This window comes from Vallitalea maricola, from assembly GCF_036985595.1.
GTDB classification, from domain to species: domain Bacteria; phylum Bacillota; class Clostridia; order Lachnospirales; family Vallitaleaceae; genus Vallitalea; species Vallitalea maricola.
On sequence record NZ_BTPU01000009.1, the window covers coordinates 1 to 57671 of the forward strand.

The following is a 57671-nucleotide window of genomic DNA, read 5'->3' on the forward strand; positions in this document are numbered from 1 at the left end:
CTACAATAAGTTGACACTATCGAAAACTTTAAGTTTTTATAGACAATCAATACTTTATTCTATATAATATACTTGTACTGTAGCAGAGCAGATATTACGCGTTAAGTGTTAGAGGATGGGAAGTTTCCTCTAAACGAAAAACCTGCATGGTGTTAGGTTTGCGGTGTGATATTGTTTCCGCTGTTACATAGAGAATAAATGTATGATAATACCTTTTTTCTTTTTATGTAACAGATACTATGTAAAAAGAAAGGAGGTTTTTTGTTTATGCAAAATAATACAAAAACCGTTTATGTGATGCTTTTATAATTATTTTCGGAATAATACAATTAATTATCCAATAAAATTATAGGAGGCTCATAAATGAATAAATCAAAGTCAAGTTATTATATAAAAGTAATTGTACAAACAGGTTTACTTATCGCAATTGCGCAGATTGTTAAGATGTTCAGTACTTACATCTATTTTGCAGGAACACCAGCAATTAGAATTAGTTTTTCAGGTCCTTTTACCAAAATGCCTGGTATCTTGTTTGGTCCTGTTGTTGGTGGTATTAGTGCTGGTCTATCTGATATTATAGGTTATCTTATTAAACCTCAAGGACCATATATTCCTTGGTTAGGAGTAACAGCTATATTAGGTGGTATTCTCACTCCTCTCATCTGGAAAGGATTAAGGAATATGGATATCAAAAAGCTGCAAACTATATGTGTCATTATTTTATCAGCAATCGGTCTACTTGGTATATTTAATCATATTCAACTTACTTACTATGCAACTGGTACTTGGGCTAAATATATATCATCTATTGGCAAAACCACTACTTTCGCAACTGTTTTATTAATAGCTACTTCCCTAGTAGGATTTTCACTGCTATTGATAGACCGTATTATTCAAAAGAGATATAATCAACTTAAAATATATAATAATTTCTTGAAATTAATTATATCTGTAGGCATACCAGGATTATTAGTAACTACTATTAATACTCAACTTCTTAGAATGTTTATTCCTGTATTATCTAAAAAAGCCTTTATTGCTTTTTTACTGCCTAGAATTGTAGAAGAGTTATTCATAACAGTTTATATATCATATATGTTGTCGCTTTTGCTGTATTTATATAATAATTTATTTAAAAACAAATAATTAGGTTATTAGAGGTATGAGTAATGAAAAAGATATATTCAACAAATAGATTAGTATTACGAACTATTGATACATCCTTCACTAGGAAGGTATTAGACTATTATACACGTAACAAAGATTTTTTGAATCCTTGGGAACCAAAACGTGAACAAAACTTTTATAAGCCTATGACACATAGAAAAACTTTACGAAGAGAACAGGATTTAATTAATAGTCTATCTATGCTTAGACTTTGGATTTTCAAAAAAGAGGATACTGGTTTTGAGAGAATTATAGGAACCTTAGCCTTCTCCAATATTGTTAGAGGCTGTTTTCAATCATGTTTCTTAGGTTATAAGCTTGATAAAGATGAAGTTAATAAAGGTTATATGTCAGAAGCCCTTGAAAAAGGAATAGAAGTCATGTTTCATGACTATAAACTTCACCGCATAGAAGCTAACATAATACCTAGGAATGAAGCTTCTATAAATCTAGTAAAAAAACTAGGATTTATTAATGAAGGCTTATCAAAGAAATACCTTAAGATTAATGATGTATGGGAGGATCACTATCATATGGTATTGCTTAATGAAGATATGGAATAGAATGTAACCATTATAGCAATAAGAAGTTTATTTATAAGATAAATGTAGAAATATATCTCATAATAAGAAATGTTAACACATTATTTACATTTGAAACATGAATTATACACACTTATATACTATGATGATATTGTAAGAAAAAACTCTTACATAAGAAACTCCCCCCCTCATTCTTTATATAATAAAAAAGCATTGATTAAATCCTCGAATCAATGCTTTTTTTTGTAATTATTGGGGTAGCGTCAGCATAATGCGGATTTACAACGCTAAGAAACTTTCTGACGCTACATTTTATTTTTTACCACGTTAAGGAATATTCAAAGGTCTTAATCCATTGATAATTGCGTTATCTGAACGTTTAAAACTATACTCTCCCAACATATTGATATGCTCCCATCCCAATGGTGATATGTTTGCAAGTAACGCTTCTTGGAAATTTCCATCAGCACTTTTTTTATAATCAATCGCTTTTTCTAAATATAGTGTATTCCAAATATTAATAGCATTTATAATTATATTTAAAGCACTTGCTCTCTGTAATTGATTTTGAATAGTTCTCTCTCTAAGTTGACCTTGTTTTCCAAAAAATATAGCCCTTGCAAGACCATTCATAGCCTCACCTTTATTTAATCCTTTTTGTATTTTTCTTCTCAATTCTTCGCTAGATATATAATCTAATATAAATATTGACTTTTCAATTTTTCCCATTTCTCGCAATGCAGTCGATAAGCTATTTTGTCTAGAATAAGAGCCCAACTTTCCAAGTATTAATGAGGAGGACACTTTTCCTTCTCTAATCGAATGAGCTAGCCTTAATATATCTTCATAATTTTCTTTTATAATATTTTCATTAACTTTACCACGCATTAGGTTTTCTAGATTCAAATAGCTATTGGCTTTATTTAATGTGTATAATTTAATATCTGATATATCTCTTATTCTTGGTGCAAACTTAAACCCCAATAAATGAGTTAATCCGAATACTTGATCTGTATATCCAGCTGTATCAGTATAGTGTTCTTCGATATTTAAGTCTGTTTCATGATTTAATAAACCATCAAGCACATGAGTAGCATCTCTTGAATTAGTATTAATAATTTTAGTGTAATAAGATGAAAATTGGTCACTAGTAAATCTATATATAGTTGCCCCTTTACCTGTTCCATAATGAGGATTTGAATCTGCATGTAAGGAAGATACTCCTAATTGCATTCTCATTCCATCTGACGATGAAGTTGTACCATCTCCCCAATTACAGGGCAAATGTAATTTATTATGAAAATTTACTAATGTAGCTTGAGCTCTGATCATAGCATCATCATGCATACGCCACTGTGAGATATTAGCTAATTTTTTATATGTTACTCCTGGGGTAGCATCAGCCATTTTACTCAATCCAATATTAGTTCCCATGCCAAGCAACGCAGCCATTATTAATATCGTTTCATCTTTATCAGGTTTTCTATTATTAGATGCATGGGTAAATTGCTCATGAAATCCTGTTATGTCAGCAATATCCATCAGTACATCTGTTAATTTTACTCTTGGAAGCATTTGATATAGTTCTGTACTTAATTGTTTTGCTTCTTTAGGCGTATCTTTTTCTAAGCGGGATATTGATATTTTTCCATTTTTAATTGATACATTTTCTAGTGTTTTAAAATTTCCAGATACAAAATCTAATCTTTCATTAAGACTGTTAACTCTTTCTTTCATATATTCATCAAAAGATGTATTAACGGATAATCTTGTGCTATTTATTGAATTGATCCATTCATCTTTAGTAAATAAATAATCTTCAAAATCTCGATATTGCTTACTTCCAACGACTGATATATCTCCAGCCCGAACCTGTTCTCTTAGTTCTCTTAGTTCAGTTAATACTGCCATTTCATAATAGTGCCTATTGATTGAACCATCTTTTTCGAATACATGCTTTTTCCAACGTTTTGAAATAAATTCTATAGGAGCGTCTACAGGTACCTTGCGTTTACCTGTCTCATTTAGTTTATGTAATATATTTATAGCATCTAAAAGTGGTTCCTTTGACTTTGTTGATCGAAATTCTAATGATTTTACGAGTGTTGGGGTATATCTTCTTAAAAAAGAAAATCTTTTTTCAAGTAAATCCAAGTAATCATAATCTGCAGGTCTTGTTAAATCTTGAGCCTCTTGTACGGATGATACAAAAGAAGACCAGTCAATAATAGATTCTATAGCATCAAATGGATCTATTCCCTCATCTTTAGCTTTAATTAAAGCACTTCCCAAATTAGCAAAATGTATTACTTTTTCATTTAACTTTTTACCATTTTGCTTCTGAATCGCTTCTTGTGCTTTTCTTCCTTTGGATAGTAAGTTTAAAATTTGCCTATCATGTATTTCAAAAGCCTTATCTGTTAATTCTTTAGATAAATTTAATAGAAATATTGCTAATATAGTATATCTTTTATCTTTATCAAATCTGCGAAATGCATAAGGTTCATATCTAAATCCAAGTTTATATATTTGAATTATTCTATTTTGGTGTAAGTGATTTACTTTTAATGTTTCTAGGTTTAATTTTCTTATATATTCAATTTTATCAACTACCTTTAAAAAATTATCTGGTGAGGGAAAACCTGTAGGTTCTTTTAACCAAGCTAAAAGCGTTTTGGTCTTATCATTGGGATGATCTAAAGATAATACTTCATCTAGTTTACTTTTCTGGGCAATAGTTAAAGACTCTGCTATAGTACTAATTATTTTCTTTTCTGCATATTCTTTTGATTCCCATATTAACCTTTCAAGTGTAGTAATGGCTGGAAATATAATTCTATTTTTTCTTATAAACTCTAAGCATTCTGTCATTAAATAGATTGTATTATCATTTTCAAGAGCTGACCTAGATACATACTCAAATGTCATTTTATACTCATTAGCTGTAAATGAAATAAATTTATATTCATCACGTATTTCATTTAGATGTTCCCATAATGTATTTTCCCTTTTAGGATAACTCTTAAAAGATTCGATAGATACATTTATCTATTTAGAAATATACTCAATCACAGCCGAAGGTATATTGTCAATATGTGTATAGGGCCAACCAGGATATCTTAATACTGCTAACTGAATTGCAAATCCTATTTTATTTTCTGGCCGTCTTCGTTTATTTATAATCTTAATATCATAATTAGATAATGTATAGTAAGAACCTATACTACATTCATCTTCAGGTATTTCCATAAAAGAGCTTCTTTGCTCTTGAGTAAATAGTTCCCTACCTCTTGCTATTGTGTTCATTTTATCATTCCAATCCATTTATAATTTTATTTATATTGTACCAGTAGAGTGTACCCTATTGATACACTAATATTTTTCTGATAGAATCAGTATTTGAGATGTCCCATAAGACTTGTATCAGAATGGAGGTTTAGTTTTGAGAAAAATAGGGTATGTTCGAGTAAGTTCAGAAGATCAAAATCAAAAAAGGCAAGTGGATCAATTAAATGAAATAGGTATGGATATTGTTTATCAAGAAAAAGTATCTGGATCAACAATGAATAGAGAAGAACTGAAAAAAATGTTAAATGAATTACATAAAGGAGATATTATTTATGTAACGGATTTAACTAGAATTACAAGAAGTACAAAAGATTTGTTTTTATTAGTAGATGAGATTAGAAATAAAGGTGCTAATTTAAAATCATTAAAAGATACATGGTTAGATTTATCTGAAGATAATCCATACAGTCAATTTTTAATTACTGTTATGGGTGGTGTAAATCAACTAGAAAGAGATTTGATTAGAATGAGGCAGCGTGAAGGTATCGAGATTGCCAAGCGTGAGGGAAAATTTAAAGGTAAATTGAAGAAATATCATAAAAATCACGTGGGAATAAATTATGCAATCAAATTATATCGAGAGGGAAATATGACTGTTAATCAAATTTGTCAAATTACAAATATATCAAGATTAACATTGTATAGGCGAATATCAGAAGAAAAATCTAAAAATCATACTTTTTAGTATAGGGGTACAGCCAACATTTCTGACAAAACTCACGTTAAGACAATATTTGGAAATAAAAAAGCCGGTTGTTCACGTTAAGGAGTAACAATTACAAAAACCCCATGAATACTTAACGTTTTAACTTCTCATTTTACTGGTGCTACCCTTAAAAATAATCAATAATCTAAAGTTCTTAAAATTTTTTATTTTATGTCGTGTTAATGTCGTGTTGGATAATGTTATGATATATCCAAGCCAAACAAATGGCTGTATTATATAAAATCGCGATTTATATATATAAAATATTAAATTAAGAAAGAAGGAAAAAATATGTCAAACTTAAGATGGGCTTTAAGAGACGCTGATACATATTCTACGTCTCAAGCCACTAAAAAAATAGGTAGTATTGATGCAACCGAAGAAGTTGAATATCTTAATCAAAAAGTAAATGGATATGCGTATATTGAATATAGTACTTCCAACGGCAGAAAGAAAGCTTGGGTTTATGCTAACAATCTTACGGCTACTAAACCACCTAGAGAAATAGGGATTATGCCAGTAGGTACAAAATTCAGATCTCCAACGGATTTCCCAAATTATCAAAGTGGTGGTTTTCATGGGGGGACAGATATTGCTAGCGATGAAGGTGCAGCAGAAGGAGATCCAATAAAAGCATCATTTGCTGGAAAAGTAGTAGACGTTGTGACAAGTGTAAAAGGAGTCGATCATTCTAAGGGTTTCGGTAACTATGTAAAAATTAAATCATTAATTAATGGAAAAAATTATTACACTTATTATTGTCATATGCTTTATGGTTCTGTAAAGGTATCTAAAGGAAACACTGTATCTAAGGGGCAAGTAATAGGCAAAATGGGTAATACAGGACACAGTTATGGTGCTCATTTGCATCTGGAATATAGAGTAATGCCTTATAGCCCACGTGCCTCACACGTTGTGGATCCAAGGAAATTTTATTAATAGTTAGCGATGGAATAATAAATTAATGGTATAATCGATTAAGCATAGGTATAAGAAAAGAGACTCCGTTATTAAAAAGGCCTCTTTTTTTAAAATTTAATTTAATTAATCATTTTTTCTTTATAATATCACCAGCTAAAAACTTATACTCTCCATCTGCAAATTCTATTATAAAAGTGCCATCATAAAGGGTAGCAGGCAATTCTTCGTCGGGTTCTTCATTTAATGTAAATGTAATGTGTGCTATTTCATCCTGAAAGACCACCTCATCGATTTCTTGGGATGAATAATGCCCCCCAACGAATGGAGTATAGGTATAGGTGTCGCTGTTTGCATCATATTCTTCTATTATTGAGTGATCTATTATGGTATTAAATTTACTTAATATATAGTCATCAATAATTTTTGCTGGAACTGTAATACTAGATGTCTCTTCATTGAAGTAGGAATAAAGCTCTGGTCTTATAGAAGTAAAAGAGGAGCCAGCTATATAGGTATCATTAACAATAGGAAGTTTAGTAAAGTAAGATGCATCTACTTTTTTCTCTAAAATCAGCTTATTCATTTTTTCTATAGGCAGAATGTATTTATGTGATTCTCTATCATAATACGGCGCTATAAGTTCTTTTCCTCTAAAGGGTTGTAGAGGGTATGTACCTCCAGTTATAATGTAATTAAATGCTTTTTTAAAATTAATATAATCATCTTGTGTAAAAGAAAAATCATTACTAAAAGTTAGTAGATACTTAGAGATTATCATCTCTAAAATAGCATCATTTAGCTCAGGTATATTGTCTTTTATTATAGGATATGCTGAGTCTGATTTTTGATCTATACTTGGGTTCTTTAAATTGTCTGATGTTTTTTCTGTACTTGTATTAATTGAATCGTCTAATATTTTATCTTCCTTTTGTTCATCTTGTATTTGAGTGTTTTTCATACAGCCCGAAAGGCATAATATAATTAGTAATGACAAAAGTAATCTTTTCATAAATTAGTCCTCCTTTTCGGTTAGAATTGAATCACCACAAGACAACTAAATCGAAAAAGGATGGTCATTGTTTTGAATTCAATTATAACTTATTTACTACTCTATATATTTGTAACTCTCTTGAATTTTACCATATTTAAATAATAGAATCAACTAACTATGGAAAGAACCATTTTCATGTTGACATTTACAGTATTGGGGCAGCGTCAGAAAATTGCTTAACGTTGTAAATTCGCATTTTGCTGACGCCACCCCTTATTGAACTCAACAATATTTTTCCTATATCTAGTTGGTACAAATTGTCTTTGTAATACTAGATTCTTTCTCTCCTTGATTCCTATATGCTCAAAATACCCTTTCCACATCTCTTGGAAATTTCTTTCTCTCTCTGAGATAGCTATATCTTCCTGATACTCAAAATCTGTTATCATCCATTCTCTTTTATTATATATAACAGCTTTATTACGTTTTTTATCATGGATTATGAATTTCTCATTTTTCATTCTATCTGCAAAATGGTCGGCTAATAACTCAATTACATCATTATCAGGTGTCAACGGTGCATAAAGTACCTCTCCAACCTCTTGGAACCTTAATAAACCTAAGAGTCTATGCCTTTCCTTTGATACTTTGGAAGATAGGTTATGGACATTCAGAACATCCTTATGAGTATGGTCGTTATCTACTTTATACCCCATCTTGAATCCTAATTCCAAGTATTTTAATATATAGCAGTCTTTTTTGTAATCATCAGATAAAAATGTATAATAAGCGTTTTTCATAGCTTCATCGGATATCTTGTTCCATATGGCATCATATACTTTACCTGCTTTTTTATCATCGGTAGTAATATTAACTTCTGGTTCTAATAGTTGCATTTCATATCTATTTTCATAATATATTCCATTAGCTTTTTCAGTATAATAATGTTCGTATACACAAGTTAAGAGTCCATTAAATGTTCCATCATGTAAATACACCATATCATCAATCCCTTTATTAATTATTGCTATATATATTTATATTTGCAAAGTAAGTTGTTCATAAGGTGGTAAAGGATTCAATATACTTTTAATATTCTCTGGGTCAAGATTTTTTTCTCCGTAATACTTGCCGTTGCATGTAACAAAAAATCTAGCTCTTTTTAATACTACTCCCATTTTTTTTAAATCCTCATAGGTAACTATTCTTACTTTTCTTTGGTTAAGTATTCTTCTAGCTGAGACCATTCCAATACCCGGAATTCTTAATAATTCGTTTACTGATACTTTGTTCACTTCTTTTGGGAATTCTCCAATATTTCGAAGTGCCCAAATCATCTTAGGGTCATAATCCAAATCAAAATTGGGATTAGTGTTATCCAGCAATTCTTTTGCTTCAAATTTATAGAATCTTAAAAGCCAATCTGCTTGATATAACCTGTGTTCTCTAAGCATTGGTGTTGTAGTTGAACTTATGGCTGGTAAGTTACCACCTTTATTGACAGGTACGTATGCAGAAAAATATACTCTTTTTAGCTTGAATCTTTTATATAATTGATCAGTTATGCTTAACATGGATAAATCACTTTCACTGGTAGCTCCTACAATCATTTGAGTAGATTGACCTGCTGGAACGAACTTTTTGGCATGTTTGTAACGAGCTACTTCATAACTTGATTTATTTATCTCGTCTTTTATTTGATTCATTGGCAAAAATAATTTTCTCATGGTTTTTTGGGGTGCTAATAATTTTAGCCCATCTTCTGTTGGTAATTCTATATTAACGCTCATCCTATCAGCAAGTTCCCCCGCTTGCTGAATGAGTATCTTATCTGCTCCCGGTATAGCCTTTACATGAATATAACCAGAAAATCCATAGTGATTCCTAAGTATAAGCAGAGTCTTGACTATCTTCTCCATTGTGTGATTAGGATTTTTCTCAACAGCTGAGCTTAAGAATAAACCTTCTATATAGTTTCTTCTATAAAATTCAATAGTAAGTTCAGCTACTTCTTCTGGTGTGAAACTAGCTCTTTTTACATCATTACTTAATCTATTAACACAGTATTCACAATCATATACACAATAATTGCTAAGTAATATTTTTAATAACGATACACATCTACCATCCGAAGCCCAAGTATGACATATCCCACTAGCTTGTGAACTTCCAATTTTACCTGTATTCTTTCGATTAACACCACTAGAAGCACATGAAACATCATACTTAGCTGCATCAGCTAATACTTGTAATTTTTCTATTATATTCTTCTTCATATAATCACCATCTATATTATATCAAAATTATGGCAGCAATGCAAACATATGTTCTACAAATCGTAATCACGGTTGATTTGTGCTTTTAATTTTAGCACTTTTCCTCTGTCGGCTTCTAACTCCGTCGCCAGTTTATAACTTAGTATAAAGTATGTAGCTATACACAATACTAATATTGCCACATAGTTTTTGAAGTAAACGCTACTTCTCTTGAATGAATATGTTCTATATAATGATAAAAGAGTTATTTGCAATGGGTGTGCAATGGGTGTTATAAGCAGACAATATTAATATGGAGGTATTCAAATATGAATAGTGCAATTATAAAGAATGAATTAGGGTTACACGCAAGGCCGATAACGAAATGGTTAGAGGCTATAAAGATTTTAGATGCAGATATTACAGTAATATGCAAAGGTAAAAAATATAATGGTAATTCTATGATTGGATTAATGTCCATGGCAGCTAAAAAAGGTGATGAATTATCAATAGAATCAGAAGGGACTGATAGTGAAAAAGCAATTAAGATGTTATTGGACTTAATAGAAGACGGTTTTGGAGAGTAGTATTTTGCCACATATAAGTTGAATAAAGTTAAACTTCAAAATAAAAGTGAAACACCGTATACTTTAGGTAAGGGAATGATGACACATGGCATTATCCTTAAGAGAAAAAGCCATTATTGAAATTCTTATAAATGAGAAAAGGCCTGTACGTATTTATGAGATTGCAGAAAAATTAAATGTAAGTCAAAGGACTATAAGGTATGACTTAGATGAAATTGATTATGCACTTAAAAATGTAGATGAATGCATTGTCAGAAAACCAAGAGTGGGAATTTTATTAGAAACGCAATGCACATTGGAAGAACTGGTTGAAAAATGTGGAGATAATTATACTAATATGCCTTATTTAAATAAGAATGAACGCTATATTTATCTTGGTATGCATTTTTTAACAACAGATGATTTCACATCAAGTGAGCAATTAGCCACCATGTTAGGTGTAAGTCGCTCAGCCATTATGAGTGATATTAAAGAAATATCGCAAAGAGCAGTGGATAAATATAATGTACAGATTTTAGCAAAAAAGGGCTATGGCTATCGAGTACAAGGTAACGAACAATTACTGCGTAGATGGATGAGCGACTTAGTTTATGAAGCTTTATTACTCAAAAGACAAGGAGAAAAGATTCATCCTGTTAGTGAAGGCATATCCACACTTGTGAATTCCTATGATGTCAGCGACATAAGACGAGCTGTTAAGTCAAGTCGGCGTGTAGATGCTTTTTGGCTACCTTACGATGAATACTTGAAAGTTATTGCAATCATTAAAACAACGTTTTATAGAGTTGAAAAACACAAGTATTTAAAGGAGGATTTATTTGAAGGTAAGGAATATATTAAGTTAAGAACATATCCAATTGCAAAAGAAATCGTAAAGCAACTGGCTGTTAGAGAATTTCCAGAGTTAGAAATTAATTTTTTGGCTTATGAATTATTAGCGAGTAACATGAAATTTCCTGATAACTCTTCAAAATTAGTTGATCCAAAACTGATTGATACTGTTGATGAGATGATGAACTTTCTTCAAAAACATGAACAATGGAGTAATGATTCAATAACAACTTTAAAGAAAGATTTATTATTCCATTTTGAAGTAACATTAGAAAAGATACAGCTTAATATCCCAAACAATAATCCATTACTAGACGAAATAAAAAAGACCTATTTTGTTGAATATGTTCGAGCTTCTGAGTTATTAGATATTTTTAAAAAGAGATATAATATAGATTTTACAGATGATGAAATTGGATTTATTACAATGTACTTGGTCAAAAATCGTGGAAAGCAAGATGTAAGAATACAAAAAAATATTATTATTGTTTGTGGTTCTGGAAGAGGAGCGTCACGATTATTAGCTACAAGAATTATTAATAATATATCAAATATAAACATTCATAGTATTGTAGCAGTTTTTGAAATAGAAGAAAAAACAATGAACTACGAAAATATTGATTTAGTTATTTCTACAGTGCCTTTAAAAGATATAAAATTACCTTGGATAAGAGTTAGCCCACTTATAACGGATAATGAGCTAGGATTAATATCTAAGAAGCTATTTAATCAAAAAGAAGATCAAGAAGAATTAAAATATGTCACAGCCAATGATAAAGAGTATTTGAACAAAGAATCTGAATTCGCTCATCTAATTGGTATGATTCTTATCGAATTGGGAATTACTTTATCTTCTTTAGAAGATAATGGGCTAATTAAGAAAGATAAGCTTTTACAGTGGGGGTTAACGCTTCATATTGTAATGGCTGTTCCACGATGGAAATTAGGGCAGTTTAATATTGAGCCAGATTTGGATAAGGCAAAGAAAGAACAGCCCCTTATATTTAGTGAAATTAAAAAGGTGCTGGGAGTAATACGCGATAAATATGACCTTATTATTTCAGAAGATGAAGTCATTCCAATTATGCGTTATCTCTTATAGAAAAGGATGGTGATAAAATGAGCAATACACTAAATGTTGTTGGAGGAATTTTGTTTGAACCAGGACATGAAAATCACCTTAGACAAACAGATTTTTTCATAGAAAATGGAATTATAAAAAGTTTTAGCAAGGTAAATGGTATAGAAACAGTTGATGTTAATGGTGCTTTTGTATCAGCTGGTTGGATTGATTCGCATGTTCATTGTTTTCCAGGAGAAAGCATGATTAGTATTCATCCAGATAAAATAGGTGTAATAAAAGGTGTAACAACAGTCATTGATGCAGGAACATCTGGAGCTAATACTGTTGATATATTCCAAAAGGAAATTATTGATAAAAGTCATACAAAAGTAAAGATATTATTAAATGTATCCAGTGATGGATTAATTACATTAAATGAACTGGCTAATAAAGATGCTATTTCTTATGAAAAAATTACTTCTGTACTTAAGCGTAATAAAAACATCGTTGGATTAAAAGCTCGGATAAGTAGTTCTGTCTTAGGTGATATGGGAATAGAACAACTTATATTAGCAAAAGAGGTAAGTGAAAAATGTCAGTTGCCTTTAGTGGTTCATATTGGTAATGCACCACCTGAAATATCAGATGTTCTAGATGTTCTAGGTAAAGATGATGTTATTACACATATGTATCATAGTAAAGTCAATGGTTTATTTGAAAAAGATGGTACCCCAAAAGGAGCAACTAAACGAGCTATTGAGAGAGGCGTAAAATTTGACGTTGGTCATGGAATGGCAAGCTTTTCTTTTCACGTAGCCAAACGAGCTATTGAAAACGGAGTAAAGCCAGATACTATTTCAACAGATATATATGAAAAAAATATTGTAACACCAGTAGGTAGTTTAGGAATAACTATGAATAAATTAATAGCAGCAGGGTTGTCACTAGAAGAAGTCATACAATGTGTTACAAGTCATGTAAGTGATTTGTATGACCTAGAGGATAGAGGAAGAATTCAAACAGGACTACGTGGAGACTTAACCATATTCAATGTTTCTGAGGAAGCTACAATTGGTATTGATTCAGACGGTAGTAAAATAAACTTAGAAAAAAATGTTAAGCCAACCATGACTTGTATTGGTGGTAAGTTATATTCTATAGAAAATGGAGTTGTATAATTTGGAAATGTTAGCATTATTAGAAAAACAGATGCAGCTAAGTGAGCAAGATATCTTAGATTTTTCACCGTATTATGATAAAATCTGTGCATTTTTGGAGAAAAATCATATACAGTTTGATGAAAACTTTGCATTGGGATTTTATTCACATATGTACGCATTTGTTGGAAGATTAAAAATAGGTGAAATGGTTCAAGACGTTGATCGAACCCTCGAAAAGGAGATTGAACCTAGAGTGATGGTACTTACGAAAGAATTACTAGAGAGTGTTGGTAATGAATATTTATCTGTGGTTTCAAAGGATGAAATACTACTGGCCTCAATTCATATTCAGACAGCTATATTAATGCAAGAGAAAGGAGAATAACATGGTTACTATAGTTATTGGCGATCGTTTAGGTAAAGGTCAAAATGTTGCAAAGGGTATTGAAAAAGCAGGAGGAAAAGCTATTGTTATAGAAGGAATGGCTGCTGACATGCGATTAGGTGATGAAATGGAAAAGGCAAACGCTGATTTAGGTATCTCATTTTGTGGAAGTGGGGGAGCTGGAGCGTTAATGGCTGCAAACAAATATGGTTATAAAGTAACGCATCATTTACGTTCTATTGAAGCTGGAGAAACCGCAATACAAGAAGGAAATAAAGTTCTTGGTTTTGGATTTATGGATGTAGAAGAATTAGGATACCGATTAACTAAAGCATATATTAAAATGCAGGAAGGAAAATAGTATGGATGAAAAACAATTACTTAAAGTTGAACGAAAGACCTTGGAAGTATCGGGGATAGGAAAAACTAAAGAAGAAGCTTTCGGTAAAATTCTTACAAACTTAAGACAAGAGGTTTATAAAGATACAAAAGGGTTGATTCTAAAGATGGATCCTATTGAAGTCTATTTAGTTGAAGAAAAAAGGTCATCAGAAATTGAAAAGTTTTTGTTTCTATTCATGCCAAGAGAAAAGGATAAATTTAATTTAACATATAAATTTATCGTAGAAGTACGATATGTAGAAAAATTATAAGTTAAAGGGAGGAATTAAGTTGTTAGAAATTATTATTAAATCACTCATTATTGGAGCGATAGGTGGTGGCGCAATTGCAGCTGGTGCAGCAAGAATGTTTCATACTCCAAAGTCACAATCAATGGGTGCATTTAGAACTTTAGGAGAGCTTAATGCGTGTCAAGGAGACCCGGTTGCACATGCCTCATTTGGGCTAGGATTTTTATTCAACGCAGCAGCAGCAGTAGTAGCATCAGGAGCATTGACTCAAGACGTGTTCCATAGAATTATTCCTAACTTTGCAGCAGGAAGTTTATTAATCAAGAATAAAAATGTAGAAGAAACAATGCACGACCCGTCAAAAATGATGGTTGCTGGAGCTGTTTCAGGTGCAGTAGTTGTCACATTCTTAAATACTATTGCTTCTGCAATTCCAGAGTCATTATCCATTATTGCTAAAGAAATTTTAGCACCTGCTTCTTCAATGATGATGTCAACAGTTATGCCTATCATCTTCTGGTTAGCAGCTCTTGATGCAGGTAAAATTACAGGTATCTGGGGAACAGTACTTGGAGGATTAGGACATATGATTATGGGGAACTCAGTACCAGGTATCGTATTAGGTATACTTATTGGTAAGACTATTGAAGAAAAAGGATTTAATCGTTCTGCACAAATCATGTTAAGTATTGTTGTTGTAATGTTTGTCGTTATAGCATATTTCCGTGGATTTTTTGCAAAACTAGGACTTTAATTAAGGAGGAAATAGATAGTGGAAAAGACAACAAATAATAAAATGAGTAAATTAGCTTTATGGCTATTAAAAGATTCAACATTTCCATTTTTAGTAGGAATAGCATGTGCCGCACTTTTTGCAGGAACGCATATGTATGTTACACATGGTATAGGTGCATTTAATGAAATATTTGTAGTACAAATGTTAGATGAAGGTCTTCAAGGTGGAGATTTTGTAGCAGCAGCAGGTTTTGCAACAGGATTCTTAATTGCCAGAGTACTTGAAGGACCATTAGTAGGATTACTAGATATCGGTGGGTCATTAATGACTGGTGTTGGTATCGGTATACCAGCCGTTTTACTTTCAACTGGTATCAACGCACCTGTAGAAAACTTCTCACTATCTTTAATTACTGGAGCAGCTATTGGTTTAATAATTGGTGGTATTATCATTATTATTAGAAAAATTATGCCTCAAGGAATCTCAGCAGCAGGAACTGGAATTATGATGGGTGCTGGTAATGCAACAGGTAGATTTTTAGGACCATTAATTATTTTAAGTTCTATTAATTATAATGTACCAGCAGGTATTGGTGCCATTACAGGAGCAGCAATATTCTACAAAATGGATAGACATATATCAGGTGGAGCTATTATCGGAGCTATGGTAGTAGCAGGAATTGCTCAAGCGTTTATGTAAAAAAAAACAAAAGATACACATTTGAAAAGAGGATATTATGAATGTTTATGAAAAAATAGGCTTGCCAAAAGTTATTAATTGTTCTGGAAAAATGACTAAATTAGGAGTATCTACTCTTTCAGAAAGCGTTAAAGAGGCTATATCTAACGCAGGAAGTCATTATGTTGTGATTGATGATTTATTGGATACAGTAGGAAATGAAATAGCAAAAATAATACATTGTGAAGATATATGTGTTACAGCGTCTGCGTCTAGCGGTATTGTCATTGCAGTTGCAGCAACTATTACAGGTGACCATTTGTCACTTATTGAGTCCATGCCAAATCATAACCAAAAAAAGAAAGAAGTTATTCTTCAAAAAGGACATGCTGTTAACTATGGTGCGCCAATGGAAACCATGATTAATATTGGAGGCGGAACTCCAGTATTAGTTGGACAATCTAATAAGGTAGAAAGAGAGCATATAGAACAAGCCATTACTGAAGATACCTGTGCTCTATTATATGTTAAATCTCATCATGCAGTACAAAAAGGAATGCAATCTATTGAGACCATGATAGACATTGCAAGAAATCATAAAATACCCCTCATTGTAGATGCAGCAGCTGAAGAAGATTTAGAAAAATATTATAATATGGGTGCTGACTTAGTGATTTATAGTGGTGCAAAAGCATTAGCAGGACCTGCGTCAGGATTTATTGCAGGACGACAATCATTGATTAAAAGCTGTAAAAAACAATATAAAGGTATTGGTCGAGCAATGAAAGTTGGTAAAGAAAACATGATGGGACTTTATCAAGCTATTCTTGACTATCAAGAAAAGAATAGTACAAAAGATCACCAAATGTATTGTGTAGAAACAATGATGAAAGAATTAAATGATATAGAGGGTATTAATATAAAATTAGTTCAAGATGAAGCAGGGAGAGAAATTTTTAGAGCTCAATTGAAAATTGATGAAAAAATCTTTAATAAAAATGCTTATGACTTAGGAGACTACTTAAAGCAAGGAAATCCATCAATTTATACTCGTGAACACTATATCAATTTGGGGATTCTAAATTTTGACTTTAGATCCGTAACTACAAATGAGTTACAACAAGTTATAATGAAAATTAAAGATTTTTAAGGAGGTATATATGAGTACAGAAATTAAATTTTATAAGGATAGAGTAGCAATTAATTTTCTAGCTAAAGATGCAAAAAATGGAAGAGAAGTCTATGATGCTATGGATGGGTATACTGCAATAGGTGTATTATCTAACCAATTTGAATCAGCAGAAGAAGGCATTGAATTCGTTAATGAATTTAAAAAAGAAGTGCCATGTGTATCTGTTGGATTAGGAGCAGGAGATCCAGCACAGGGAATTAAAGCAGCCACAATTGCAGCAAACACAAATCCTGGACATGTAAATCAAGTTTTTACTTCAGCAGGATATGCTTCAGGTGCGTTAATGATGAATAAAGACAAAACAACTAAAATTAATGTCCTTATGAGTCCAACAGGCGTTGTAGGTAAAGTGAAGATTAATACTGGAGAAAGAAGTTGTAAGCAAAACGATGCCATTATTGATGTAGAAACGGCTTTAGCTATGTTGCTTGATATGGAAGCTGACTCTGTGAAATTCTATCCAATGAGAGGTTTAGAAGGTCTTGAAGAATTAAAATACGTAGCTGAAGCATCTGCTAAAATGGGAGTTAAGCTGATAGAGCCTACTGGAGGAATCACAGTTGAGAATTTTAGTGAAATCTTAAAAGTATGCTTAAATGCAGGGGTAGAAAAAGTTATGCCACATGTATATGGAGCAGCTATTAATAAAGAGACAAAAGAAACAGATGTAGAAATAGTAAAAGATTTATTCAATAAGGTTAAAGAATTAGTATAATCTTAAGTAAAAATGTGTAAAAAGTTTGAAGGGTCTATAGAGATTAAGCTATAGACCTTTAATACTATATGAGTAAAAGTAGTATGATACTAAAAGAGGTAACTAAGTAATTGGAAGGATGAAAATCATGATATTAAATGGTATTGGTGCAAGTAATGGCTTTGCAATTGGTAAAGTGTATAAATATGAACCAGTTAAAGTACAGGTTGAGAAGAAGCAAGTAGACAATATTCAAGACGAAATTACAAAATTAGATAATGCTATTGATATAAGTATAAAGGAATTAGAAGCTATTAGAATTAAAGCACAAGAAGATATTGATGAAAAAAGCGCTGAAATATTTAATGCACACATTCAAATTTTGAATGATCCAGAGTTTATAGGAAATATAAAAAAAAATGTTAAGTCAGATAGCATTAATGCAGACTATGCCATAAAAGAAATAGCTGATATGTTTATTAATATGTTTGAGGCTATGGATAACGAGTACATGAAAGAACGTGCAGCGGACATAAAGGATGTTTCTCAACGACTATTATACCATGTATTAGGAATTAATAATAATGGTGCTACGCCTATAAAAGAGGAAGTTATTGTAATAGCTAATGATTTAACCCCATCAGATACTGCACAATTTGATAAAAGATATATTAAAGGTTTTGTAACAAATGTAGGTGGAAGAACCAGCCATGCTGCAATAATGGCTAGAACCCTAGAGATTCCAACGGTTGTTGGTACTAAAACAGCTCTATTAGATATTAAAGAATCTGATATAATTATGGTAGATGGATTTGATGGTAAAGTGCATATTAATCCAAGTAATGAACAAATAGAAGAAGCTAAAGCAAAAATTAAAATGTATAAAAAAAAGCAAGCTATCTGGGCACAGTTAAAAAATACATCCACTGTAACAATGGACAATCATTATGTTGAACTTGTTGGTAATATTGGTTCACCAGAGGATGTAGAAGGCGTAAATAATAACGGTGGCGAAGGCATTGGCTTATATAGAACAGAGTTTTTATACATGGGAAGAAAGAATTTGCCTACAGAGGAAGAACAGTTTGAAGCTTATAAAGTAGTGTTAAATAATATGGGTGATAAACCTGTTGTTGTAAGAACACTTGATATTGGCGGCGATAAAGAATTACCATATATGGAAATGGACAAGGAAATGAATCCATTTTTAGGAAACAGAGCTATTCGATTATGTTTAAGCAAGAAAGATATTTTTAAAACACAACTGCGGGCATTACTTCGAGCAAGTGTATATGGCAATCTAAGAATTATGTTCCCTATGATTGCAACAATGGATGAATTTCATGAAGCAAAAGACATGCTAATGGAATCTAAATGCGAATTAATAAAAGAAGGTAGTAGAGTTAGTGACCATATAGAAATAGGGATAATGATTGAAATTCCAGCAGCTGCAATATTAGCGGATCAATTTGCTAAAGAAGTAGATTTTTTCTCTATTGGAACGAATGATTTAATACAATACACTTTTGCAGCAGATAGAATGAATGAAAAAGTATCTTATCTGTATCAACCGTTTAATCCATCCTTATTAAGATTAATAAAAATGGTCATTAATGCGGCACACAAAGAAGGTAAGTGGGTTGGTATGTGTGGTGAAATGGCGGGAGAGCAACTAGCTATACCTATACTAATTGGACTAGGATTAGATGAATTTAGTATGAGTGCTACAAGCATCTTACAAGCACGCCATATAATTTCAAAACTCAATTATAACGATATGGTAAAGTTAGCGTCAGAAGTTCTTCAGATGACCAGGGATAAAGACGTTTACAATCGTATATGTGGGGTACTAAAGGAGGATGTATAGATGTTGAGTGTAACACTAAAAGTTATCGAGCCTGAAGGATTACACGCTCGTCCAGCTTCAATGCTAGTTGGCGTGGCGTTTAAATATAAATCAAATATTGATATACAATGTAATGATAAAATCGTGAATATGAAATCAATTATGGGTGTCATGACTTTAGGTGCATGTTACAATAGTGAAATTACTATTCATATTAATGGAGAAGATGAAGAAACGGCTATGATGACAATTGTTAATACTATTAAAGAAAATAAATTTGCAGAATAATTAATAAAGGAAAAAGATGGGTAGTGAATTTTTAATTTATTAAAGCTAAGATTCAATTCACGTATCCGCTTGTAGTGTCAGATAAAGTGTATAAATTTCCATCCTAGCTATGTAAGCTGGGGTGGTTCTTTAATAATTATCTGTATCCTCATTTTTCAACTGTCCATTACAATATTTTTTGACTGTATTCATGTTGACAGCCCATACAATCATAGTTATTATCATTGCACAAGCACATATAAAATTCATAGTTATCGCTGTCCCTTCTGCTACATTGAGACTGAAAGTCATAATAAAGCTTGCTATTAGCTGCACATATAGAAAAAAGTTACGACCACTTTTTATCTGCTCCACTAATCGGGCTTTCTCTTTTTCCAACAGTTTAATTACAGCTTCATACATATAAAAAGCTAATACTAATATTAGTAATTGTACTATGATACCAATGACTGTTGATAATATAGTAATTTCTGAATTTTGACTCAAGAATAAGAAAAAAGTAATAATACGTACAATTACACATACTGAACCTACATAAGTTGCAATATGGAATTCCTTGATTTCTGTCTTATCATATAATTTTGATACAGCACTTGTAATAAGTATATATCCTACTACATTTGGCAAGATGTCGATAAAACCAATGTTTATATTAATTAGTATGAAAACTATCCCCCATACAATTGTTCCAAAATGTTTTCCCATCTTATAATCCCCTTTTCTTAACAAGTTGCCTAACTGATTTATCTGTTAAATATGGTGAATACCTTATGTTATACAGACTCTGACTACCCTCATTACCATTTTCATCGGTAGAAAGCAATGTATATCTAATGTCATAGATATTATACTTACAATCATTATCCAACATTTCAAAATTAGTATTAACACTTAACGTATTATAGGCTTGGAATGGTAGTTGTAGTTCATCTAAAGGATAACACTCTATATCCTTTTGATTATTATGGTAATTATCCTCCATTTCCATAATTTTGTCTTTATCGGTCTCCTTTGATATATTTACTAAAGTATTGTCTAACTCATCATTAGTAACTAGATTCATTTTAACAAAATTATGTGTCTCTTCATAAAGCTTGGATGTAATATCGTTAATAATTATACTGTTATCAAGTTCAAACACTGTCTTAGAAAATCCTGTACTAGAAGAACTGCTCATTGAACTATGCAAACCTTTTTCTTTATTGTTATTGATAATAATCTTCCCAATATCTATATTTTGTTCCAACCCATTATTATACGTAATAACTGCATCTTCTAAGATAATATTATCCATTTCCTCATATTCTTTTTGCTGATCTAAATTCAAGCGAGTATTAAGAACAGCTGTATTACTATTATAATATTTTAAACTATTAGTATCTTGAAAGTTCTTATCATAAAAAGTAAGATCATATTTAGGGAAATAGATACTATTAATTTTGATACTATCTCTTCTATTGGTTATGTAATTAATACTAAGATCAATTTCATCATGTAATGATACTTCTAAGTAATGCTCTAATACTATGGGTTCACTGATCTTGTGTACTTATATATTTACAATATTAAGTATCAGACTAAATATACATGCTATGACTCCAAAAATCAGTATTTTCTTCTTATTTTTTTTCATCATCTTCCTTCTTTCTTTTCGTATTATTTCATATTAATCTCTTTTTATTTTCACCAGATCTGATATTAATTTTTCTGTGAAACATGGAATATGCCTTATATTCAGTAAATCTTCTTTACCCTCTGTTCCATTTTTATATGTATATTCTAAAGTATAACAAAGTTCATATATATTGAATTTCCTTTCATCTTCTGGCTTAACGTAGCTCCATACTTCCACATAATTAATTGCCTCATGTGGTAATGGTAATTCATTTATATGTGAAAAAATTCTATTCTCTTTTTCATCATGAATATTAACATTGTCTGCTGGAAAACCCATATTACTTATAGTCCTGTCAACAAAATTCATATATACAAAATTATTAGTTTCATCATATAGTCTGGAAGTAATCTTATTTATTATAATACTATTATCCAGCTTAAAACATTCTATTGATTGTCCTGAGGTACTTACTCCTGACATAGTAGAATCTAAACTTCTTTCTCTATCAAGAGATAATATAATTTTCCCTATATCTACATTTTGAGTTAATCCATTATTATATGTAATGACTGCATCTTCCAAAACAACTACACCATTTTCATTAAATTTCAAGTCGTCATACATGAGGTTAAGATTAACTATATTAACTCTATAGTATCTTGACTCATACTCCTGTCTATAATCAACGTAGCATAACAAATCTTGTTCTGGAAAATAGACATTCAACAATTTGCTTTTATCAGTCAAATTAGTAATAAAATAAAATGTCAGGTCAACATCTTTGTTTTCATACAATTTATCTTCAATATAATGTTCTAGAATAATAGGTTCTTCTAATTGTTGGGCTTTATAATAAAATATATTACAAATTAGGCTAATAATAATTAGCATTAAACTCATAAAACCAATTAATTTTCTATTTCTTTGCACTACATATTCCCCTTTTATGAAATCTTTCTTGAAACTAACATTACATATAAATATCATTGTTTAATATTTTAACATTAATGTTCCATAAATACTACCTAAATAGTTATCTGGATATTTGTCCCACTAAAAATAAGGGCTATGCGTAAGATAAGCCCTTATTTCAATAATTTTATATTAAATTTATATTCATATAATATCAACAGCTCTTACTAACAATAACGAATCCCCAAGGCTCTACCATTTTACAATCTTCATTACTAGATAAATCAATATTATAATTGGTATCGCCAATAACATTATCTATAGCTATACTCTCTTCACTACGATTAAGTATTACATAAGTTTCTTCATCATCATGCCATCTTTTAAATGCGTATACTCCACTATTTCTTTCTGCCATAATTGTTTTATAATCGCCATATTTCAGTGTATCCTTGTTACGTCTTAACTTAATGATATCCTGATAGAAGCTGTATATCTCTGCTCCTTCTTCTTTATCCCAGCTCATTGGTCTTCTATACTCATGTTCTTTTATACCAACTAGACCTTTCTCGTCACCATAAAATACCATAGGTACACCTAAAAATGTCATTTGGAATATTACAGACAATTTAAATCGTTTCATATCTTCCTGACATATAGATAAAAATCTAGGTACATCATGGCTATCTAGTAGATTCAACTGTCCATGAACTATATTCTTATTGTAACGCATGAGCATGGCTGTCACTCTACTATCAAATCCATAACTGTCCAATGTATCAACTGCAAAGAAATCTCGGCAATTTTTACGCATATCATAATTCATGGAAGAATCGAATTGATCTCCTAATAACCAATGCTGAGCAGACTCCCATACTTCACCTATGATAAAACAGTCTGGATTAATTGATTTGGCAGTCTTACGGAATTCACGCCAGAAAGTATCATCTACCTCACTGGCTACATCTAGTCGCCATCCATCAATCCCATAACTCTCAGTCCAATACTTACACACATCTAAGAAATACTCGATTACCTCTTCATTAGATGTATTCATCTTAGGCATTTTACGCTCATAAGCAAAACAATCATATGTAGGTATGTCTTCTTGGCTATCCGGATATTCCACAGGGTATTTCAATCCATAAAACCAATCTTTATACTTAGATGCTTCTCCTTTTTCCAATACATCTTCAAATGCAAAGAAATGCCAGCCACAGTGATTGAATACTCCATCAATGATTACTCGTATATGGTTATCATGACAAGCATCAACTAATTCCTTAAAATCTTCGTTAGTACCAAAACATGGATCAATATTATAGTAACCGATCAAGTCATATTTGTGCCACTCTCCAGCCACAAAGATTGGATTCATATAAATACAATTAACACCCAAATCTAAGAAATAAGGTATATTCTCCTTTATTCCTTTCAAAGTTCCTCCACGCATACTATAGGTAGTATGATGTGAAAATTTGGCTTCACCTTTTTTATTACTAATATATCCTTTAGCAGTAGCAAAACTATCAGGAAATATATTATAAACTACTGCATCTTGTACCCATGATGGAATAGTTGCAATATCCTCTCTTCTATTAAAAGGTAACTGATAGAATTCTGAACGCTCTATTGGCAGGGTATTCATAAACATATCATAATAATAATACTTACTCTCTACTCCATCACTTAATTCAAAATAGTAACATATACGTGTATATGGTGAGTGTAGAACAACTTCATAATAATCGTATAATTCATCTTGTGCAACTATCTTCATGGGTTCACTACTAAAAATAACTGGATTCACACGGCAAGCTCTATCCCCATAATGTAGTATGCAACTTTTTATATCATCCCTTGCTGTTCGTATTCTAAATACGACATTCTCTTCATCTATGCCATGAGCATAATTAGAAAGGGGTATATGCAATACTGCTTCATAATTCATCTGTATCCTCCTCTATAAATATTACTGAATAAATTATCCTTTTACACCACCAGCTGTAAGTCCAGAAACCATATTTCTCTGTATTATCAGAAAAATAATTAGTATAGGAATAGCTGTTAATAGTGATGCAGCTGAGAAAATAGGCCAATTACGTGTATATTGAGTTGCTTGGAGAGCATATAATCCAGCAGCTAAAGTATATTTTTCTGCACCTGTCATAAAAGTAACTGCGAATATGTATTCATTCCATACAAAGATAATAATCATAACCGCTGTAACAATGATAGATGGCTTTGCTAATGGCAAAATCAACTTAGTTACCAGCTGAAAATCATTAGCTCCGTCTATTTTACCCGCTTCCTCAATCTCTATAGGTATCGTATCAAAATAACCCTTCATATTCCAAAGACCAAATATAGCCATGGTTCCTACATATATCAATATTAATCCAAGATAAGAGTTAACTAATTTCATTGGCATCAATATACGGTATATGGCAAACATGGATAAGATTGATGGAAAGGCATTAAGTATAATCAATATATACAAAATTGTTTTCCTTCCAATGAATCTGAATCTGGAAAAAGCATAGGCAGCTGGTATTGCTACCGCTAATGATATAGTAACTGTAGCGACAACCAATATTAATGTATTTTTCAACCACAAGAGATATGGTTTGTTAAATAATACTGCTTTATAATTATCAAGGGTAAATTCCTTAGGTACAAAGGAAAAAGATCCACTCAATATATTGTTAGTACCATTCAGAGATACAGATAAAGTATAAAGAATAGGTACAATGCATAATAGGCATGCAACAATAAAAAATAAATTAAGCAAACTCATCTTGATTCTATGTTTAGTTCTTCTATGCATCTACCTCTCCTCCTTTTAATCTGCCTCTAATGGTCAACGAGAATATAATCAATATCATAAATATAATTATGGATATTGCTGAACTGTACCCATAATTGTTGGTAACAAAAGCTTTTTCATATGTATAAGTAATGATTGTATGAATATCAGCTCCTGTCTTGGAACCTTGCTGCTGTGTTAGCAGATAGATAATATCAAACTGTTTGAAAGTAGTAAATATAGTAATAACAACTGCTGGTGCGATAATAGGTCTTAACAGGGGTATTGTAATTTTTCTTGCCTTGCTGAAATAACCTGCACCCTCAATTGTTGCGCTTTCGTAGTATGCTTTATCAATACTTTGTAATGCTCCATCTATAATCATAATCATAAAAGGTAATGCCAACCACAGATTAACCATAACCGAAGAAGCAAAAGCTATATTATTACTGTTTAACCAGTGTACATTAGCAAAACCCAGCTTATTAAGCCAATGATTCAATAACCCGAATTCTGTATTAAACATTCCCATTTTCCATAAAAGAATAGATATGTACCCAGGCATTGCCCAAGGAAACATAAGTATGGTCTTGTACAACCCTTTTAATCTAAGACCTTCCACATTCAATAAACTTGCTATAATAAAAGCAATAACCATCTGTAATACCATGTTGACAATAGTCCATATAATCGTTCTACCAAAAGCAGTAAGGAATCCTGTATCTAGTACAAATAATGCTTTCATATAATTCTGAAATCCAATTACTTGAAAATCAAACCAATGATATACATTCATATTGGTAAGAGAGATATATCCAGTATAGAGGATAGGAAAAACAATCATAAGACCTATTAATGCCAAACCAGGAAAAGAATATATATATGGAATAATCTTCTTGTAACCTCTTTTTTTCATTTTTTGCACACCTGCCTTAATGTCACTTATACTCATATTGGTATACAGAAGGGGACACCCCCTTCTGTATTATTTATTTCATTGCTTCAATCTGTTCTAGTGCTTTTTTCTGAGCTTCATCTGAAGCTGTCACAGGATCTGCATCCCCTTTATTTACACTTGATAATAGATTCTCAGTTATAGCCCACATAACATCCATTTCTGGTACGTTAGGCATTGGTACTGCTGTTGCAGAAGCTTTTTTAAGTGTCATGACGATCTCATTACTCTTGACTGCATCATCCTCATAACAGTTGTTGTTTACTGGTGCTGAACCAATAGCTTTTGCTAAGTTGATACCTATATCAGGTTTAGATAACTGTTCTAGAACTTTCGCTACTGCTTCCTTCTTGCTTTCTGCTCCTTTTAATACACATATACCTTGGATACCAGCAAATGGGCTGATAGCTTTTAATGTTTCATTTACAACAGGCATAGGAGCTATACCAATATCAATTCCATTCTCTACTAGGTCTGGAATTAACCATGGTCCACCGATAGTAGAATGAGCCTTACCTTCTTTAAATAATGTAGTCATGGTATTATAATCACCATCTATTGGCATATATTTTACAAATTGTTTATGATATTTGATAGCATCTTTTGTTTCCTTAAGATCAAGACCTGGTTCAGCTTTATCGTTGATAACGAATCCATCATAAGCATGAATCCACCCTACAGTAAAATAAGCTGTACTATGCTGTTCAACAAATCCATAATTACCATCTTTTGTATTAGCTTCCATATAAGCCAATAAATCATCAGTTGTTCTTGGAGCCTCTTTCATAAGAGCTTTGTTATACATGAACAACAAAGATTCAAAGTAAATAGGTAATTGATAGATTTGATCTTTATAAGTAGCTGCACTGACGGTCATAGGTATAAAATCATCAAATGTTGATTTAGGAATGAAATTGGTAATAGGTGATAAAATACCCATCTCAGCAAATATTCCTATCTTGTCATGTGCAAAAAAATACATATCAGGTGCACTACTTGGATCATTTCCAACAAGTTTTAGAGTCTCTGTCAACTTTTCTTTTCTTTCAACGGACACAACTATCTCTGGAGCCAATTTATCAAGTTCTTTTTGAAGTTCTTCAGCTATGGCCTCTTGTGTTTCGTACCATATTTTAATATGTGTTGGTTCTTTAGCTTCTTCTTTTTTATCCCCCGAAGTGTTCTCACTTTCTAAATTAGCAGTAGTATTTTTTTCTTCCTCTTTTTTCTTGCCACAACCTACAATAGTACTCATGCATAGAGTGGCAATCAGTAAGATAGCTAATAATTTTTTCATGTTAATGCCTCCCATTTTTGTGATTATAAGCATTTCACCATGACTTATGGTGAAATACTTTATTACCTAATTCCAATTATAAACAGGTGTTTCAGATGTACCGTTAGTATCGGATGTAGAAGTAAATACTCTGTTAGACCCTGATTCCCAAGTTACATTACCATTAGCATCTTTTCTTATGAATTTGAATTCGAAAGTAGTATTTGCTGGTACACTAACTGGTAAGAACCATTGTGGATAGTTAGGATTCATCATAGCTTCTGTACACTTGTTGGTATCCCAGTTACCTAGCTCTGGAATGCTGCCTACAACATGAATTGTATCACCAAAACTTGTATTGGCATTCACACGGAATATAGTCTGTACTTGGTCACCAGATAACACTGTATATCCAAAAGTATTACTTGTATTTCCATTGTTTGTAACTGTTATATTGACTTCACCAGCAGCTACATTAGGTACTATAGCTTCTATATAATTTGATGTATTTGTAACAACTGTTGCACTAACATTATCAAATTTTACATCAACATTTCCATCAAAGTTATTTCCATAGATATAAACTTTATTACCTGCACGCCCCATAGTTGACATAACATTTCCAATCTTAGGTCCGTTATTATTAGGATTATAAGACCATACACCTGCATATCCTCCTGGTAACGTACCTACATACACTTTACCACCATTTGAAACCACAATTCCGCTGGCTTTCATTATGCCATTAAGTTCATCATTATAATTACCATCTGCAAAACCAGTAGTAACATTAGTATTAACTGCCACTGAATTGTCAGGCTGACGATTTATAGCTATTAATACTTCTTTATCAAAGAACTTACGTGTCATAACTAATACATCATTATTGGAATAAAGTATTTGTGTTGTTCCATAAGCCAATGCATCATTTTCTTGTCTTAGATCTGACATGTTCTTAATGATGTTATAAGCATCTGTAGATGTATTAAAACTAGAATCTACTTCCATGAACATTCTTCCACCAACATCACTGTTTGTGTTAGGTGTCATATATTGCTCTGTACCATAGTAGATATTAGGAGTTCCTCTTGATGTAAGAAGCGCTACCAATGCTGCATTGTAAACTTCTCTACGTGCTTGATAATAACCGAATCTAGTTACATCATGATTATCAAGGAAAGTAACTGTTTGATTTTCATAAGTGTAATCACTAGTTGTATAACATAACATATTACCAAAATCAGCCATGCTGGTACTGAAATCTCCAAATGTACTAGTTATACATCTAAAGAATTCAAAGTCAAGGTTATTGACACCAGTTCTATCTGGGAATGATTGATACTCATCATATTTTGGATCAGGTCTACCAATGAAGAATTCTCCAAAATGTGTTAAAGGTCCGTTACTCTTACTGTCAATACTATCTTTTAGACCTTTCACAAATGCAGGATTCATATGTAAAGTTGCATCATGTCTAAGTCCATCAATTCCTTTATCAACCCAGAATTGAGCTGCTTTTTCTAAGTGCTCTACTACAACACCATTTTCTTGAGAGTAATCAGCTAATGAACCTAACTCTTTATGTCTGAAACCAAAAGTTGATGTATCTCCACCTCTATCGCCTAGACCATGGAAAAATCCTTGTGTATCATTATGTGGATCTGCCAACAGATTCTCTAATTGACCGTCACCATTAAGGTCCACTGGTTCTCCATTAGCATCAAATACGTAATTACCATTAGAATCCTTATCAGGTTCATATAGTTTTCCATCTTCAGGGCTAAAATTATCTGTTGGATTCAGCCAACGACTACTATGATTTGTTACAAAATCAATTACAAGTTTGATTCCATTAGCATGAAGGGCATCTCTTAATTGTTCAAACTTCTTCATTGAACCAAAGTGTTTATTAGTTGCAAAATAGTTTCTTACATGATAACCGTGGAAACTAGTCCATATATCTTGACTTCCACCTGGTTGATAGTCAATAATAGGTGTGTCACGATTTTCATAAGGTGCACTAATCCAAACTGCAGTTACACCCATACCTTTTAAATAAGGTATTTTATCAATTATTCCTTGAAAGTCTCCCCCTTGATAGAGCTTTAAGTCATCTCCATCACCTTTATTATCGTTATTACTATCATCAAATAGCTGAGCTGATGATGGTACATTATTTGATGGGTCACCATCTGCAAAACGGTCAGTAATAATCTGATATACCACATCCTTAGGTGTAACAGGACCAAGTGCCAAAGTACTAGCGCTAACTTGAACATTCAACTGACAAACTACACACATCATAACCATGAAAAGAGCTACTATTTTCTTCTTCATTCTAAAATCCTCCTATAAGTTAATGTTATTTACTTATTTATTTAAAACTCTAGGTAAAGCTATACTTGGAGGTCGATTAATTTCTAGAGTTTGAAATACGTTAAAACTGGGAATATTACAAAGACATATTTTTACCAATTAAGGAAAATGTTTTCCTTACAACTTTAAATATTTATTAGAATTAATTGGTAATTTTATACTAATTATACACTTGCATATTATCATTGTCAACAAATTAGCTATATTTTGCTTGACTTTTTTAGGAAAACGTTGTACTATTTAAGTATAATGTTTTCCTAAAAATAGAAAGGATTGATCTTATGGCAACCATAAAAGATGTGGCACGAGAAGCCGGTGTATCCATCTCGACAGTATCTAAGATTATAAATAGATCCTCTCCAATATCAGCCGCTACGACAGAGAAGGTTGAAGCTGTCATGAAAAAATTACACTATTATCCTAATACAAGAGCAAGAAATTTTGCTAGTCAGACAACAAAGAATATAGTTTATATGATGAAAATTGAAAAGAATGTAGCTTTTACTAATCCCCATTCTTTTGAAATTATGTGCGGCATCCAGGAAGCTCTTGCTAAGAAAGACTATAACCTAACCCTTGTAAGCTCTAATTCTGAGGAAGATATATCTACGCTCATTGATAAAATAATCTATCAAAAAAGTGCTGATGGTATCATTATTCACGCTTCAGCATTTGACCCCACAATAGAGAGTGTTATAACAAAGTCCAATTTCCCTCATATGCTTATAGGGAAACCAGATTATAACAGCGCCTTATGCTGGGTTGATATCAATAATTATTTATCTGGAGAGATTACAGCAAAACACGTCATTGAATTAGGTTATGAGAAGATAGCTTTCATAGGAGGAGCAGAAGATGACCATATATCTGCTCATCGTTTGGAAGGCGCAAGAACTATTATAAATCGTAGTCACGGAACCCTGCTTCATAATGAATATACTGATTCTTCTAAAGAGATGAGTTTTGAAGTGATGCATAAGATATTGAGAGAGAAAAAGACACCTGATACCGTAATCTGTGCCAATAATAATATAGCTCTCGGTGTAGTAGATGCTATTAAATACAATGATTTTCAGATACCTGATGATATATCTGTAATTACTTTTGATGATTATCCTTATTCCCGTATTACTGAGCCTATGTTATCTGTAGTTAATATTGATGTTTTTGATATGGGTTATCAAGCAGCTAAGACATTATTAAGAAAGATTAAGAATCCTAATCTTCAGGTTCAGTCTTATTCTACTTTGCCAACGTTGATTGAAAGAGGGTCGACTGTAAAATCCAATTAATTTTTTCATGAATCTATTTTATAGTAATAACTAAATGCACTTAATTTCTAAATTCTTATTTAGGTTTATTAAGTGTATTTATTTTTCTATAAAAAAGTTGATTTCCGTAATTACAGAAATCAACTTTCTAATCAAATAATGTAGTGTGTATACAATTTTACGCTTACAACAAGTCACCTGCCGCTTTGATTTTAACGCGATTTGTATTTCCAGGATAATATGCCAATGGAGTATCTTCTATCTCAATAATCTCTATGGTTTCACGTATTGCGCCTGAATCAACCGCCATTTCTACAGCTTCTTCTTTGGCCTTATTCAACGCATCTTCTCTTTTAATCTCCTCATAATTTATAAGTTTCTCATAAGTACTACTAACTCTGGAAATTGCTGACCCAATTGCATTAGCTATACCAAAATGCTCTGGTCTTGCAACGCTATTTGTACCTTCTAATTTATCAGGGATTATAATAGAACCGCCACCTACCATGACGACTTCTATATCTTTATTGGAAGTTTTCATGATATCAATGCCTTCTTCTACCAAACATTTTATCTGCATCATAGCCTTCCCTGCAAAATCCTTATCAAGCTTTTCTACTTTTGTTTTATCTCCTATTTCAGCCATACCAAGACATACAGCAATATCAGTAGCTGTAACGACATCTCCTCCAAAAACTAACGCTTTACTTGCTATTTCATAACCTACGCTATCTGGACCAACCGTAACCGTTCCATCTTTTTGTTGTCTAACAATAGAACCTCCACCTAATCCTATGGATATAACATCAGGCATTCTAAAATTAGTACGGACGCCACCAATTGTTACCGCAACACTTGATTCTCTAGGGAATCCATTATGTATCACACCTAAATCCGTGGTTGTCCCTCCCACATCAATCACGACAGCATCTTGCAAGTTACTTAAATAACTAGCTCCACGGATAGAGTTTGTAGGACCACATGCAATAGTCAATATAGGATATTTTCTTGCGTGATCTATTGTCATTAATGTTCCATCATTTTGAGATAAATATATCTTAGCATTAGTGACTCCTTCATTTTCCAAGCTGCGAGCAAATCCATCTGTAAAACGTTCTGCTACCTTATAAAGAGACGCATTTAAAATAGTTGCATTTTCTCTTTCAATCAACCCCATAGAACCAATCTCACTGGAAATAGATATATGTACATCCTCACCCATAACTTCTCTACAAAGTTTTGCAGCTGATAGTTCATGTTCATTACGAACAGTAGAAAATACACAGGAAATAGCTATTGATTTCACTTTTCCTTTCATCTTCTCAAAAAATGATCTTGCTTCATTTTCATCAAATGGTGCTAGTTCTTTTCCGTCGTATTCAAAACCACCTTTTACAATAATTGTATCAACGGCAATCTTTTTTATATCATTCTCCCAGTCTACCATAGCTGGTATACCAAGGGTTGCAGGAGCTCCGATTCTCATAAAACCAATAGGAGCTAATTTTTTTCGTTCAACTATTGCATTAGTACACTGGGTTGTACCTAACATTGCTTGATGAATATCTTTTCTATCAACTCCAGATATTTCTAATACGCTTTTTAAAGCACCTGAAATTCCATCTTGAATATCCTCTGTAGTAGGATGTTTAATTTCTGCCGCTATATTCAAGTTTTCATCTATTAATACTGCGTCTGTATTAGTTCCACCTACATCAATACCTAATTTATACATTTAAACTACTTCCTTTCACCCGATCTTCTATAGGAATATAATCTGTATCACAACCAAAGTAACCAGGTCCAACTAATTCTAGACCTGCTTGGGTTCTCCACATTTCAAAACACTTAAGCCCTACAACCATTACACGTTTCCCATATTTTATAGCATCTGTAGTCACAGGAATAAATGTTTCTGTATCTACTATACAGATTAAATCTGGTGTTGTAGCCAACAATTCTCCATCTACTTCAGCTGTCAGATTCTCATTTTGGAAAGTTACTGAGGCATTCTTTCCCTTATATTCTCCAATACCCTCTAATACTACATTACCAAAATTAAAGGCACCTTTTGTTTCACGAAGTACATCTACAATTTTACCTTTAAACAACTTAAAACCTTCAGTAGATCTTAGGAAGTTCTGTTCAGGTGTTTCCTCATTACAGTCTTTTACCTTACGAATGGCTTCTCCGAGTTTCTGACTTCTGGTGACTATATTCTTAACAGCATATTTTTTTAATGTAGCACCATCTACACAAAAAAGCGAAACAGAAACGGAACCTCCACAGCTCATTGTTACGGCTCTTGCCAGTTCTTCTGTCCATTTATTGGTAATGGTGTTAAAGATAGCGCAATTTCCTTTTTCGTCTGTTAATGCCATAGGTGTGGCTTTAACCCCTCCTATGGTGAACGTAACCATCTGCAACTCTGGAAAAGCTCTTCCCATACCGTCAGCATCTACCATAGGAAGCCCTAATCTAGCACAAGCTGCAATAGGAAGCATACTATTAACTCCTCCAGCTTCAATTGGCATGAAAGCATATATTTCCTTACCATAAAATTTGGACACCATATCATATAAGGTTTTATATTCGTTTCCTCCAACACCTTTTTCACCAAGAATAGTTGGTGCACCCATCATAGCAATAGGAACAATAAGTGCATCATCTGGTATTTCTTCAGGATACAATAGTGTTACTTCGCCACATTCCTGCACAGCTCCCATGGCTATCAGTTTCCCTATATAAGGGTCTCCACCTCCTCCTGCTCCTAGTAATGCGGCTCCTAGTGCGATGTCTTCTATTTCTGGTAATCCAATTTTTCGCATTTACATACATCTCCTTTCAACTATTAAACTCTCATCTTAAAGTAAAGATTACAACTGTTACATTTCTAATATTTATTTTTCTGGTAATAATTTAAGCATAATGTACACAAACATTGCCACTAAAATTCCGTTTAATGGTCCAATAAAAAATGGAATATCCAGAATCGGTAAAGCGGTTATCAATGTTGGAAAAGCAGCAAATGTACCACCTGTTATGCAAGCAATCAGTGCACCTGCTACAAAAGATATCATACCCTTTGCTGAAACTCCTTCACGTATTTTAAAATTCTCTTTTTTCCCTCTACCTATTATCCAATAATCAGCAATCAGAGTACCTACAAGAGCAGGAACCAAAGCGGACAATAAGCTTAAAAAGGAAGTAAGTTGATTCAATACTCCAATTACAGCCAATAAAGTTCCAACTCCACCTGCTACGGCTGTTGTAATTTTGAATTTGCTCTCATCAAATCCTAACAGATTGGACAGAGACAATCCTCCACTGTAAGCATTTGTAATATTTGTCGTCCATGTTGCCAATACCAATGCTACCAAACCTATAGCTGGTACACCTACGGTAGTCAATACTGTACTTATATCGTATTGACCAGTTACAATACTCATTAGTGCGCCAATTAAAAGCATGATTAAGCCTGCTGGCAGAACTCCTAATATGGAGGATTTAATAACATCTTTTCTACTTTTTGCAAAACGACAATAATCACTGCTGATGGCTCCACCTACTGCAAAAGTTGCAACCACAAGACTTATTCCACTCATCAAAGGAATGGGCGTCGCTGGTGTATAATCAGCAATTACCGCAGCACCATCAAACTGTACCATTGCAGCCCAAACTCCATAACCACATACGATTAATAACAAAGGGACTGCCAGATAATTTAGCCATTTCAAACCTTTAAATCCATAACAAGCGGTGACTAACATTATCGTTCCCCACACGATTGAAGATATCCATACAGGTATTTGAATTCCTATCATTGAAGCTAACATAGAAGAGAAAGAAGCTCCACATACAGCTGATTGAATTCCAAACCATCCGATACAGGCAATTGCCAACACACTGCTGATTACATATTTGGCTCCTTTTTCACCTAAAGCTCCCGCAGCCATAACAGCTGTAGGTAAACCAGTATCACATCCTTGCATACCCATAAAACTCATGTAAAAACAAATAATACCATAGCCAATTAATATAGCTAGAACTACACCACCTAATGATAAACCGTTACCTAGAAGACCTCCAACCATCAAGCATGGTACGCAGATCATTGATCCGATCCATACTATGGCAATAGACTGCCAACTTTGACGCTGCTCTTGTTTCACTTCAAATCCAGTACTCTTTTCGTTCATATTAAAACTCCTTTCATATAATCCATAATTTTCATGTGGCCCTATACGATTAAATTTATAATAACCGACGAAAAAACTGTTGATCTCTCAAAACCTATTACCTAATTATATAGATTTCATAAGTATCTGTAATTATCTGAAAGGCAAAAAAAAATAGCTGATTATTGTCCCATTGTACAATAACCAACTAAAAGAATTCTCTATTTCCCACCTTCTAAGAAAGTTTTGATTTGTTTTTCAAAAGTCTTCTAAGAGCAACCGCCTTATATAAATCATAAGACTCTGGCATCTTATCTATATGAAAATTAAACTTTTCATTTAATTTTTTTATTCTATATTTTATAGTATTTTTATGGAGAAATAATTTTTCTGCTGTTTTGGATACATTTAATCCAGAATCCAACATAAAAATTTCAAGTGTAGTATATAATTCCTTTCTTTGCTCTTTCCTGCTTTTCTCAATAGGCGACAACAAATGTAAGGTCTCTTTTATACTATCTTCTCCTTTATTTATTACATCTTGGCATTTTTTTGCAAATTGTAATTCTTGTAGAGTAATTGAGCACTTATTAGGATATATACATCTTGCCTGTTGCAAATAATTACTGCACATTATGTAAGCACTTCTTACTTCTCTAGTATTTTCTAGGGCAAAATTACTTACTAAAATGATTTTCTCTTCAAAATCCTCTAATTCGTATAAAAGACATTCTGTTATCATTTCGCAGGAGTTCTTTACCTTTGCCTTACCCAGGAATATGACGAAGCAATCATTATAATTACCAACCAAACTCACATCAAAGAATTTTTCAATTACTGTATTTGTCTTTTCCACGAGATGTTGATTTATCTTCTTAATGAGATCACTATCAGATATTAATTTATCCTGTTTAACAATAAGAAGATGCTGTATGGCTCTAACATCAATTTGAAATATTTCAGCAAGTCTTCTCATTTTCATAGGTTCATCATTTAAGATAGCCTTTATCAATTCTTCAGTTCCAATATTTCCATGTCCTTGGCTCCATATATTAATAAATAACTGTACAACTTCAGCAGCTTGTCTACATATTTCCTCTGATAACATACCATCTTCTTTTACAATAATTAAATATAGACATGATGTTTTTTCACTTTTTATACTATGACTACAGAGACAGATATTACGATTAATAAATACAGAGACAGGCTCTTTGGGTACCCTTGTATAATCATTACCATAATATTTCCCTATATCAGTGAGCTTTACATTACTGATTCTAGGCCAGTTTGCCATATTCATGCTGACAAAATCAAAGTCCGTCAAATAAAGGGAACAAGTCATTCTGTCACTTAACATCCTAAGTACCGTATCCATACTGCGTTGATGAACAGGCAATAAAGATATTCTCTCCAACATCTCACTAACAAGATGAATATCTACTTTTTTCTCTTTTAATATAGCTTCTACCACCTCGTAGATAACTTCACTATACCTTAGATCCATCCTGTTTTTTGGCATGCAGATTATAGCAAATTCCAGTTCATCAGCAAGCTCAATCACTTTTTTGTCAATGCGTGGAAGAAAAATCCCAACATAATAAAGTATTAAACCTACTTCGCCCATTTCGTGAAGACGTCTGATTACTTTACATTGTGCATCAACATCATCTTTGATATAAACAAAACCTGTAATTACTATTTCACTTCCATAGAATTTGCTATTCTTAAACAATTCGTCCTGCAGAGCTATTGGATCGGGATATTCTAGAACGGAAATGGAATCTACATTTTTATATAATCCTTCTTTTCCCGCAACTACTTCAGCATTGCTTAGTGAAGGTAAATTTAATAAATCCGCTATTGATAAACTCATTCTTATGTCTCCTTAATATAGTATCAACATCAATATTTTATTATATATTATTACCTTAAAAATAACAAATTACGTAATAAACTATAGAAAGTTGATATCCGTTATTAACAGAATCAACTTTCTAATTTCAACAATGTATTAATCTATAAGACTGGACTATCATTCCTAGCCTTTAATCTATCCCATCTTCTATCAACTTCCTGCTGAATATCTTTAAGCAAATCTTCATATTTAGGTTTCAATAAGTGTTTAGTTCTTCCCATCATCTTGAAGAAATCTGCCATTGGGATTTTTTTATTCTTAGTCTCTGGATTGTAATTTATTGTAGTAATTCCATTTTCAATTTCATATAGAGGATGATAACAGCTGTTAACTCCTGCTTCGATTACACTTCTTTCATATCTTGGTTCATCACCCCAGTTAAGAGGACAGGCTGATAATGCCTTTATAAAGGCTAAACCATATTCTGAAGCATATTTCTGAGCCTTAGCAGCTTTCCTTATAAAATCTGTTGGCATGAACTCTGCAACTGTGGCAACATAAGGAATGTTAGTGGCTGCAAATATCATAGGAGTATCTTTATTATAGTTAGCCTTACCTGCTTGAGCTGGACCGACATGAGAAGTTGAAGTCTTAGCTCCTCTTGGTGATGAATAGGATAATTGGTATCCTGTATTCATGTAACCACCATTATCATATTCCATAATTATCATTTTATGATTTCTAAGTGCTGCACCTAGAGCCGCTCCCATACCTATATCCAGACCACCGTCTCCACTGACCATGACAAATGTGAAATCTTCACCTTCTGGTATCTCTCCTCTTTTTTGTTTTTGATGGAACATCTCAACAACACCTGATAGAGTAGCTCCACCATTTTGGAATAGATTGTGGATATAACTTACTTTAAAGGCTGTTTGTGGATAAGGAGTTGTTACAACCATACCACATCCTGTCTGGAACAATAATACTACATTACCTTCAATACCTTTTAATAATAGATTAACATTTACAGGAATACCACAGCCTGGACATGCTCCTGAACCTGGTCCCCATCTTTTTGGCATTTTGGTAGCTACCTTAGGCAAACCACCTTTTGCAATAAACCTGCCTGTTTCTTCATCTTTAGTTACAGTAACTACCCCTGGAGATGATTCCTCCTTAGTTATAGGCTTGAATAACTGCTTAGGTTCATAACTTTCATCACCTTTATAATTGCCATAATAATCAAATCTATTTTCTACTTTTTGGCTCTTAGCTATATCGAGTGCTCTATTTAACATCTCTATAGCATCTTCAATATAGAAATCTTTTCCACTAAGTCCATAAACCAGTGTTGCAACTTCAATATTTGATTTGTAATCTTGTAAAGTAGCCTTTAACTCTATTGAGAGATTACCACCATTAGCACCATAACTATCTTGTCTGTCAGCTACAACTATAGCTTTTGTATTCTTGACCATCTCATATATTTCATCTCTATACCAAGGTCTAAGTGCATTGACTGCGAATACACCAACTTTTTTACCTTCTTTTCTTAATTCATCAACTGCTAGAATTGCTGTATCATAACTTGAACCTATTATGAATAGAGCAGCTTCTGCATCTTCCATTTTATAACCTTCAACTACATTATAAGTTCTACCAGATAATTCACCATACTCTTTTAACACATCTTTGATGACACCTCTAGCTTCATTCATGGCTTCATGTAGTTGGAATTTATTGTTAATCAAGTCTGGTTCATTCATGTAAGAACCCATAGTAACTGGTTTATCAGGGTCCAAGAGATGATAATCAGGCTCATACTTCCCAACGAAACCCTGAACATCTTCATCTTTTGCAAAAACCTTTGCTCTTCTCTTTTGATGACTAGTGAAGAATCCGTCGAAAGCAACTATTACAGGTAATTTAACTTTTTCAGCAATCTTAAGAGCACATATATTCATGTCATAAACTCTCTGAGGATCCTTGGCAAAAAGAATTACCCATCCTGCATTTAGAGTATACATAATATCACTGTGGTCACCTTTTATAGAAAGAGGACCAGATACCGTACGACATACTACATTAAGTACCATGGGAAGTCTAGTACCTGACTGTACAGGTAATTGCTCTAAAGCATATAGCAGACCGTTAGCTGATGTAGCATTGAAAACACGTCCTCCACCAGCTGTAGCTCCATAGCAGATACCAGCTGCTCCATGCTCTCCATCACCTGGTATCATCATTACGTCATGTTCCCCTTCTGCTTTTAACAGATCCAAGTGTTCTGCTATTTTGGTTGATGGAGTAATTGGATAATAACCCATTATATGATAATTTATTTGTTTAGCAGCATAAGCCGCCAGCTCATTCCCACTATCAAAAACAATCTTTTGTTCTACCATTATTAATCCTCCTCTACTTTCTAATTTCCGCTCTCAGTATTGACAATTGAATTAGCGCCAGTATCCTGAAATTCCACTTGATCTAAAATCAAGTCTTTATTTCTTACATGTAATTTACTGATATCATAATCTCTCTCTAATTCAGCTGTTAATGCTGCTGTTGGACATACTTCTACGCATCTAAGGCAGCCTTTACAATGATGATAATCCAATCCTTTATTAACCATAGCAACTTTCCCTTTGTATTCGCCTTCAACGAATTGGAATACCATATCTGGACATGTAGTATCGCATAGACCACAATGTATACATTTTTCTACATGGAATATAGGAACATAACCTTGCCTGCTGGCAGATAAATCGTTAGTCACTGTACTACCAGGTATGGTATTTACACCACCTATAGGTGCATTGGCATAGCCCCAATCCCTTTTTACTTCTTTATATTCTTGATATGGATATTTACCATCATCACCATATTTTTTGATTGTAAATTCTTCATAACCTCTTTTAACTCCAGCCAAGTTACCTTCCAATGCAGCTGGATACTTCTTGCCTATAGTTTCCTTTACTACTTGTTCCAAAGAATCTAATGAAATGAAACCAGTAGCTTTTCCTATTGCACCTAACATGACCATATTTATTCTTGTACGTTCTTCCAATGCTATTTTGAGAGCATCTACACATATTAAGGTTCCGGCATGCATTTTTAATCTATCTCTTATAACGTCCGGCTCGTCATTTGTATTCACTACAACCATAGTACTTTCATCCACACCAGCCATCACTGGTATTTTTCCTGCTAGATTCTCATGAAATATCCCTAATACATGAGGTTTCTCTATTGGACTGTTAATTCTTATTTCCATATTTGGATCACAATATCTAATAAATGCTTTAACTGGTGTTCCTTTTTTTTCAGAACCATAACTTGCGAAGTTAGAGCTATTAAGGTCAAGATATAGAGCGCCTAACTCACCTAAAATTTTGCCAATAAGGTTGGCACCTAGACCTCCAATACTCTCAAGCCTAATCTCATAAAAACCATGTTCATTTGTAACAGGTAGATTTACAGTCATCTTCTTTCCTCCTTTTATGTGTTAGTAATTAATAGTAAAATTACTAAATATATCCTTTGACAATCATTATAACATAACAATAATTATTATCAAGTACTTATTATCTAATTTTATATTCTATTTTCATACTCATACCACTTTCAGTATAAGTAAAAATATAATGGAATATACCAATTAATTATTAAAACACCTAAGATTTTAATAACAAACTACACGCCCAAGTAGAATGAAAACAATGAGCTTAACAGGTAATATAAAAAATCACTATATCACTTATTAATTAATTCAGCGTAAATGATATAATGATCCTATTATTGCGAATTTATTATAATTAATTTAATAAACTCAATAATTGATAAATAATTTTTGCAGCCTGCTCTCTATTTAATGACTCATAGGGTCTAAATGTTCCATCTGGCATTCCAGAGATAATTTCTAATTCTACTGCTTTAATAATATAATTCAAATCTTCCTTACTCAAACTGCTAACATCGTTAAAACTTTTTATATCTGTAGGTACAAAACTACTTTTTGTATAATTTTCATATGCTTTTACAGCCATAATAGTCATTTCAAGTCTTGATATTTCAGTATTAGCCTTGAATTCCCTGTTAATTGGTAGATTTACTATGCCTAATTGATATGCTTTTTCAACAAACGGTGTAAACCAATCATTTTCTCTGCAATCTTTATAAATTCCTTTATAATCTTCTGTTTCACTATTTAGTGCTTTAATAAGAAGCGTTATAAACTGGGCTTTTGTTAATTTATCTTTTGATTTATATAACCCATTACCTGTTCCGTTAATAATACCCCTTGATGCCATTACTTCAATATAGTCTTTCGCCCAACTGCTATTTACATCACTAAATGTAATATTTTGTTCGTATAGATTAAAATAGTAATTTGGTATAGGATTAGTAAGCTCTACAGTTATGCAATTATTCCTATTCTTTCCTGATAATAATTCCAGTGTATTATCATTTTGAATGTCCGTAAATACAGAAATCTTTCTAAAATCTTTTCCTTGTAAGTATTCCTTATAAGGTTTGAATGTAATTATTGGTCTTTGTGGAAATTCTCCTGCTATTAAATCATACTCGGTTAAATATATTTTCACTTCATAATCACAAACAAATTTCAGATTATCCATAACTTTATAATTATCATCTAAAAATAGTTCTGCTTCTTCTTTAGAATAATGAGATAAACCATTTTTAATATGCATTGATAAATCCTTATTCGTCTTAACCATTTCATTAATTAATTCTTTATTAAACTCAACCTCAATAAAATCTGTATTTATTGAAAATGTCTTATTATTTTGGTTGAATAACTCTATGTCATTTTGATTTAAAATATTTCCATCCAAAAATTTATTTTCTTGTATAATGAATACTATTTTATCTTCTTCCCTTTTCATTAGCTCATGAATATCTATATCACTACCTGATATAGGAAGGTGTTCTACAATAATTTCCAAAGACTTTTTATTATTTACAATGGAATTGTCAGGCTTTTGATTAACTAACATTATATCTTGTACCATCACAACTAAATCTCCATCATTAAAACTAAATTCCATATCGTATATACCTTCTGAAAGGTTTTCAAAATGTAAACCATTGCTTATATCTCCAAATTTTCCTTCCAAAACTACTTTACCATCTTTGAAATATTTGTAATTACATCCACCACCGTCACCCAGGAAAAATAATTCGTTAATAGGATTATCATTAGCATCACAAATATCAAAAAGTTCTTGAAAAGAAGGTCTATCAAGCATTACTGCATAATCAACTTTTGCTTTAGCATAATAATTACCGACAAAATCAAAATCATCTTTTTGGGAAATATTAATTCCTGTCCTCCCAAGTACATCATTAAAATATACAGTATGTACCTTTAGATTTTTACTCAAATTAATTTTTAGTGTATTTCCACTTTTTATTTTAAGTTCAAGTTCCATTTTAGCTGGTAAATTCTCAAAATCAACAAAAACACTGTTTTCCATTGGATAAACCTGTTCTCCGATATGTATTTCTTTCATATCTAAATCTGTTGATTTAAAATCTATTATATTATCTCCGATCTCTAAGTCCATTTCTTTTGATATTGCCCATACTTCATTATTAACTGTTTTTTTAACAAATACCAGCGCTTTTCCAGGTTTTGTGACAGGTTGAGGGCTGCTGTAAGTTCCATCTTCCTTTTTATATATAGCAGTTATACTATCAACCTCTGTTTCAATACCATCAAGCATTAACTTTACTTCTATTTTTACCATAGCATGAGCTGAAATACCCGTAAACAACATCAATGCCAATGTTAATATTGCTATTTTTTTCACTTATTACTCCTCCTTATAAATTGTTTTGATACATGCCACTTTATGCAAACGTAATCATTATTAGATAACTTTTTATCATATATACCCTATTCAATAACTTTGATAAAAACTGGATAATCCCTTAGTAACAACTTATTAATAACCACCGTGTTATTATGAGCTTCAAAATTAAGTTCCTGATTAATTAAGTTATATGGATCAATGACTTGTATGCGTTTAGCTTCTATATTAGGAATTATAATATCAGATTCTACATAATTATAATTGTCTTTTGCTGCATCATCATTCCATATAGCAATATAACAGTTTTTTTGTGAATCATTAAATGTATAATACCTTATGGTACTCGATTTTGAGGTAATATTTATTTCCTTATCATATGCCTCAAAACCTTCTAATAGATTAGCCATATTTCTAATCATTTTACCTTCTTGCATAGGAATTTGTTCCAGAAGTTCCAACAGATATATCCATACCTCTATTAATTACGATCATTCTTCCTATATATTTAGCTGCTATTTCAGATTCATAAGGGTGATATTCCCCTTCTTCTGGTTGTAATATGCCTAAACTATAAAATGATCTGTAATTTAACTCATCTGCAATATACTCTCCTATAAATCCATTATTGTCAGCAATTTTCTTAACAGTATTCCACATATTTTCATAATTATAGTAATCCTCACTTAAATATTCAGGTGATGCGTCAGTATTTACAGAGTGTAATGATATAGTATCTGCTAATGGAACAATATCAGAGTCTAAAATTTTTTTAGTATAATTTTGAAAATCGTTACTATTAAAACATACTGTACTGCCAATAACAATCTTGACATTTGGATCAATTGACTTAATTATAGGTATAACTTTTTTTGCCATTTTTATATAGTCCTCTGGTTCTATTGTTTGGTAATTTTCATAAAGTGCATTAGGTTCATTCCAAAGTTCATAATAACAGACTAATCCTTTAAGGTTGGTAACAACCATTTTCACATACTCAATATATCTGCTAAGTTCTTCATCACTACTCAATCGATTATGACTTATTTCCCCTCCATTAAGCCTGTATTCCATATCCCAGTAACCCAATGAATATGTGGTTTTGATACCTAATTCCTTCATATACCTATATAATTCTATATATTCATCAGGAATTTTTTGTTCAATAAAGGCATATTCCTGTTGTGGAGTATATCCATCAAAGAAATTTAATGTTATTCTCATTCTTGTAAAACCGTCATTTTTTAATCTTTTCGAAGAATTAATCCATACCTCTGCAGGCTGATTAATAATTCCAGATACTAATGAATTTATCCTCGTATCTTCTAGTTTATTAAAGTCTTTTAATCTTACCGGAGCAAAATATTTATTGTTATCTAATTGAAATGGCGCAACACTATTGGTATGAACACTTATATTTAGTGTATTTTCAAGTTTATCATAATTAATAAATTCGCCTAAAATACTTTCAAACATTTTTTCAGTAACATATATCTCGTTGTTTAATCTATATGGAGTTACTTCTGACTCTAGGTATTTTTCATTATCTGTATCTATATAATACTTATTATTTCCTACACCAAAATTACAGTTTCTATAGTGCATATTTTTATCATAATAATTACCACATATACAATCCTCATCGATTGTAACATCAAAAAAATTATACAGCTTCATAATCTCACTGCCGGGAAGCCATATATTATTACCATCATACATGACTTTACCTTCAAATGTATATAGATATCCATTAATCATAGTAGTAACTGGTAACCCATATTTATCAATATAGTTATCAGCTATCCGTTTGGCTGTAATAACGGCAACTTCTTTACTTACATTATCTTTTGGATGAAAAGCTCCATTATACCCAAGAATAATTTTTTTTGATGTTATAAACATAATTGAATCGTATGCCCAGCTACTAATATTTTCTATATCATTAAACTTATTTAATTCTTCATCTGTATAATCATCTTCAACATAAAGGGATTTTAAAAGGTTGTGTATCATTACTGTCATTTGTTCTCTAGTTATCTTTTCCTCTGGAGTAAATAGGTTATTGCCTACTCCATTTACTATTCCTAGCTTGTAGGCGGTAGAAACATATATATCATCAACATCATTAAATGGTGATTTAGTTTCGTAAATAACGCTTCCTTTTAATTTTTCATATAGAGAAACCATTAAAAAAGCAAATTCTTTGCGTACAATGTTTTCTTTATAATTCCAATTTAAATTTTCTTTAATAAGTCCTATTGATTTTGCTTCTTCTACTTCTTTAACTGCCCAATCTGATATATTAGACTGGGCATAAGCTGTTGAACTACTGATGATTACAATCATAATTATACTAGCAAAAATATTCTTACCTCTCCTAATCATAACTTAGAAACCTCCTAATTATAGTTATTTTTATAATACTATTTCTTTTTTAAAATGTGGTTAGCTGGCTGCTAACTAACATTAATTATTTTATATCTAAGTTAATCCTGCAATATTTCTATGTCTCCTTTTATGACATTTTCATCTATATTGGTATCTCTAACAACTACATATTTCAGGCTTTTTATATCATTTATTATTGAAATTTCTGCAATAGGATTATTAGCTATATTAAGATATTTCAACTTTTTACAATCTTTTAATGAGCTAATATCTGTTATAAGATTATATTCCAAGTTTAACTGTTCAAGTTTGTACATATTATTCAAACAAGAGATATTTTTTATCCCAAGATTTTTTGCAACTAATAAACTTATATTGATCCTATCCTTTAAAAAATCTATATCTGAGCACTGTGTATCAGAAATATCTAATTCTCCAATATTATCTAACTCTGATATCACATCAAAGTTATCAATGGGATTACCACCTACTTCGATAGTATAAAGCGAAACCATATTTTCTAATGGCAGTAATTCATGAATATTATTATCATTTAGGAATAAGTGAGTAAGATTAAGTTCTTTTATTGGAGTTAAATCGTCAATATTTTGCTTTACTAATGTAAGAGTATTAAGATTTTCCATATATTTAAAATCTTCAAGCGTGTTAATTGACCCTCTTTTTGTATAACGTTTTCCATTAATTATAATTGCACTTACATAATTACCTGGAACACTTTCCCAAACAATATTATCATTCGGTGATATGATGATTTCACCCCATATGTTAATTTCTGTTATATCCTTAAGATCATCAACCGTTATTTGTCTTATATCCTTATTTAATTGATAACTTACAGCTTGTGCAACTACCTGTGATTTGAATTTATATATTCTAAATATCCTATTACGATTTGAAAGAAAAATGGTTAATATTATTACAATCAATAAAGATAAAAAAAGTAATGTCGTTTTATTTGATACTAGTTTTTTTGTATTATTCATGGCCTCTATTATCTGTCTAGCATTATCATATCTCTGTTCTGGATCAATGTTCTTACACTTTGCAATAATAGCTTGTAGCTTTGAATTAATTTTAATATCATATTTCATTACAATTTCATGTATCATTACACCTAGAGAATATATATCTGTCCTTTGATCTGTTTGACTAAAACCGTATTGTTCGGGTGATGCATATCCCTGTGTTCCAAGCAATACTGTATCTGCTGATTTATTGTCCTTAACATATCGTGCACAACCAAAATCAATTAATTTGACATCACCTTTATTATTCACCATAATATTTTCTGGCTTTATATCTCTATGTATAATGTTTTGTGAATGTATATAATCAAGGATTTCACATATTTTTATAATTATATCATTTAGTCTGCTTAGAGAAATGCTATTAACTTCGATCAGTATTCTGTCTAATGTCTTTCCATCGAAAAACTCCTCTATTACTATTATATTTTGGTTGTCAAGAACATCAACTATTTGAGGAATACCCTTATGATCAAGTTTCGCTAAGATTTCATATTCATTAGCTTGCCGCATATCGTTATATATTTTCATTATATATTTTTTATGAAGGGTTTTATGCCTTATGACATATAAAGAACTATTAATTGTACTTGCAGTGCATTCTAAAATATCATATTTATTAATTATATCTTTCGGTATATCTATTTTTATATCATTTATTAGTTTTTTATAAAATTCATCGAATTCCTTCATTAGCAACACCTTCCACTTCATACTTTTAAATCATAATTTTCAATAAGACAATATGGAATAATATATACCATGAACCTTAAATAACTTTTATCTTTAAAATCAATTTCTTATAAATCTTCTTATCAACAGTAACAATTAATTACAAATTAGTTCTTCATCCTCTTCTTCTAATAATAGTTCTGTATCAATAATATTCATCTTTTTAGATATAGCAAACATAATTATAGCATCTCGTTTAATTTTACTATACAGCTCTTTCATTCCACATTCCTTTAACAGATTTTGTGTTTCTTCAACATTTAGCTTTAACCCAAATACTAACTGAATTACTTTATTTCTTGAAGGATTTCTTTTTCCACTTAACAATTGATAAAAATATACACGATTTAAGTTACCTCTTTTTATAATATCTTTATAATCGTAATCTTTCTCAACTATAATATCCATTAGTATTAAGTGAAAATCTTTCTGAATAAGATACTTTTGATTTTCATTTATATATTTTTTTATGTCTTTTCCCCTAATTATTTCATTTGCTAATTCGTTTGTATTTTTCAATTTCTATCACCTTTCTTTCTCATCATTCTTACAGGCTCATATTGTATACATAACTAATCTATAAGAAAGAAGCAAAGTTCTCCAAAAGCCTATTTAGGCACTAATGTATTTTTACAATTATACTCTGTTTTTCTATTCTAATTATAACATAATTACCTAATATTGCTAAGATAAACCGAAATATTAAACTCATAGAAAAAGAAAGCCTATAAAATATAAAGAACCATTTTAGTTATAAATCACATAACTAAAATGGTTCTTTATATCATTAAAAAAATATTATTCTCAAGACATTATTTCTTTAATAACGTCTTCCAAAACATTTTCATCTAATAAAGGACTTTTTCTTTTTGGTTTTGTCCCTCTTGGAACTTCTGAACTGTTTGATATACTTTCATCCCTGTTCCTACTAGCCCTAGGATAGTTTGAAATATCGTATATACCTTTTTTGCCCTTTTTATAAATTTTTGTATTTTCTTTACTTTCACCATAACCTTCATTAGCAATCTTAACCCCATTCATAACGATTTCCAACTCATTATCAAGATGGTTGCATAAATAAATTGCAGCAATTTCCTTCTTATCTTCTAACCGGCATATCATTCTGACTCCAAGTAGTACTAATCCAAGTACTAAACCTACTATACCACATATTAAAACATTAGGTAAATTATTTATATTGATTTTATTCAACAATGCTATTTCGAGAAAAGTAAATGTGAGACCAATAAGTATTGTAAAATAAAGTGTATTAATCGCAATATCCTCCAATATACTAATTGGTATCTTATTAATTTTAATATCGTACAGATTCTTTTCAATAAAGATTTTTGTATTTAACGGCTTTGTTCCCGAAACAACCCTGTGTCTATATTTATGTTCAATCCTCATGACATCCTTGTCCACAAATTTACCATCAATAGTCTTTAGAATTCCATTATATTTATTATTAGCCGATAAACAGCTAAATACACCTATAATAAAAATTAAAAATAATATTGAGCATACTATTAAATTAATTGTATCAAACATAACAAACTCCCCTTCCAATTATTTACAATTATTATACATCAATATTATAATTATTGGAAGAGTTATTTGGAAATTATTTACAATTTATAAAATTTCAATCATTCCTTCAATTATTTTCGTTGAATTATCTGCAGCAATCATAGTAAATTCTGCAAAATTAGTTTCCGCTGAGTTATCTGCTTTATCTGATATGGATCTTATAACAACAAATGGCACATTATTAAGATGACAAACATGAGCTATAGATGCACCTTCCATCTCAGTACAGAAACCTTCAAAATTCTCTAATAATCTTTTTTTCACTTCCATATCTGAAATAAATTGGTCTCCGCTGACAATTCTTTCAACAAAAACATTATGATCAGTAATCTTCTTCTTGCTTGCTTTACTTGCAAGCTCAATCAACTTCTCATCTGCTTTGAAACAGCTTACATCCATTCTTGGTATCTCACCAAGTTTATAACCGAATCCTGTAGCATCCATATCATGTTGAAGAGCATCACTTGATATAACTATATCAGCGATATTCAATTCATTGCTAACAGCACCAGCTACTCCTGTATTTATTATCATGTCTACATTGAATTTATCAATCATTATCTGGGTACACACTGCTGCATTGACTTTTCCAATACCACATCTAACAACTACTACCTCTTTGTCAAACATTTTACCTATGTAAAATTCTAGACTTGCACAATGTTTAACTTCATCAATAACCATTTTTTCTTTTAAAGCTGCTACTTCTTCTTCCATAGCACCTATAATTCCTACAACGCTCATTATTTTCCTCCTAGATTATATTTATTGTAAACTATATATTTTATATAAAAGATTTCAAGAAAAAAGAAAGTGTTCACATTTATAATTATCTCATAGTACCAATAATTTGTGAACACTAATTTTTCAAATATTGCTATATTAAAATTTACGATTGAATATTATAAAGCATTTATATTAATTCCTTATCCTTATATTACATATTAACAAATTTTTCATTTAGCTTTCTATGAACCATAATTCCTTGATGGTTCATATTAAGCTCGTAAGCTTCTTGCAAATATTTTAACCCACTGTTGATTTTACCTATTCCTAATTCTCCAAGCCCCATTAAATATAGACAATGGACTCTATTCTTAAGATTCAAATCATCTTCAAAGACTAAGAAATCTGGTAGAGAAACAGCAAAATAATCTATCTTCTTGTTATCATAAATATGATTTTCACCATAATCAAATAACTTGTTGAACATTCCCTTTGCTTCACTAATTCTATTTAACTTAGCTAGAGCTAACCCTTGATAGAACATCATATCAGCAGGCTGGTCATTATAATACATGGCATCAGTAGGCTCATCTATTCCATAAGAAGCTTTTTTATAACATTCTACTCCTTTATTATCTTCATCAATAAGTTCATAAGCCATTCCCATAAAATAGTAGATATCATTTTCAGCAGCTGCTGGAAGTTTACCTTCACCAAGATTATGAGGATATACTGTACACTCTTGTAATAACTTGATAGCCTCCTCAGCTTTATTATCCACTATAGCTTCCTTGGCAAGTTCAATACGGCAACGTTTGTACTGGGTAGTTACTTTTCCTTCGCCGCCCTCCCAAGGATGAAATTTTCTATTAGCTATAAGTTCTAATGCCTTATTATAATCACCAATGTTATTATATAAGGTAATGTATTCAATAAACAAATCATCTCTCTTTTCTACAGTTTCCATATGTTCTTCAAGAAAAGTTAATCTTTCATTATATGGTCTTTGTAGTTTTTTATACAGTTGGTCAAGCTCAAAGAGCACTCTTGCATCAGTCTGATCCAAGTCAAATGCTTTTTCCAAATAGAATAGACCCTTTTTGGTATCATCATTTTTATTAACATAAGCTAATGCTAGATTCCTGCTGGCTATTGCAAAGGTATCGTCTTTATCAATACTTGCTTCCCATAACTTTATTGCATTTTGATACTGTTTTTTATCATATAACAGGTTAGCCAGATAATAAGGTGCCTTGGAATCTCTATCATTAATGTTTATAGCTTCAGTTAACACTAAAATAGATTCTAACCTATTAGGGAAACAATAATCTGGTTTAATAGTTGCAGCCTTGTCATAAGCTTCTACTGCCTTATTCTTATTATTAGCTCTCATATAATAATATCCCATATAATAATTAATCAATGGATAACTATCTTTCCCTTCATCATAGAAGGATAAAATATCTATGGCATCTTCATAAAGACCTCCATTACCATAATCAATAGCAAGTTCAAGATAATTATGATGATATCCCCTTAATAAATCATTTAATCTTTTGAAATACTTGTCTGCCATCTCTTTATCATTAAGTATAGTATAATTTTTATATAATTCATATACAGCTCCAAAATCTATAGGGTCAATATCTATAGTTTCTAATGCCAATCTTATACTAGATTCATTACGTCCCATAATTCTTAGGATAGAAGATTTTAGATTACGTGCTTTAGTGTTATGATAATTTCTTACAATAGATTTATCTATATGTTCTAATCCTGTCTCCCATTCTTGATTAATACAATTGATACAAGCAATTTCATAGTATCCGCTGTCTTGCCAAGCACTACTCCATACACTCTTATAGAATGCATCATAAGCTTCTCTATATCTGCCTTGTTTTTTTAATGTTAAACCTAGATTATAATATGGTTCACTATCATAAGGGTTTGGATTCTTGGCTGTTACAGTTTCTATTGCTCTTCTAAAATATTTCTCACTCTCTTGAAAATTACCTCGTCTGTACATAAGTAGCCCATAAGCATTATTGTTCCTTATATCTCCTTCATCTCTCTTAAGAGCTTCAAGATAATAATCTTCTGGTTGATATGTAGCGTGGCGGTATTGCTCTATATGCAGACCAGTTAAGAAAAGCTCCTCACAAGTCTTGATATCCTTTGGTTCCAATGCAGGTTTTGCAGGGTCTGGAGTCTGAAGTATTTCAGGTTTTGATGGTCTATAACTAATTAATTCCTGTTCGTTACTCTTTCTTACAACCACTTCTAATCTATATTCTTCAACTTTATTCTTTAATTCAACACTTTCTTCTATGGCAGCAACAGGAGATATTTCTTCAATTGGTTGTTCATGTATCAACTTATCGTCTAAATACAAACTCATAGTCAGCCCTTCAAAAATACTTGTTGTATATAACATAACTTTTGCTCTATAATCTTCTACCTCTAGATTCAAAACAGCATCAATGGTAGCATTCTTCACTTCTCCTACTTTTTTATAAGGCATAAAATATTGTTTGAAAGTCTTTTCTTCCTTTGGTGCTAACCATGTAAAGTCTGGTTGATTATCAGTATAGACCCCTGTCATAAGTTCAATATATGGTCCATCTTCATCAGTTAAATTTCTATCCCATGCCTGTCCAAAATCACCATTACCCCATGTCCATTGTTTTTTACCTGGTGAAATATGATGGTCAGCTATATGAAGTATTCCTGCTTCAACTGAGAAATCATAACCTCCCACAAAATTATAATCTGAATGATACGCCATATAGGAGGTTGGTACTTGAAGATTTTTATATCTGGATATGTCCACACCTTTTGAATAATCCATCTTATAATAGACACCTGTTGCTATAGGAAATCTGGAAACATCTCTTTTACCGTGGTCAAAAACTGCATGAACATCTGGAGGGAAAATTGATTTTGTATAATCATTGACTTCTACAGCTGGATTAGCCCACCATAAAAAAGTCTGAGGTACTTCGGTTCTATTATACAATTGTCCTTTTACTTCAATATAAGCTTTATCTTTATATACTGTAAAACCAGCCATTCCCTTAGTTCCATACATACGGTCAATTTCACTTACCCAACAAGTTTTGCTTCCATCCTCATTTTCTTCAATAGTATACTCTATAGGAGAGAAAGTACTAGGTCTATGGTGTTGAGGCCAGTTAAACTCAATACCTCCAGAAACCCAAGGTCCAGCTAATCCTACCAAAGCAGGTTTTACTACATGATTATAATAAACAAAATCATAGTTATTAGTCTTATCATATGCTCTATAAATCTTACCACCCATTTCAGGCATAATCATAACCTTGATATACTCATTTTCCAAATATACTACTTCATAAGTTTTCATTACTTTTTCATCAATCAGTTCATCTGTAAAAGCAAGAGGATATATCTTACCCGAGCTGCCTTGATAAACTCTTTTCTCTAGAAACAGTGGATTCTTATTAGGTTCACCCACTGGATATGTAGGTAAATCAATAGTGTCTACCCAAATCTTAGCATCCATTATATTACTCATAAAAACACCTTCCTTATTATAATTTTTATTTTACATTTATCATTATCTTTCTAACTAATCAGTAACACTTGTTAAACTAAGCTCTATACTGAATTCAAAATCAGTATTTGGTTCTAACTTCATGAATTTATTATTCTCGTAAACACTTTTCATACTGTCATAAAAACCATTAGAAGGTTCTAAAGCACAATTATAGTCACCTCGAAAGCCACCTTCTGTAACCCAAAATCCTAGATAAGGTAATTTTGTTGCATCATATTTTGTAACGAATTCAATTCCTTTACTGGGATAGTAAGCACCACAGATTCCATCTTCTATCTTATCCATTACATAATACTTTTCGTATCCATTACTATCTGGTGATTTAACGTGGTCTAGAAAAAAGCTTTTTCCTTCATATGTATGTGTTACAGGAAAAAGATGTATACTGCCTTTTTCACCTAAAAAGCTGCTATCCAATACATTTATAACTTCCTTTGTCTCTCTAGGGAATTTCAAAATCATATTTTTCTCACAGTTTATTAGACAATGCATGGTATAAAAACAATCAATTACTTCTGAGCCAGTATTTTTGATCTTGTAATCAATCAATATAGTATTCTCATTAATCCTAATACATTTCTCATAGGTATAAGGCAATAACCTGCCAACATATTTTAACTTAACATTATCATCCATAATCTCATAGTCAAAACAACTGCTCCATATCTCACCATGATCTGGATACTTAATCTTCTCAGAACCAAAATGTGCAAAACCCTCATCAACACTAGGAAAACAATCATCAAAACCAGAAGCATCATATAATGAGAAATCATCATACATATCTGGCTTCATATATTTGTCCTTCTTATTCTGGAATAATAATTCAAACTTCTTATCTTTATGATAAAATGAAGCAATCTTACCTCCCAGCTCAGGTAATATAGTACAGCTAATCAAGTTATTACTCATATGTATACTTTTTGCATTCTTATAATTACTCTCATATATCTCTGGCTTTTCGTTCATGTAATCACCTGCCTTCTCTTTATACTATTATTTTAATAAGTTCAGAGGATATTAGAAATATCATATATCAATCAAAAGATGGATTATATTACTTTTTTCATTGCCAAAATAATTTTATTAATGTATACTATCTACATGAATAGAATCAAGATAGAACAAGGATTTAAGAGTGAAAAACTCATTGTGATTCCCAAGCCCATTCTGGAAAAAGTAACTATTCATCCATTAATAAAACCTTTGTTTATAACAGATATAGGTTATTTTCCAGAAGCTAGACATCATTATAGAGAAAGAAAGGAAGGTTCTAATCAATACATCTTACTTTTTTGTGTTTATGGAAAGGGAAAAATAGTATATGATACAATGGACTTTACTCTAGAAAAAAATCAGTTAACCATAATAAAAGCTAATAGAAACCATGTATATTATGCCGATGAATGTGACCCATGGAGTATATACTGGATACATTTTAACGGTAATCTAAGCATTGAATATTATAACTATATCATGAAAGAAAATGAACCTGTAATAACGGTATCACCATTAAAACACAGCAATCTAGTAAAACAATTTGAACAGATATATCATCTCCATGAAAAAGGATATTCAATCAATAACATGATCTATATCAATAAATTACTTGGTGTGTTTTTAACAAGTATTATTCATGATGTAAAAAATAACTACGGAAACAATTGTGATGATTGTGGTTTCATCAATCAGTGTATTGAATATATGAATAAAAATATTGACAAGAAAATAACCCTGGAAGGTCTAAGTAATCACCTATTTCTTAGCAAAAATTATCTTATACATGTTTTCAAAGAAAGTACAGGTTATTCTCCTATTGATTATTTTATACATTTGAAGATGCAGAAGGCTTGTCAATTATTAGATACCACCAACAAAAGTATAAAAGAAATATCCAAAATACTAGGTTACAAAGATCCTTATTATTTTTCTAGAGTTTTCAAGAATAATATTTCTCTATCTCCTAATAACTATCGAAATATTAAAAAAGGCTGATTAATCAATAACATCTTAGAAAGGATAGATACATATGTACGAATATCATACATCAGGAACATGCTCTACAAAAATAACCTTTGACATCAAGGACAACAAAGTAACTAATGTAAAATTTACTAGAGGCTGTGCTGGTAACTTATTAGGTATCAGTACTTTGATTGAAGGTATGGAAGTAGATGAAGTTATAGAGCGTTTGGATGGACTTCCTTGTGGCTCCAAATCCACATCATGTCCAGACCAGTTAGCACAGGCATTAAAAGAGTACAAGCAAAATAACGCTTAATATTATTATGGGGCTATCTTATAATACATTTAGAATCATCCTACAGGGGTAAAATGTATCTTGGGCCAGCCTCTTTTTAAGCACCAACACGTTACTTTTATCTATTTTCATCTAAATATATTACAATATTATACATATTTTCATCTTATTGCCCAAATAAACCATCATACAATTATTTCCTTTCAACTAAATCCCTTTATATTTCACAGTTTTCCACAGTAAAAATAAAAATATTAGACTTTATGCACAAAATACCTTGAATTATGTAAAAAAATATGCTACACTCTACCTAACTGGTAGTGACGAGATGACATCACGTTAACACCACCTTAAGGAGGAATAATATGAAAAGTATCGATACGCCAATACCTTTGTATTATAAGTTAAAACAAGAAATCATAAGAATGATCGAAGATGAAGAAGTGAATGCTGATGAACTAATACCCTCAGAACGTGACATGATGGAGAAATACGATATCAGTCGTACTACAGTTAGAAAAGCAATAGACGTATTAGTTAACGAAGGTTATTTGTACAAAATTCATGGTAAAGGCACATATGTAAAAGGTAAAAAATTCGCACAAGGATTACTAAAATTGACTAGTTGTACCGAAATGTTAAGAAGCAAAGGCTTCGATCCTATATCAAAAGTTTTAAAATATGATGTATTTACACCAAGTAAAAGAATAATTCATCATATGAATCTAGATAATAAGGATAAAGTGTTCTATACAGAAAGAGTTAATCTAATCGAAGGTACTCCTATCAACTACACAAAATCCTATATACCATATAAATATGTACCTTCCATTGAAAATTTTAATTTTAATAATAACTCAATTTATAAAACCCTTTCAAAGGTTTATAAAATAGACATTATAGGAACTAATAGAACAGTAGAAGCAGTATTACCTTCCGAAGAACTTGCAAAAGCATTGGACGTTAGTCTTAACCTTCCTTTACTGAAGTTCAACGGCTGGGTATATGGAAAGCATGATAATGACAAAATATTAGTAGAATATTTCAAAACTTATTACCGCTCTGATAGATCAAAATTCTATATGGATTTTGTTGAATAAGCAGATACTTTCCAATTTTACTTATAACTTTCGTACTAAAACTTAATTATTATTTACCCATCCCTTTGGTACGAAAGTTTTTTTAAAAAGTAGAATGGAAGTTATCATATATGTCAAAACTAATTAAAACTTATTTAATTACAAAAAAGGAGGAAAAAAATGAACTTAAAAAAGGTATTTGCAATTATGTTATGCTTAACTTTATTATTAGTGGGATGTACAAAAACTGGTGACAATAAGAATACAACCGACACTGATGACAAAGATACAGCAAAAAACAAAACATTTAAGGTTGCCATGGTAACAAGTGCTGGAGGGCTTGGAGATCGTTCCTATAATGATTCAGCATATGAAGGACTCAAAAAGATTGAAAAAGACATGAACATGGAAATTAAAGTTGTTGAACCTGCTGATGTTTCAGAAGGTGAAAAATACTTAACTGAACTTGCAAAAGCAGGTTATGACTTAGTTTGTACACTTGAATATGGACACGCTGATATTCTTAACACAGTAGCTCCTCAATTTCCAGATACAAGATTTGCAATATTCAACATAGTAGTAGACCAACCTAATGTTACTTCTGTTATTTTCAAAGAACATGAAGGCTCCTTCTTAGCTGGTGCTTTAGCAGCTATGGTAACAACTGATGATTCCATTGATAAAACAAATGATCAAAAGATAATCAGTGCTATAGGTGGTGTTCAATCTCCTGGTATTGATAAATTTATCGTTGGATATGAAGAAGGTGCCAAATATATCGACCCAGATATTAAAGTATTAAAAGGTTATTCTAACTCATTTGGAGACCCAGCAAAAGGAAAAGAACTTGCATTAGTACAAATTGACCAAGGTTCAGATGTAGTATATCAGATAGCTGGTGGAACTGGTGAAGGCGTATTCGAAGCAGTTAAAGAGAAAAATGTTTTTGCTGTAGGTGTTGACTCTGATCAAGATTATATTGTTCCTGGTAACATTCTTACAAGTATGATGAAAAGACTGGATATGGCGATGGTCATGCTTGCTGAGAAATTACAAGATGGTACTATTAGCGATGAAAATGTAGTAGAGCTTGGATTAAAAGAGGGAACAGAACTTAGTCCAATGGAACACACAAAAGATATGTTA

At 31.7% G+C, this 57671-nt stretch carries 47 protein-coding genes, 1 pseudogene and 1 riboswitch (1 of these 49 running past the window's edge); of the genes and pseudogenes, 21 read left to right on the plus strand and 27 right to left on the minus strand.

The features are described 5' to 3' along the window. The first annotated feature begins 81 nt into the window (after positions 1 to 81). A riboswitch (THF riboswitch) is annotated at positions 82 to 185 on the plus strand. Positions 186 to 363: 178 nt separating this feature from the next. Both AACQ14_RS03060 and AACQ14_RS03065 read left to right on the plus strand, forming a co-directional pair. Beyond that, positions 364 to 1146 carry an ECF transporter S component gene (locus AACQ14_RS03060; protein WP_339362092.1) on the plus strand — a complete coding sequence of 261 codons (783 nt, stop codon included), beginning with the start codon at positions 364 to 366 and terminating at the stop codon, positions 1144 to 1146. A gap of 23 nt (positions 1147 to 1169) precedes the next feature. Beyond that, positions 1170 to 1730 carry a GNAT family N-acetyltransferase gene (locus AACQ14_RS03065; protein WP_339362093.1) on the plus strand — a complete coding sequence of 187 codons (561 nt, stop codon included), beginning with the start codon at positions 1170 to 1172 and terminating at the stop codon, positions 1728 to 1730. Positions 1731 to 2036: 306 nt separating this feature from the next. Here AACQ14_RS03065 and AACQ14_RS03070 read toward each other — a convergent pair. Next, positions 2037 to 5033 (minus strand): annotated as a pseudogene (locus AACQ14_RS03070) (Tn3 family transposase). Positions 5034 to 5151: 118 nt separating this feature from the next. Here AACQ14_RS03070 and AACQ14_RS03075 point away from each other — a divergent pair. Further along, positions 5152 to 5742 (plus strand): recombinase family protein, encoded by a 591-nt coding sequence (locus AACQ14_RS03075; RefSeq protein WP_339362094.1) that lies wholly within the window; start codon positions 5152 to 5154, stop codon positions 5740 to 5742. Positions 5743 to 6054: 312 nt separating this feature from the next. Then, on the plus strand, positions 6055 to 6702 hold the full coding sequence (locus AACQ14_RS03080) for a M23 family metallopeptidase (RefSeq protein WP_339362095.1): 648 nt from the start codon (positions 6055 to 6057) through the stop codon (positions 6700 to 6702). Positions 6703 to 6811: 109 nt separating this feature from the next. Here the strand turns inward: AACQ14_RS03080 and AACQ14_RS03085 are convergent, their stop codons facing one another. The 3 genes from AACQ14_RS03085 to AACQ14_RS03095 all read right to left on the minus strand — a co-directional run bounded on the left by AACQ14_RS03085 (position 6812) and on the right by AACQ14_RS03095 (position 9951). After that, positions 6812 to 7693, minus strand: a complete 882-nt coding sequence (locus tag AACQ14_RS03085; RefSeq protein WP_339362096.1) for a hypothetical protein — start codon at positions 7691 to 7693, stop codon at positions 6812 to 6814. A 218-nt stretch (positions 7694 to 7911) separates the two neighbouring features. Continuing rightward, positions 7912 to 8676, minus strand: coding sequence for a TIGR03915 family putative DNA repair protein (locus tag AACQ14_RS03090; protein ID WP_339362097.1), 765 nt, complete (start codon positions 8674 to 8676; stop codon positions 7912 to 7914). A gap of 36 nt (positions 8677 to 8712) precedes the next feature. Continuing rightward, positions 8713 to 9951: a putative DNA modification/repair radical SAM protein gene (locus AACQ14_RS03095; RefSeq protein ID WP_339362098.1), complete on the minus strand. Its 1239-nt coding sequence runs from the start codon at positions 9949 to 9951 to the stop codon at positions 8713 to 8715. Between the two features lie 308 nt (positions 9952 to 10259). On the opposite strand from AACQ14_RS03095, the gene AACQ14_RS03100 reads away from it, so the two are divergent. From AACQ14_RS03100 to AACQ14_RS03155, 12 genes are all read left to right on the plus strand, one after another. Beyond that, positions 10260 to 10517: an HPr family phosphocarrier protein gene (locus AACQ14_RS03100; RefSeq protein WP_339362099.1), complete on the plus strand. Its 258-nt coding sequence runs from the start codon at positions 10260 to 10262 to the stop codon at positions 10515 to 10517. A gap of 85 nt (positions 10518 to 10602) precedes the next feature. Continuing rightward, complete coding sequence (locus tag AACQ14_RS03105) at positions 10603 to 12450, plus strand: PRD domain-containing protein (protein WP_339362100.1); 1848 nt, start codon at positions 10603 to 10605, stop codon at positions 12448 to 12450. A gap of 17 nt (positions 12451 to 12467) precedes the next feature. After that, complete coding sequence (locus tag AACQ14_RS03110) at positions 12468 to 13589, plus strand: amidohydrolase/deacetylase family metallohydrolase (RefSeq protein WP_339362101.1); 1122 nt, start codon at positions 12468 to 12470, stop codon at positions 13587 to 13589. Further along, positions 13576 to 13956 (plus strand): PRD domain-containing protein, encoded by a 381-nt coding sequence (locus AACQ14_RS03115; protein WP_339362102.1) that lies wholly within the window; start codon positions 13576 to 13578, stop codon positions 13954 to 13956. Before AACQ14_RS03110 ends, AACQ14_RS03115 begins: the two co-directional genes overlap by 14 nt. A 1-nt stretch (position 13957) precedes the next feature. Next, positions 13958 to 14317 carry an SFCGS family glycine-rich protein gene (locus AACQ14_RS03120; protein ID WP_339362103.1) on the plus strand — a complete coding sequence of 120 codons (360 nt, stop codon included), beginning with the start codon at positions 13958 to 13960 and terminating at the stop codon, positions 14315 to 14317. 1 nt (position 14318) lies between these two features. Beyond that, positions 14319 to 14609 (plus strand): DUF4312 family protein, encoded by a 291-nt coding sequence (locus AACQ14_RS03125; protein WP_339362104.1) that lies wholly within the window; start codon positions 14319 to 14321, stop codon positions 14607 to 14609. Between the two features lie 19 nt (positions 14610 to 14628). Further along, positions 14629 to 15342 (plus strand): DUF4311 domain-containing protein, encoded by a 714-nt coding sequence (locus AACQ14_RS03130; protein ID WP_339362105.1) that lies wholly within the window; start codon positions 14629 to 14631, stop codon positions 15340 to 15342. A gap of 18 nt (positions 15343 to 15360) precedes the next feature. Then, positions 15361 to 16023, plus strand: coding sequence for a DUF4310 family protein (locus AACQ14_RS03135; RefSeq protein WP_339362106.1), 663 nt, complete (start codon positions 15361 to 15363; stop codon positions 16021 to 16023). Positions 16024 to 16060: 37 nt separating this feature from the next. Further along, positions 16061 to 17152: a DgaE family pyridoxal phosphate-dependent ammonia lyase gene (locus AACQ14_RS03140; protein ID WP_339362107.1), complete on the plus strand. Its 1092-nt coding sequence runs from the start codon at positions 16061 to 16063 to the stop codon at positions 17150 to 17152. A 10-nt stretch (positions 17153 to 17162) separates the two neighbouring features. Continuing rightward, positions 17163 to 17909, plus strand: a complete 747-nt coding sequence (gene dagF, locus AACQ14_RS03145) for a 2-dehydro-3-deoxy-phosphogluconate aldolase (RefSeq protein ID WP_339362108.1) — start codon at positions 17163 to 17165, stop codon at positions 17907 to 17909. Positions 17910 to 18036: 127 nt separating this feature from the next. Continuing rightward, positions 18037 to 19755 (plus strand): phosphoenolpyruvate--protein phosphotransferase, encoded by a 1719-nt coding sequence (gene ptsP / locus AACQ14_RS03150; RefSeq protein ID WP_339362109.1) that lies wholly within the window; start codon positions 18037 to 18039, stop codon positions 19753 to 19755. Beyond that, on the plus strand, positions 19756 to 20022 hold the full coding sequence (locus AACQ14_RS03155) for an HPr family phosphocarrier protein (RefSeq protein ID WP_339362110.1): 267 nt from the start codon (positions 19756 to 19758) through the stop codon (positions 20020 to 20022). Positions 20023 to 20151: 129 nt separating this feature from the next. On the opposite strand, the gene AACQ14_RS03160 is transcribed toward AACQ14_RS03155, so the two are convergent. The 8 genes from AACQ14_RS03160 to AACQ14_RS03195 all read right to left on the minus strand — a co-directional run bounded on the left by AACQ14_RS03160 (position 20152) and on the right by AACQ14_RS03195 (position 29926). Further along, positions 20152 to 20727: a hypothetical protein gene (locus AACQ14_RS03160; RefSeq protein WP_339362111.1), complete on the minus strand. Its 576-nt coding sequence runs from the start codon at positions 20725 to 20727 to the stop codon at positions 20152 to 20154. Position 20728: 1 nt separating this feature from the next. Next, a complete protein-coding gene (locus tag AACQ14_RS03165; protein ID WP_339362112.1) occupies positions 20729 to 21349 on the minus strand; it encodes a hypothetical protein in 621 nt (206 codons plus the stop codon). Positions 21350 to 21688: 339 nt separating this feature from the next. After that, positions 21689 to 22570, minus strand: a complete 882-nt coding sequence (locus tag AACQ14_RS03170; protein WP_339362113.1) for a hypothetical protein — start codon at positions 22568 to 22570, stop codon at positions 21689 to 21691. A gap of 196 nt (positions 22571 to 22766) precedes the next feature. Further along, positions 22767 to 24503 (minus strand): glycoside hydrolase family 13 protein, encoded by a 1737-nt coding sequence (locus AACQ14_RS03175; protein ID WP_339362114.1) that lies wholly within the window; start codon positions 24501 to 24503, stop codon positions 22767 to 22769. Positions 24504 to 24536: 33 nt separating this feature from the next. Then, positions 24537 to 25379: a sugar ABC transporter permease gene (locus AACQ14_RS03180; protein ID WP_339362115.1), complete on the minus strand. Its 843-nt coding sequence runs from the start codon at positions 25377 to 25379 to the stop codon at positions 24537 to 24539. Then, the gene (locus AACQ14_RS03185; RefSeq protein ID WP_339362116.1) at positions 25372 to 26274 is read right to left on the minus strand and encodes a carbohydrate ABC transporter permease; all 903 of its coding nucleotides are present in this window, start codon (positions 26272 to 26274) and stop codon (positions 25372 to 25374) included. The genes AACQ14_RS03180 and AACQ14_RS03185 overlap by 8 nt, the downstream gene beginning before the upstream one ends. Before the next feature lie 73 nt (positions 26275 to 26347). Continuing rightward, positions 26348 to 27610, minus strand: a complete 1263-nt coding sequence (locus tag AACQ14_RS03190; protein WP_339362117.1) for an extracellular solute-binding protein — start codon at positions 27608 to 27610, stop codon at positions 26348 to 26350. A 66-nt stretch (positions 27611 to 27676) separates the two neighbouring features. Continuing rightward, positions 27677 to 29926, minus strand: a complete 2250-nt coding sequence (locus tag AACQ14_RS03195; RefSeq protein WP_339362118.1) for an alpha-amylase family glycosyl hydrolase — start codon at positions 29924 to 29926, stop codon at positions 27677 to 27679. 320 nt (positions 29927 to 30246) lie between these two features. Here AACQ14_RS03195 and AACQ14_RS03200 point away from each other — a divergent pair, with 320 nt between their 5' ends. After that, positions 30247 to 31257: a LacI family DNA-binding transcriptional regulator gene (locus AACQ14_RS03200; protein ID WP_339362119.1), complete on the plus strand. Its 1011-nt coding sequence runs from the start codon at positions 30247 to 30249 to the stop codon at positions 31255 to 31257. A gap of 163 nt (positions 31258 to 31420) precedes the next feature. Here the strand turns inward: AACQ14_RS03200 and AACQ14_RS03205 are convergent, their stop codons facing one another. The 15 genes from AACQ14_RS03205 to AACQ14_RS03275 all read right to left on the minus strand — a co-directional run bounded on the left by AACQ14_RS03205 (position 31421) and on the right by AACQ14_RS03275 (position 54155). Beyond that, the gene (locus tag AACQ14_RS03205; RefSeq protein ID WP_339362121.1) at positions 31421 to 32971 is read right to left on the minus strand and encodes a hydantoinase/oxoprolinase family protein; all 1551 of its coding nucleotides are present in this window, start codon (positions 32969 to 32971) and stop codon (positions 31421 to 31423) included. Next, positions 32964 to 34064: a DUF917 domain-containing protein gene (locus AACQ14_RS03210; RefSeq protein WP_339362122.1), complete on the minus strand. Its 1101-nt coding sequence runs from the start codon at positions 34062 to 34064 to the stop codon at positions 32964 to 32966. Before AACQ14_RS03210 ends, AACQ14_RS03205 begins: the two co-directional genes overlap by 8 nt. A 72-nt stretch (positions 34065 to 34136) precedes the next feature. Continuing rightward, the gene (locus AACQ14_RS03215; RefSeq protein ID WP_339362123.1) at positions 34137 to 35435 is read right to left on the minus strand and encodes a cytosine permease; all 1299 of its coding nucleotides are present in this window, start codon (positions 35433 to 35435) and stop codon (positions 34137 to 34139) included. Positions 35436 to 35649: 214 nt separating this feature from the next. Continuing rightward, a complete protein-coding gene (locus AACQ14_RS03220; protein ID WP_339362124.1) occupies positions 35650 to 37290 on the minus strand; it encodes a PucR family transcriptional regulator ligand-binding domain-containing protein in 1641 nt (546 codons plus the stop codon). A gap of 143 nt (positions 37291 to 37433) precedes the next feature. Beyond that, on the minus strand, positions 37434 to 39680 hold the full coding sequence (locus AACQ14_RS03225; RefSeq protein WP_339362125.1) for a thiamine pyrophosphate-dependent enzyme: 2247 nt from the start codon (positions 39678 to 39680) through the stop codon (positions 37434 to 37436). A gap of 20 nt (positions 39681 to 39700) precedes the next feature. Beyond that, on the minus strand, positions 39701 to 40759 hold the full coding sequence (locus AACQ14_RS03230) for a 2-oxoacid:acceptor oxidoreductase family protein (RefSeq protein WP_339362126.1): 1059 nt from the start codon (positions 40757 to 40759) through the stop codon (positions 39701 to 39703). A 331-nt stretch (positions 40760 to 41090) separates the two neighbouring features. Next, entirely contained in the window at positions 41091 to 43109 is a 2019-nt protein-coding gene (locus tag AACQ14_RS03235) for an S-layer homology domain-containing protein (protein WP_339362127.1), read from the minus strand. Positions 43110 to 43195: 86 nt separating this feature from the next. Beyond that, positions 43196 to 43531, minus strand: coding sequence for a hypothetical protein (locus tag AACQ14_RS03240; RefSeq protein ID WP_339362128.1), 336 nt, complete (start codon positions 43529 to 43531; stop codon positions 43196 to 43198). Position 43532: 1 nt separating this feature from the next. After that, a complete protein-coding gene (locus tag AACQ14_RS03245) occupies positions 43533 to 45494 on the minus strand; it encodes an S-layer homology domain-containing protein (RefSeq protein WP_339362130.1) in 1962 nt (653 codons plus the stop codon). 101 nt (positions 45495 to 45595) lie between these two features. Continuing rightward, on the minus strand, positions 45596 to 47236 hold the full coding sequence (locus AACQ14_RS03250) for a protein kinase domain-containing protein (RefSeq protein ID WP_339362131.1): 1641 nt from the start codon (positions 47234 to 47236) through the stop codon (positions 45596 to 45598). A 135-nt stretch (positions 47237 to 47371) separates the two neighbouring features. Then, positions 47372 to 47794, minus strand: coding sequence for a hypothetical protein (locus tag AACQ14_RS03255; RefSeq protein WP_339362132.1), 423 nt, complete (start codon positions 47792 to 47794; stop codon positions 47372 to 47374). Positions 47795 to 48079: 285 nt separating this feature from the next. Beyond that, entirely contained in the window at positions 48080 to 48826 is a 747-nt protein-coding gene (locus tag AACQ14_RS03260; RefSeq protein WP_339362133.1) for a hypothetical protein, read from the minus strand. An 84-nt stretch (positions 48827 to 48910) separates the two neighbouring features. After that, positions 48911 to 49609 (minus strand): 5'-methylthioadenosine/adenosylhomocysteine nucleosidase, encoded by a 699-nt coding sequence (locus AACQ14_RS03265; RefSeq protein WP_339362134.1) that lies wholly within the window; start codon positions 49607 to 49609, stop codon positions 48911 to 48913. 193 nt (positions 49610 to 49802) lie between these two features. Continuing rightward, positions 49803 to 53132, minus strand: coding sequence for a DUF5107 domain-containing protein (locus AACQ14_RS03270; RefSeq protein ID WP_423247982.1), 3330 nt, complete (start codon positions 53130 to 53132; stop codon positions 49803 to 49805). A gap of 66 nt (positions 53133 to 53198) precedes the next feature. Further along, positions 53199 to 54155: a hypothetical protein gene (locus AACQ14_RS03275; protein ID WP_339362136.1), complete on the minus strand. Its 957-nt coding sequence runs from the start codon at positions 54153 to 54155 to the stop codon at positions 53199 to 53201. 120 nt (positions 54156 to 54275) lie between these two features. Between AACQ14_RS03275 and AACQ14_RS03280 the strand changes: the two genes are divergently transcribed. From AACQ14_RS03280 to AACQ14_RS03295, 4 genes are all read left to right on the plus strand, one after another. Further along, the gene (locus AACQ14_RS03280) at positions 54276 to 55181 is read left to right on the plus strand and encodes an AraC family transcriptional regulator (protein ID WP_339362137.1); all 906 of its coding nucleotides are present in this window, start codon (positions 54276 to 54278) and stop codon (positions 55179 to 55181) included. A 34-nt stretch (positions 55182 to 55215) separates the two neighbouring features. Then, entirely contained in the window at positions 55216 to 55467 is a 252-nt protein-coding gene (locus AACQ14_RS03285; RefSeq protein ID WP_339362138.1) for a TIGR03905 family TSCPD domain-containing protein, read from the plus strand. Between the two features lie 344 nt (positions 55468 to 55811). Then, positions 55812 to 56546 carry a GntR family transcriptional regulator gene (locus tag AACQ14_RS03290; protein ID WP_339362139.1) on the plus strand — a complete coding sequence of 245 codons (735 nt, stop codon included), beginning with the start codon at positions 55812 to 55814 and terminating at the stop codon, positions 56544 to 56546. A 159-nt stretch (positions 56547 to 56705) separates the two neighbouring features. After that, a protein-coding gene (locus AACQ14_RS03295) for a BMP family lipoprotein (protein ID WP_339362140.1) crosses the window boundary here: on the plus strand, positions 56706 to 57671 show its 5' portion. Its footprint extends 87 nt past the window's final position; only the first 966 of its 1053 coding nucleotides appear in the window; its start codon is at positions 56706 to 56708; the stop codon falls past the right edge of the window.

Excerpts from the sequence above, each read along its gene's own strand:
- AACQ14_RS03160 (WP_339362111.1), bottom strand. The coding sequence starts at position 20,727 with ATGGGAAAACATTTTGGAACAATTGTATGGGGGATAGTTTTCATACTA.
- AACQ14_RS03210 (WP_339362122.1), bottom strand. The coding sequence starts at position 34,064 with ATGCGAAAAATTGGATTACCAGAAATAGAAGACATCGCACTAGGAGCC.
- AACQ14_RS03280 (WP_339362137.1), top strand. The coding sequence starts at position 54,276 with ATGTATACTATCTACATGAATAGAATCAAGATAGAACAAGGATTTAAG.
- AACQ14_RS03185 (WP_339362116.1), bottom strand. The coding sequence starts at position 26,274 with ATGAAAAAAAGAGGTTACAAGAAGATTATTCCATATATATATTCTTTT.
- AACQ14_RS03120 (WP_339362103.1), top strand. The coding sequence starts at position 13,958 with ATGGTTACTATAGTTATTGGCGATCGTTTAGGTAAAGGTCAAAATGTT.
- AACQ14_RS03290 (WP_339362139.1), top strand. The coding sequence starts at position 55,812 with ATGAAAAGTATCGATACGCCAATACCTTTGTATTATAAGTTAAAACAA.
- AACQ14_RS03060 (WP_339362092.1), top strand. The coding sequence starts at position 364 with ATGAATAAATCAAAGTCAAGTTATTATATAAAAGTAATTGTACAAACA.
- AACQ14_RS03275 (WP_339362136.1), bottom strand. The coding sequence starts at position 54,155 with ATGAACGAAAAGCCAGAGATATATGAGAGTAATTATAAGAATGCAAAA.
- AACQ14_RS03245 (WP_339362130.1), bottom strand. The coding sequence starts at position 45,494 with ATGATTAGGAGAGGTAAGAATATTTTTGCTAGTATAATTATGATTGTA.
- dagF (WP_339362108.1), top strand. The coding sequence starts at position 17,163 with ATGAGTACAGAAATTAAATTTTATAAGGATAGAGTAGCAATTAATTTT.
- AACQ14_RS03110 (WP_339362101.1), top strand. The coding sequence starts at position 12,468 with ATGAGCAATACACTAAATGTTGTTGGAGGAATTTTGTTTGAACCAGGA.
- AACQ14_RS03260 (WP_339362133.1), bottom strand. The coding sequence starts at position 48,826 with ATGTTTGATACAATTAATTTAATAGTATGCTCAATATTATTTTTAATT.
- AACQ14_RS03180 (WP_339362115.1), bottom strand. The coding sequence starts at position 25,379 with ATGCATAGAAGAACTAAACATAGAATCAAGATGAGTTTGCTTAATTTA.
- AACQ14_RS03240 (WP_339362128.1), bottom strand. The coding sequence starts at position 43,531 with ATGATTAGAAATATGGCTAATCTATTAGAAGGTTTTGAGGCATATGAT.
- AACQ14_RS03095 (WP_339362098.1), bottom strand. The coding sequence starts at position 9,951 with ATGAAGAAGAATATAATAGAAAAATTACAAGTATTAGCTGATGCAGCT.
- AACQ14_RS03105 (WP_339362100.1), top strand. The coding sequence starts at position 10,603 with ATGGCATTATCCTTAAGAGAAAAAGCCATTATTGAAATTCTTATAAAT.
- AACQ14_RS03225 (WP_339362125.1), bottom strand. The coding sequence starts at position 39,680 with ATGGTAGAACAAAAGATTGTTTTTGATAGTGGGAATGAGCTGGCGGCT.
- AACQ14_RS03195 (WP_339362118.1), bottom strand. The coding sequence starts at position 29,926 with ATGAAGAAGAAAATAGTAGCTCTTTTCATGGTTATGATGTGTGTAGTT.
- AACQ14_RS03265 (WP_339362134.1), bottom strand. The coding sequence starts at position 49,609 with ATGAGCGTTGTAGGAATTATAGGTGCTATGGAAGAAGAAGTAGCAGCT.
- AACQ14_RS03125 (WP_339362104.1), top strand. The coding sequence starts at position 14,319 with ATGGATGAAAAACAATTACTTAAAGTTGAACGAAAGACCTTGGAAGTA.
- AACQ14_RS03205 (WP_339362121.1), bottom strand. The coding sequence starts at position 32,971 with ATGTATAAATTAGGTATTGATGTAGGTGGAACTAATACAGACGCAGTA.
- AACQ14_RS03090 (WP_339362097.1), bottom strand. The coding sequence starts at position 8,676 with ATGGTGTATTTACATGATGGAACATTTAATGGACTCTTAACTTGTGTA.
- AACQ14_RS03085 (WP_339362096.1), bottom strand. The coding sequence starts at position 7,693 with ATGAAAAGATTACTTTTGTCATTACTAATTATATTATGCCTTTCGGGC.
- AACQ14_RS03220 (WP_339362124.1), bottom strand. The coding sequence starts at position 37,290 with ATGAGTTTATCAATAGCGGATTTATTAAATTTACCTTCACTAAGCAAT.
- AACQ14_RS03230 (WP_339362126.1), bottom strand. The coding sequence starts at position 40,759 with ATGACTGTAAATCTACCTGTTACAAATGAACATGGTTTTTATGAGATT.
- AACQ14_RS03270 (WP_423247982.1), bottom strand. The coding sequence starts at position 53,132 with ATGGATGCTAAGATTTGGGTAGACACTATTGATTTACCTACATATCCA.
- AACQ14_RS03065 (WP_339362093.1), top strand. The coding sequence starts at position 1,170 with ATGAAAAAGATATATTCAACAAATAGATTAGTATTACGAACTATTGAT.
- AACQ14_RS03250 (WP_339362131.1), bottom strand. The coding sequence starts at position 47,236 with ATGAAGGAATTCGATGAATTTTATAAAAAACTAATAAATGATATAAAA.
- AACQ14_RS03215 (WP_339362123.1), bottom strand. The coding sequence starts at position 35,435 with ATGAACGAAAAGAGTACTGGATTTGAAGTGAAACAAGAGCAGCGTCAA.
- AACQ14_RS03285 (WP_339362138.1), top strand. The coding sequence starts at position 55,216 with ATGTACGAATATCATACATCAGGAACATGCTCTACAAAAATAACCTTT.
- AACQ14_RS03155 (WP_339362110.1), top strand. The coding sequence starts at position 19,756 with ATGTTGAGTGTAACACTAAAAGTTATCGAGCCTGAAGGATTACACGCT.
- AACQ14_RS03190 (WP_339362117.1), bottom strand. The coding sequence starts at position 27,610 with ATGAAAAAATTATTAGCTATCTTACTGATTGCCACTCTATGCATGAGT.
- AACQ14_RS03200 (WP_339362119.1), top strand. The coding sequence starts at position 30,247 with ATGGCAACCATAAAAGATGTGGCACGAGAAGCCGGTGTATCCATCTCG.
- AACQ14_RS03080 (WP_339362095.1), top strand. The coding sequence starts at position 6,055 with ATGTCAAACTTAAGATGGGCTTTAAGAGACGCTGATACATATTCTACG.
- AACQ14_RS03175 (WP_339362114.1), bottom strand. The coding sequence starts at position 24,503 with ATGAATTATGAAGCAGTATTGCATATACCCCTTTCTAATTATGCTCAT.
- AACQ14_RS03115 (WP_339362102.1), top strand. The coding sequence starts at position 13,576 with ATGGAGTTGTATAATTTGGAAATGTTAGCATTATTAGAAAAACAGATG.
- AACQ14_RS03100 (WP_339362099.1), top strand. The coding sequence starts at position 10,260 with ATGAATAGTGCAATTATAAAGAATGAATTAGGGTTACACGCAAGGCCG.
- ptsP (WP_339362109.1), top strand. The coding sequence starts at position 18,037 with ATGATATTAAATGGTATTGGTGCAAGTAATGGCTTTGCAATTGGTAAA.
- AACQ14_RS03140 (WP_339362107.1), top strand. The coding sequence starts at position 16,061 with ATGAATGTTTATGAAAAAATAGGCTTGCCAAAAGTTATTAATTGTTCT.